Source organism: Brachybacterium timonense, assembly GCF_900258505.1.
Classification (GTDB): Bacteria; Actinomycetota; Actinomycetes; order Actinomycetales; family Dermabacteraceae; genus Brachybacterium; species Brachybacterium timonense.
On sequence record NZ_LT984895.1, the window covers coordinates 1,038,299 to 1,095,969 of the forward strand.

Genomic DNA, 57,671 nt, shown 5'->3' on the forward strand with positions numbered 1-57,671 from the left:
GGGGCCGCCGGCCTGGCTTCTCCTGCTCCTGATGGGCACGGCGACAGGGGGTGGCCTCGCCATGCTGATGCGAGTCATGCGCCGGCTCCTGGTGCAGGCCTCGGCGCTGCGCAGCGAGATGGACCAGGTGATCTGATGGCGATCATCGTGCGACTGGATGTGGAACTGGCCCGCCGCAAGATGGCCGTCGGGGACTTCGCCGAGGCCGTCGGCATCACGCCGGCGAACGTCGCGGTGCTGAAGAACGGTCGGGCGAAGGCGATCCGCTTCAGCACGCTGGAACGGATCTGCGAAGTGCTCGACTGTCAGCCCGGAGACATCCTGGAGTGGGAGCCGGAGCGCACAGGGGACGGGCAGGAGTGAGACAGCGAGTGAGCTGTCGCCGACGGGGCAAGCAGCCCCGCCAGCACCGCCCCACGACGAGCCGGCCACTACGATGGGCCTGTTCGTCGCCCACCCGAGACCACTCACCCCAGGCCGCCCAGTCGAGGCAGCCGCCAGAGTTGTCCGTCTGAGAAAGGCCCGCCCAGATGATGCGCCTGTCCTCCTCCTTCATCCGCACCCTGCGCGAGGATCCCGCGGACGCAGAGGTCGCCAGCCACAAGCTGCTGGTCCGCGCCGGCTACATCCGCCGCAGCGCCCCGGGCGTGTACTCGTGGCTGCCGCTGGGTCTGCGGGTGCTGCGCAAGGTCGAGCAGATCGTGCGTGAGGAGCAGGAGCGCATCGGTGCGCAGGAGGTGCTGTTCTCGGCCCTGCAGCCGCGTGAACCGTATGACGCAACCGGCCGCTGGGAGGACTACGGCGACGGCATCTTCCGCCTCAAGGACCGTAAACAGGCCGACTACCTCCTCGCCCCCACCCATGAGGAGATGTTCACCCTGCTGGTGAAGGACCTGTACAACTCGTACAAGGACCTCCCGGCGATGCTCTACCAGATCCAGAACAAGTTCCGCGATGAAGCGCGTCCCCGTGCCGGCCTGCTGCGCACCCGAGAGTTCGTCATGAAGGACGCGTACTCCTTCGACATCGACGACGCCGGGCTGGACGCGAGCTACGCCCGTCAGCGTGAGGCGTACCAGCGGACCTTTGAGCGCCTGGGCCTGCCCACTGTGATCTGTGCCGCGAACGCCGGGGCGATGGGCGGCGCTCGCTCCGAGGAGTTCCTGCACCCGACCCCGATCGGCGAGGACACATTTGTTGTCTCCGACGGTGGCTACGCCGCGAACGTCGAGGCCGTCACCACCGTCGCCCCCGAGCCGCTGAGTGCTGAGCAGATCGCCGCACTGCCGCCCATGCGAGACGTCATCACGCCCGGTACCGGCACCATCGATGCCCTCGTCGACTACCTCAACGAGAAGGAGCCGCGCGAGGATGGCCGTGACTGGACTGCCGCGGACACCCTCAAGGCGCTGATCTACATGCTCCATCACCCCGACGGCTCCTCGCAGCCGCTGCTGGTGATGATCCCCGGTGACCGCCAGGCCGATGAGAAACGGCTCGAGGCGGCGCTCGCCCCGGCCGTCGCGGTGCCTTTCACCGCCGAGGATTTCGAGAAGCATCCGGCCCTCGTGAAGGGCTTCACCGGCCCGGTGGGGCTCGGGGAGGAGTCCGAGTCCGGCGTGAAGGTGCTGGTGGATCCGCGGGCCGTCGACGGCACACGCTGGGTTGTGGGCGCACGCACGCCCGACACGCATACGGTCGACGTCGTGCCCGGTCGTGACTTCACGCCCGACGGGTACATCGAGGCCGCGGAGATTCGCGACGGTGACCCGGCGCCCGACGGCTCCGGCCCGCTGCGCCTGACCCGCGGTATGGAAATGGGGCACATCTTCCAGCTCGGCCGCAAGTACGCCGATGCGCTCGGCCTTACTGTGCTCGACGAAAACGGGAAACAGGCTGTGGTCACGATGGGCTCCTACGGGGTGGGCGTCACCCGTGCTGTGGCGGCCATTGCGGAGCTTCACCATGACGAGAAGGGCCTGGCCTGGCCGCGGGAGGTGGCACCTGCTGATGTGCATGTGCTCGCCACCGGCAAGGATCAGGCGGCTTTCGAGGAAGCGGAGCGGATCGCCGCGGAGCTCGAACAGCATGGGCTCGAGGTGATCTACGACGATCGACCGAAGGTGTCCCCGGGCGTGAAATTCAAGGACGCCGAGCTGCTGGGGGTGCCCACCTCGGTGGTGGTCGGTCGTGGTCTTGCCGAGGGTGTTGTCGAGGTGCGTGATCGCGCCTCAGGCGCCATCGCCGAGCACGCTCCCGCCGACGTCGTGGACGCTGTGCTCGCCGCCGTGCGCGCGTGAGAACAGCACAGCACGGGGGAACCGCGCGGCGGGTATGAAGGACTCACCGCCGCGCGTGACGCAGAGCGGTTCATGCCGGAAACCTGGCGTGCCGGGAAAGCGGGCACACCGGGAATCGCTGTGGGCCGGGGAACGACGTGGACCGGGGGACGACGCGGGTCACGCGTACGCGCGGCACGTCAGTCGTTGGACAGGTCGTTCGGATCCGGTTCCATTGACGGCATCGCGGAGAGCGCGTCGGTGAGCGGAGCCAGCTGCGCGGCGAGCGTGAGCGCGGCCGCGATCGGCAGGGGGCGGCGCTCGAACGGCGCGAAGCCTGCCAGAGCAATGTGGTCCACCAGTAGCGTGCTGAGCGTCGTGCCGATCACCCTGTCACGGCCCGTCGGATCAAGCGCGTTCTCAGGAAGCGCGTACACCGCTTCGCGCACCACCACCGGTCCGCCGTCGTCGGTGGCGATGGTCCGCAGCTGGGTCGCGAGCGTGCGGTGGGCTTCGCTGCGGGTCATCAAGCTCTTGCGCTCATCGCCCTCGGATTGTGCCGCAAGGACTTCGAGGAGGTACCCGGTGTACCACTCGTCGGTCTGCGTCCGCTCAAGGGCGCCGTCGTAGTCCACCCGGGCGGCGATCGACGGCGGGTCCTGGGACGGGACCTCGCGCGTGGGCACGATCTCCTCGGCGGCTGGCGGCGGTGGCACGGCTCCGGTCCCGACTGCCGTGACCAGGCGTGTCACCGCCCACGCCGCATAGGCGCTGATCGCGCAGACGGGGCGGGCCAGCAGCCCGGAGACCTGACGTGCCGCCTGCGCCCCCAGATCCCGCACACCTGCCAGCTGCGTCACCAGGTCGGTGACGTCTGCAGGTGCCCCAGGTGTTGGGTCGGGAGTCTGCCCGGGGGTGGTGTCGAGCGCCCGCTCCTGCTCCTGCTCTGCTTCCGCACCGGTGAGCAGCGCCTGTCTCTGCACGGGGAGAGCAGCGTGAAGGCGGGCGAGTTCGGCCCCGACCTCGGGGCTCGCTGCTGCGCCGACCAGTGTGCGCACCCCTGCCTCGAGCTGCGCGAGTGCCGTCACCAGGTCGGTGCGGTAGAGGTCGTCGATCCCGGGGGGTGGCGGCGTGTAGGTCGGTGGTTGGCCCACGCGTAATGGTCCGCACCCGCTCAGGCCAGTCGTTGTCAGCCCGAAGGCGATCGCGGCAGGGCCGATAGCGGTCAGGTGCAGGGCTGCGCGACGCGGCAGTTCACGGCGGCGAGGGGATGCATCTGGTCCCGGCAGGCCCACCTCGGGATGCAGCACCGAGCGGCGCCGCGGCGCGGCGGGCCAGGAAGCGGGCGTAGGTGCGGGCACGTCGGGATTGTCTCACTCTTCTGTGCAAAGGCTGTGTTCGTGACGGCGCAGGGGTCTCATCCCAGGTGTGGGCCCACTATCCTGGGTGGTGCCCCGCCGTCGGCGCGCGTCCCCCGCGACACCGATCGCGTCTTGCCCCGTCGGCCCGCGACAAGAAGGTGACCCGCAGATGACGACCGTTCCCCAGCCCGAGGCGCTGCGCACAGCGATCGAGCCTGTGCTCGCCGAGTTCTCCCTGATCCTCGAGGACTTGTCGGTGCGTGCACGATCGGGACAGACCGAGCTGCAGCTCGTTGTGGATCTGCCCGATGACGCGCTGGGAGCCCCGGATCTGGACACTGTGGCCGACGCCTCGGAGGCGATCTCGTCGGTCCTGGATGAGCGTGAGGATCTGCTGGGGGAGGGGCCGACAGTACTGGAGGTGACAACACCGGGCCTTGATCGACCGCTGAGTGACGAGCGTCGCCTGCGCCGCGCACGGGGTCGGTTGGTCGAACTGCCCGAGCAGTCTTCGCATGCCGGGCTGCGTGCCCGGATCCTGGACGTGGCAAGTGGCCAGGTGCTGTTGCGCAGCGAACCAGGACGAGATGATCGCGGGCGGCCGCTGAAGATGCCGGCCGGGACTCCGGCACACCCGATACTCAGCGTTGACGAGGTAGCTGGGGCGCGTATCGTCGTCGAGTTCGATCCCCCGACGGATCTTGAGGACTTCCTGGACCGGGCGCTCGTTGACGCCCCGGCCCTGCCCGCGACCGCACCGAAGGAGAGCTGAGATGGACATCGATATGGGGGCGCTACGGGCGCTCGAGCGCGAACGCGATATCCGCCTGCCGGTGCTGCTGGACGCGATTCGCCAGGCGCTGCACGCTGCGTACCTGCACACCGATCATCCGGTGCAGGACTCCGAGGTGCTGATTGACGAGAAGACCGGCGCCGTCTGCGTGATCGCCCGTGAGCGGTCGGAAGATGGCAGGGTCCTCGACGAGTGGGACGACACTCCGGAGAACTTCGGCCGCGTTGCGGCGTCCACGGCCCGCCAGGTGATCTTCCAGCGCATCCGCGACCTCGAGGATGAGGCGGTTCTGGGCGAGTACGCGGACCGCGCCGAGGACATCGTCTCCGGCGTGATCCAGCAGGGCCGCGACCCCCGGATGGTGATGGTGGACCTGGGCGAGGTCGAGGCCGTGCTGCCGCCGCACGAACGCGTGCCGGGCGAGGATTACTCGCATGGCCGACGGCTGCGCGCCTATGTGCTCGAAGCACGGCGCGGCACGAACGGCCCTCAGATCACGCTGTCGCGGTCACATCCGAACCTGGTGCGTCGCCTCTTCGATCTTGAAGTCCCCGAAGTGGCCGACGGCACGGTCGAGATCGCCGGCCTCGCCCGGGAGGCTGGTCATCGCACCAAGATGGCGGTGCGCGCCACCGTCTCCGGTGTGAACCCCAAGGGTGCATGCATCGGCCCGATGGGTGCGCGCGTGCGAGCCGTCATGAATGAGCTCGGCGGCGAGAAAATCGACATCGTCGACTTCGATGAGGACCCTGCGGCATATGTCGCGAACGCCCTGTCCCCGGCGAAGGTCTCCGCCGTGACCGTGGTGGATGAGGTCGGTCGGGCCGCGCGGGCCGTGGTGCCGGCTGGGCAGTTCTCGCTGGCGATCGGTAAGGACGGTCAAAATGCCCGACTCGCGGCGAAACTGACTGGCTGGAAGATCGATATCGTTGCGGAGCCCGCTGCGGACGACGTCGTGCCGGAGAGTGCCTCGGCGCGTCCCTGAGCGCGATGAATGCGGGCGACACCGATGCGTGGCGCCGCACTGCCAGATGTGTCCCATGCCTCCTGAATGGCGCGCCTGAGCCTGGTCGGGGCTAGGATGGTGAGGCTGTCGCCTCCTCGGCGGCTGCTGCAGAGTGGATCACATGACCACCGAGTCGGGTCGATCGCCGCGGGAGTTTTCGGGGAGACGGTGCTTGGAGTGAAGGAGGGCCACGGTGACAACCACCGAGGTCATTCATCGCCCCGAGCGGACGTGCGTCGGCTGTCGCCAGAGAGCCGACCGCGATCAGTTGCTGCGTCTGGTCAGGGAGCCCGCTCCCGACGGTTCCGCAGACCGCATCCGACCGGATCTCTCTGGATCCGCCCCCGGGCGCGGTGCGTGGCTCCATCCCGACGCCGCGTGCCTCGACCTCGCCCTGCGGCGGGGTGGTTTCGCCCGGGCCTTCCGCGGCTCGGTCGATACCGAGACGCTGCGTGAGCAGCTCGAGGCGTCCGTACCCACCATCACGTGGAACAGGTAGAAGAACCCATGGACATCCGATGAGTACTCGATCATGAGCACCCACAGGAGCTAATGGTCCGCGCCCTTCTGTCGGCCGGACCGAGACAGGAGAATTGTGGCTAAGGTCCGCGTCCACGAGCTCGCCAAGGAGCTCGGACAGCCGAGCAAGGTCGTTCTGCAGAAGCTGCAGGACATGGGCGAATTCGTTCGCTCCGCCTCGTCCACCATCGAGGCCCCCGTCGCCCGCCGCCTGCGGGCAGAATTCCCCACACAGAGCGGGGACTCCACGACGTCGCAGCGCAGCGGGAGCACCCCGAAGCCGGGTGCGCGCAAGCCTGCGTCCACGCCCAAACCCGCAGCGGGCTCCGCGGCGTCCACATCCCCGCAGACGAAGCCCGAGCGTGCGAAGCCCAAGGAGAGCACGCCCGCTACCGAGGCGAAGTCCACGGGATCGAAGGCGCCATCCCCCGCAGACGCCAAGCCTGCCCCGAAGCCGTCGGCTGCTGCGCCGAAGCGTCCCGCGCCGCCGAAACCCGACAAACCGAAGTCGGAGCGGCCCACGCCGGGCCCCAAGCCGCCGGCGGACTCTGCCGAGCGTTCGGGTGCACCGAAGCCTGGTGGCGAGCGTCCTGGTCCCCGCCCTGGTGGCGCGCGCCCCGGCAATAATCCGTTCGCGAGCGCGCAGGGCATGCCGCGTCCCGGGCAGCGCCCCGGGGGCCCGCGACCTGGCGGCCCGCGCCCCGGCAATAATCCGTTCGCGAGCGCGCAGGGCATGCCGCGTCCCGGGCAGCGTCCCGGGGGTCCGCGTCCCGGTGCCCGCGGTGGCGAGCAGGGCGGTCAGCGTCCCGCCCGTGACGGCGCTCCCCGTCCGCAGGGCGGTGGGCGCTCGGGCGGTCCGCGTCCGGGGATGCCCACACCCGGCATCATGAACAAGCACTCGCACGGCGGCCTGGCTGATACGAAGCCGGGCGGTGGCGGCCGCGGAGGCGGTCGCGGACGTGGCCCCCGTGGTGGTGGCCCGGGTGGTCCCGGGGGCGGCCCCGGCGGTCTGCCTCCGCGCGGCCGTGGCGGTCGCGGTGCGACCCAGGGCGCATTCGGACGCGGCGGCAAGCCGGCGCGTTCGCGCAAGTCGAAGCGCGCCAAGCGCCAGGAGTTCGAGCAGATGCAGGCTCCGGCGCCGGGTGGCGTCAAGATTCCGCGCGGCAATGGCAAGACCATTCGTCTTCGCCGCGGCGCTTCGCTCAGCGATTTTGCCGAGCGTATCGACGTCAATCCCGCGTCGCTGATTACCGTGCTGTTCGCCATGGGTGAGATGGCCACGGCCACACAGTCGCTGGATGAGGACACCTTCCAGCTGCTCGGCGAGGAGCTCGAGTACAAGATCGAGATCGTCTCCCCGGAGGACGAGGAGCGTGAGCTGCTTGAGCAGTTCGACATCGACCTTGAGGCTGAGCTGGAGGAGGAAGACGACGAGGATCGTCTCCCGCGTCCGCCGGTCGTGACCGTCATGGGTCACGTCGACCACGGCAAGACCCGCCTGCTGGACACCATCCGCTCGACGAAGGTCGCCGCGGGCGAGGCCGGCGGCATCACCCAGCACATCGGTGCCTACCAGGTGCAGGTGGAACACGAGGGCGATGATCGCGCCATCACCTTCATCGACACCCCTGGTCACGAGGCGTTCACCGCCATGCGTGCCCGCGGCGCCAAGGTCACCGACATCGCCATCCTGGTGGTGGCGGCCGACGACGGCGTGATGCCCCAGACCATTGAGGCGCTCAACCACGCCCAGGCGGCGGATGTGCCGATCGTGGTAGCGGTCAATAAGATCGACAAGCCCGAGGCGAACCCCCAGAAGATCCGCCAGCAGCTGACCGAGTACAACCTGATCGCAGAGGAGTACGGCGGCGACACGATGTTCGTGGACGTCTCCGCACGCGAGAACCTCAACATCGATCAGCTGCTCGAGGCTGTCCTGCTGACCGCGGACGCTGCCCTGGACCTGCGCGCCAACCCCGACAAGGACGCGCGCGGCGTGTCGATCGAGGCGAATCTCGACCGTGGTCGTGGCCCCGTGGCCACGGTCCTGGTCGAACAGGGCACCCTGCGCGTGGGCGATGCGATCGTGTGCGGCACCGGCTACGGCCGTGTGCGCGCCATGATCAACGAGCACGGCGAGAGCCTCGATGAGGCCGGACCGTCGCGTCCCGTCCAGGTGCTGGGTCTGACCTCGGTGCCGGGCGCCGGCGACTCCTTCCTGGTGGCGCCCGATGACCGCACGGCACGGCAGATCGCCGAGAAGCGCGAGGCGGCCCAGCGTGCTGCGGCCCTGTCCAAGGCCCGCAAGCGCATCAGCCTGGAGGACATCAACACGGCCCTGGCCGAAGGCAAGGTCGAGACCCTCAACCTCATCCTCAAGGGCGATGCGGCCGGCTCGGTCGAGGCCCTGGAGGAGTCCCTGCTGGGCATCGATGTGGGCGACGAAGTGCAGCTGCGCATCATCGACCGCGGCGTCGGCGCCATCACGATGAACAACATCAACCTGGCCGTCGCCTCCGATGCCGTGATCATCGGCTTCAACGTGCGCGCTGAGGGCCAGAACGCCGAGTACGCCGACCGCGAGGGCGTGGAGATCAAGTACTACAGCGTGATCTACCAGGCCATCGACGAGGTCGAGAGTGCACTGAAGGGCATGCTGAAGCCGGAGTACGAGGAGGTCGAGCTGGGCTCGGCCGAGATCCGCGAGATCTTCCGCTCCTCCAAGTTCGGCAACATCGCTGGCTCGATCGTCCGCTCTGGGCTCATCAAGCGCGGTGCGAAGGCCCGTATCACCCGCGATGGCGTGGTCATCACGGAGAACCTGGAGATCGCGGGTCTGCGGCGCTTCAAGGACGATGTCACCGAAGTCCGTGAGGGCTACGAGTGCGGCATCAACCTGGGGTCCTTCAACGATCTCCAGCTCGGTGACCTCATCACCACGTACGAAATGCAGGAGAAGCCGCGCACCACGTGAGCGCGGTGAGCGGGGCGGTCGCCGGTGGCGGGCGCCCCGCTCGTGCTCCCTCGGGGAGGTGAGGAGCCGTGACTGGCCAGACGCTGCGTCTGATCGCGCTGCGCGCACCGTCGGCGAACCGTGTCTACACCGCCGCCGCGGGAAGCCTGGGCGCTATGGAAGCACGCTGGGTGCTCGGCGCCCGACTCGGAGCCCTCCCCACCGTTCAGCAGCAGACCGTGGGCGGGATGGACGCTCTCAGGATCGAGGCGCCCGACGATTCCCGCCTGCCGGGGCTGGTCGGTTCCCTGTCGACCACTTTGGGTGTGCTCCAGGAGGTGCCCGGTGCAGGCAGTGAGATCATGCTGCGCCCGCTCGATGCACTGCCGGCCCGGCGCCACCCCAGCGATCTAGAGACCACACTCAAATACCCCGGCAAGACCAATGAGCAGTTCACCGCCCTGCTGGTGAATCTCGCTGCCGCACTCAGCACCCGCGCTGACGCGCTCGAGGACGGCACGCTCGCGCTGCTGGATCCGTTGTGCGGGCGCGGCACCACACTGAACCGTGCCTTGGCGCTCGGTCTCAGCCCCGTCGGCGCGGATATCGACGCGCGCGACTTGGAGCAGTACCGCGCGTTCCTCACGGCATGGCTGCGCACGCACCGCTACAAGCATCAGGTCCGTTCGGGACGGCTCGCTGTCGATCGCACCGTGCTCGGCACCCGGATCGATGCGGAGCTGGCTGTTGACAAGCAGGCGCAGCGGCGTGGCGAGCAGCAGACCCTCGCGGTGCTCGGCTGCGACACGACGCAGCTGGGGCGCCTCCTGCCCTCGGCGAAGACCGACGTGATCGTGACTGACCTGCCCTATGGCGTCCAGCATGGTGCACGCGCGGGTCACGATCTGCAGCGCTCTCCGCGTGAGCTGCTGCGTGTGGCCGCCCCCGTCTGGCATGGCCTGCTGCGCAGCGGCGGTGCGATCGCCCTGGCCCTCAACCGTCATACACTCCGCTACGACGATGCGACCGCCGTGCTCGACGATGCAGGATTCTGCGTCCTCTCCACCGACGGGGCATTTCGCCACCGGGTGGACCAGTCCATCGATCGTGACGTCCTGCTCGCCGTTCCGCATGAGCACCCGCAGGCGGAGCACTTGCGCTCTCTCGCCGCCGAGATCGACCGGGCGTCAACGCCCGAGCATGACCACAACGCCCACCCGTCCGCCGCCCATCCCCAGGAGGATCCCCATGCCTGAGAACCCGCGCGCCCTGCGCCTGGCCGACCGGATCAAGACCATCGTGGCCACCATGGTCGATACCCGTATCAAGGATCCGCGGCTCGGTTTCGTGACCATCACCGATGTGCGCGTCACCGGTGACCTCCAGCACGCCAGCGTGTTCTACACAGTCTTCGGCAGCGAGGAGGAGCGCGCCAGCACCGCAGCGGCGCTCGCCAGCGCCACCGGCATGCTGCGCCGCGAGGTAGGCCGCCAGACCGGCGTGCGCCTCACTCCCACACTGGAGTTCATCCATGACGCCGTGCCGGAGAACGCGCGCACTATTGAGGACCTGCTGGTCCAGGCCCGCCACCGCGACGCGGAGCTGGCGCGCACCAAGGAAGGCGCGGCGTATGCCGGTGACGCCGATCCCTACCGCGTGCCGCGCGAGGACGATGACAGCAGTGATGACCGCGATGACAGCCTGAGTTCCGCGGACCGTGCGGCACGGAGTGGGCAGTCGACACAAGGCGCGGCCGACGCGGATGAGGACACCGACAGCGAGGACCGCCCCGCGTGAGTGCACGCCGACCCCGCACCGACGTGCACGGCATTGTGCTGGTGGACAAGGCGCCCGATCGCACCAGCCACGACGTGGTCGCCCGGGTGCGCTGGCTGCTCGGGACGAAGAAGGTCGGTCACGCAGGCACGCTCGACCCGATGGCCACCGGCCTGCTCGTGCTCGGTATCGGGCAGGGAACCCGGTTGCTCACACACCTGGTGGGACTGGATAAGACCTATACGGCCACGATCCGCCTGGGGCAGGGCACAACGACCGATGACCGTGAAGGCGAGCCGATGGGGGAGCGGTGCGATGCGAGCGCGCTGACAGCCGCACAGATCGAGGCTGGCATTGATGCGCTGCGCGGCGACATCCAGCAGGTGCCCTCCACCGTGAGCGCCATCAAAGTCAACGGACAGCGCGCCTACGCCCGCGCCCGTGCCGGTGAAGACGTGCAACTGGCCGCGCGAGCGATCCGTATCAGTCGCTTCGACGTCGTGGCTCGACGCGATGTCGACGGCTGGGTCGATCTCGATGTCGAGGTCGACTGCTCGACCGGTACCTATATCCGTGCTCTTGCGCGCGACCTTGGCTCCGGGCTCGGCGTGGGCGGTCACCTCACCGCGTTGCGACGCACTGCCGTCGGCCCATTCCGCGTGAGCGATGGCATTCATGTGCCCGCACGCGGCGAGGGCGATGACATCGAGCTGCCGCTGCGTGGCCTCGGGCAGATTGCCGCCGCCGTGCTGCCCACTCTCGACGTCGACGACGCGCACGTGACGGCTCTCGGCCACGGCCAGCGTCTGAACGCGGCTGACCTACCCGACCCCACCGGTGCCACCGGGAGCGGTCGACACAGCCCCTGCGACGCTGCAGGCGCAGGAGGAGCTGCAGTCACAGAAGACTCCGGCGGGGAGCATGCGCCACGCAGGCACAGTGTTCCCGACACCGGAGCGGTTGCCGCCTGTGACGCTGCTGGACGGCTCGTCGCGGTGGTTCGCCGCGACGGGCGGTTCTGGGCACCCGATCTGGTCATCGCCCCCGAGGGACGCTGCTGACGAACGAGAGTCATGGCGGCGGCGACGTCGTCACCAGCTGGAGCAGAGAACCTCTGCGCATCGAACGTTGAACGGCCCGCACAGACATGTGTCCGTGCGGGCTGTTCGGGCGCTGTGCTGGATCAGGCGATCACCGGTGCACCTCGACACGGGTTCCCATCGACGCCCAGTTGTACAGCCACTTGGCGTCAGAGACCTTCATGTTGATGCAGCCGTGGGAGCCGGAGTAGCCGAAGGAGGATCGCCACGGAGCGCCATGGAATGCGTACCCCTTGTAGAAGTACTGCACCCATGGCACGTCCTTGGTGTAGTAGTGCTTCGGGTGCCCCTTGGGGTAGCGGCTCTGATTGGTCATGTCCTGCTTGTCGTAGCGCAGGTAGATGTTGTACGAGCCGGTCACGGTCTCGTACCCGGATTTGCCGTCCACCATGGAGCGGGGGCCCCACACGGGCGTGTCACCCACGTACGCGGTCACGGTCTTTGCCGTGAGGTCGACGTCGATCCACTTCTCACCTGTGGGTGCGGGAGCATCGCCCGCAGCGGGGTCATCGTCGCTGGGTGTCTCGTCGTTCTGCGCCGGGGCCTTGGCCTGCGTCACTTTCGCTTCGACGGTCTTGGATTCGAACGCCGCCTCGAGCGGTGAGGATCCCTTCAGCGCTGCGATGAGCTCGTCGGCCACCGCATCCGTATTCGTGATCTCAACACCGTCAGTCTTCTCGGCGACGACCTTGACGACCTTGCCAGACTCATCAACCTGCTCGATGCCGTCCTTCGGCTTCACCGCCGACTTATCGGCGCGCTGCGAGACCCAGTCGCGCACCGCCTCCTCATCGACGGACATGACGAGCTTCTCACCGGCCTCGTCAGGGCCGACGGACAGCCACGAGCTACGACGCTCGGGAGAGACCTCGTAGGTCTTGTCCTTCGGGCCGGAGATTTGCATCGGCTGCTCGAGGAGAGCACTGATATCTCCGACGACGGTTTCCGCCTCTTCGGTGGTGATCGACGGGGCGATCTGTGAGATCGACTGCTCCACGGAGAAGCTCTTCAGCGAAGGAGCATTCTTCTCGACGGCGGCGACCAGCTCACTGGGGTCCACGCCCTGACCGTCGGTGCCCGGAGTGACCGTCCACTCCTCGCTCTCCTCATCGAAGGAGACGGAGGCATCGACGGGGGCTGCCTTCTCATCCGCCACCAAGCCCTTGGCGTACTCAGCAGCCGCGGCGGAGTCCACGGACATGACGGGCTCGACCGCGTGCTCGCCCGACCACAGCGAGGCGATCAGAGCCGTGATGGAGTCATCGCGTGAGAGGGCTGCTTTCGCGGTGGCCTGCGCATCGACGTTCACACCGAGGTCCACGAGAGATGCCTCATGATCGGTGCCGTCCGCAGTGACCGTGACCTTCACGCCGTCGGCGCGCTTGGTGAGTTCCTCGGCGATCTGCTCGGGCGTGTGGCCAGCGATATCCTCACCCAGCAGGGTGGTGCCGGGCAGAGCTCGGCCATCGTATTTCTGCGCGAGGCCGTAGGCGCTGCCCGCGAGCACGACGCCGATGACGGCGAGGATCGCGACCAGAATCAGGGCCAAGCGCATTCGTCCCCTGCTGGACACGGGGCGCGAGGGGCCGCCGAGGGCGGCCGCGTCGGTACCGTGAGTCATGAGTTGTCCTCTTCTCGGCGGTGCACGCGAGCCCTCGAGGCCGTGGCTCACGGTATGGCGCGCCGGAGCGGTGGGCCTGAAGGCACAGGGGTCCCTCCCCGCGCCGCCGTTGGCGCCACGATACCCGAGCGAGGCATCCGCGTCCCGGTGCGCGGGCTGGTGATTCATCACAGACGTGCATCGACGACAGGGGCCGCGCGGGCCCCTCAGCCTACGCCGAGGCGTCGGTGCGTATGGGCAGCTGCTCAGCGCGGCTATACAGTGAACCCTGCTCGGATCGAGCCACACCGGAAGGACCCTGAAAGCCGTGACGCACCCCGCCATTTGGCACTCCCGTGAGGAGCTGCCCGCGGACCTGCCTGCGACGGCGGTCTCGATCGGCAACTACGACGGCGTCCACCGCGGCCATCGTGAAGTGCTCACCCGTCTCGTGCGCGAGGCCGAGGCGCGCGCTCTCGCGCCCGTCGCTATGACCTTCTGGCCGCATCCCCGCCATGTCATGGGTGTGCCGGGAGCCCCGACGCTCATCACCGGGCGCGATGAGCGTGACCAGTTGCTGCTTGGCACAGGTCTTGCTGGGGTGCTGGACCTGGAGTTCACCCGCGCTTTCGCCCAGCACAGCCCCGAAGAGTTTGTGCGCGTGTTCCTCGTGGAGGCGCTGCGCATGCGCTGCGTCGTGTTGGGCGAGGACGCGCTGTTCGGCCGCGGCAATTCAGGGACCATTCACACCATGCGCGAGCTCAGCGAACAGTACGGGTTCGACGTGGTGACCGTCGCTGACCTCGGGCCGGGGGCGGACGGGGGTGCGGGCCGAATCTCCTCCTCCGCCGTCCGAGCGGCGCTGCTGACCGGTGACGTCGACAGTGCGGCACGGATGCTCGGGCGGCCGCATGCCGTCACCGATGTGGTGCGCCACGGCTTCCAACGTGGCCGCGAGCTGGGCTTCCCCACAGCCAACCTTGGGCCGGAGCCCAGCGGGCTGGTGCCCGCCGATGGTGTGTACGCGGGCACTCTCACCGTGACCGCGCAGCACCCGGAGCATCACGACGCCGCACAGCTAGAGCGAGCCCCCGCCACGATCTCCATCGGCACCAACCCGACCTTCCCTGCCGCCGACGGAGCGCCGACTCGCACCGTCGAGGCCCATGTGCTCGGCGAGAGTGACCTCGACCTCTACGGCGACACCGTGCGCCTGGAACTGATCGCCTTCCAGAGGCCCACCGTCCGTTTCGACAGTGCGGCGGCGCTCATTGCCCAGATGCGCGAGGATGTCGAGGTGACCCGCCGCACTCTCGACGACTCTGGTCTGCTGGGTGAGGTCGCGGACTGATACTCTGTGCGGGCCGTGCAATCGGCCGCGGAGGGCAGCGTCCCGCTGAACCTGGGAATCCCCGGGGTGGCGGTGATCACCAGCGCAGGCCCGCACACAGAGCCCGGGAGAACAGGCCCCGGAGCGCCGCGCAACGACCCAGGAGAGACATGGCTTTCGACGCCGCCACCAAGCAGGAGATCATCAAGGAATACGCGACCGCCGAGCGCGACACCGGCTCTCCCGAGGTCCAGATCGCTCTGCTCACCCACCGCATCTCGTACCTCACCGAGCACCTCAAGACCCACAAGCACGACCATCACAGTCGTCGGGGCCTGATGCTGCTCGTCGGCCAGCGCAAGCGCATGCTGCAGTATCTGGCCAGCGTCGACATCGAGCGGTACCGTTCGCTGATCCAGCGCCTCGGTATCCGTCGGTGACCACCTCCGCCGCTCGTCCCCATCGGGGCGGGCGGCGGCTTCACATGCCCGGTGCGCCGGGCACATATCCCGCAGATACCCCGGGCGATCGCAGTGATCGCCCGCCGCAGAACTGCCCCGAGCCGGTTCGGTCCTCGGCAGTGGCCCGCGGACGGGAGCGCGCTCTCAGACCGCGGGCCACTGGCGATGGCCGCACCGACGGGGCCCCTTCACCACAAGGAGAATCCCTATGGCCATGGATGGCCCTGAGATCACCGCTACCACCGCAGTCATCGACAACGGCTCCTTCGGACGCCGTGAGATCCGCTTCGAGACCGGCCGCCTCGCCCAGCAGGCCGCCGGCGCCGTCGCCGTCTACCTCGACGACGACACCATGGTCTTCTCGGCCACCGCGGTGTCCAAGCAGCCCAAGGAGCACTTCGACTTCTTCCCGCTGACCGTCGACGTCGAGGAGCGGATGTACGCCGCGGGTCGCATCCCCGGCTCATTCTTCCGTCGCGAGGGCCGTCCCGGCACCGACGCGATCCTCGCCGCCCGCCTCACCGACCGCCCGCTGCGCCCCGCCTTCGTCAAGGGGCTGCGCAACGAGGTCCAGGTCGTGCTGACCGTCATGGCTGCCGGCCCGGATGACGCCTATGACGTGGTCGGCATCAACGGCGCCTCCGCCTCCACGCAGATCTCCGGCCTGCCGTTCTCCGGTCCGATCGGTGGTGTGCGTATCGCGCTCATGCCCACCGCGCAGGGTGGCCAGTGGGTGGCGTTCCCAACCTTCTCGCAGCTGGACGAGGCCGTGTTCTCCATGGTCGTCGCCGGCCGCATCGTGGGTGATGACGTCGCCATCATGATGGTCGAGGCAGAGGCCACCGACAACGCCTGGGACCTGGTGAAGAACCAGGGCGCCATCGCCCCCACCGAGGAAGTCGTGGCCGAGGGCCTCGACGCGGCGAAGGTGTTCATCCGCACGCTGTGCGAAGCGCAGCAGGAGCTCGCCCAGAAGGCCGCGAAGCCGGTGCGCGAGTACCCGCTGTTCCTGGCCTACCAGGACGACGTCTACGAGGCTGTCGAGAAGGCTGGCGCCGAGCGCGTCGCCGAGGTGATGAGCATCGCCGGCAAGCAGGAGCGCGAGGACCGTAGCGACGAGCTCGCCCAGCAGCTTGAGTCCGAGCTCGCTGAGCAGTTCGAAGGCCGCGAGTCCGAGATCCATGGCGCCTACTCCGCGCTCACCAAGAAGGTTGTGCGCCAGCGAGTGCTCACCGAGGGTGTGCGTATCGACGGCCGTGGCCTGAAGGACATCCGTCAGCTCTCCGCCGAGGTCGAGGTGCTGCCGCGCGTGCACGGCTCGGCGCTGTTCGAGCGCGGCGAGACCCAGATCCTGGGCGTGACCACGCTGAACATGCTCAAGATGGAGCAGCAGATCGATTCGCTCTCCCCGGTGGACCACAAGCGGTACATCCACCACTACAACTTCCCGCCGTTCTCCACCGGTGAGACCGGCCGCGTCGGCTCCCCGAAGCGTCGCGAGATCGGCCACGGCATGCTCGCCGAGCGTGCGCTCGTGCCGGTGCTGCCCAGCCGCGAGGAGTTCCCCTACGCGATCCGTCAGGTCTCCGAAGCCCTCGGCTCCAACGGCTCCACCTCGATGGGCTCCGTGTGCGCCTCGACCCTGTCACTGCTGAACGCGGGCGTGCCGCTGCGTGCACCCGTGGCCGGTATCGCGATGGGCCTGATCTCCGGTGAGGTCGACGGCGAGACCAAGTACGCCGCGCTCACCGACATCCTGGGCGCTGAGGACGCGCTGGGCGATATGGATTTCAAGGTCGCCGGCACGCGCGAGTTCGTCACCGCCATTCAGCTGGACACCAAGCTCGACGGCATCCCGGCCTCCGTGCTGGGTGGTGCGCTTTCCCAGGCGCGCGATGCTCGCCTGGCGATCCTCGATGTGCTGCACGAGGCCATCGACACGCCTGACGAGATGAGCCCGCACGCCCCGCGCGTGATCGCCCTGACCATCCCGGTTGACAAGATCGGTGCGGTCATCGGCCCCAAGGGGCAGATGATCAATCAGATCCAGGACGACACCGGCGCCGACATCACCATCGAGGACGACGGCACCGTGTACATCGGCGCCACCGATGGTCCGTCGGCGGAGGCCGCCCGCTCCGCAATCAACGCCATCGCCAACCCGATGGTGCCGGAGGTTGGCGAGCGTTACCTCGGCACAGTCGTGCGCGTGGTCGACTTCGGTGCCTTTGTCTCGCTCACCCCGGGCAAGGACGGCCTGCTGCACGTGACCCAGCTGCGCAAGCTGAACGGCGGAAAGCGCGTTGCGAACGTCGAGGACGTCGTCTCGGTCGGCCAGAAGATCGAGGTGGAGATCCGCGAGATCGACGCCCGTGGCAAGATCAGCCTGGCTGTGCCGGAGGAGGAGACACAGGCGGGCGAGGAGCGTCCGTCCGAGTCCGCCGAATCCGCTGCGGCCGAGGAGCCGACCGCGGAGTGATGCGCTGACCACGCAGAGCCAGATCCCGAACGGGCCGATGCCGAGAGCGTCGGCCCGTTCGGTGCATCGTGCCCGCACGGCAGCGATGCTGCTCATGATGCTCGCCGCCGTGCTGATGCTCAGCGCCTGCACCGGCCGAGTGGACACCGAACTGAGAATCAACGCCGATGGCAGCGGGGCGCGAACTCTGAGCGTCGCGCTCGAGCGCACCGGCGCCGCCGGTGGGCAGCTTGACGTCGACGACGTCGAAGCCGTGATCCTGTCCTCCCTGCCCGACGGTATGGAGTACGTGGGACGCAACGCGGCCTCTGACGGCTCGCCCCGCTTCACGTTCCGTATCCCCTTTGACTCCACGCGCCAGTACGAGCAGCGCGTGGAGGAGATCCTCGAGGCAGGTGAGGTCCCCGATGATCGCCGCGGCCTCGAGCTGGAGCAGGGCAGCGGGCCGCTGCGCAGCGGTCTGCGGATCGACGAACGCTTTACCTCAACGGACCTGCTCGCCTGGCTGATCACCGCCTTGATCGCCGACGGGACAGTTCCTGCAGACCGGGCGGATGACCTGCTGGAGAGCGGACCCACCAGGATCGTGGTCGATGGTGTCACCCATGACGTGGACGAACGGATCTCCTACGACGACCTGCGCGGCCGCGGCATCGACGACGTGCGAATCCGCACCAGCGGTCTCGACACCACTGACGGGATCCAGCGCACCTTGGAGCTGAGTATCGACCCGGAGGCCTACGCTCAGGACCCGGAGATCTACGACGACTTCCTCGCCGGAGTCACACCCCCGGGAGGAGAGCTCAGTCGTGGTGACGACACCGACCCGTGGACCCTGCGGTTCCCACCGGGCAGCGCCGCACAGGTCGCGGATTGGACGGACCAGGCGCTCGCCGCGAGCGGCGGCACGCTTCAGGTGATGCGACGCGCAGCTGACGAGGCGCCGCTGCGTCAGGTGACCACGATCGAATCGACCGTGGACTGCAGCGCCGTGTGCACGAACGGCGGCGACGTCCACCAGACCGTCGAGGTCCCCGCCGCCTGGGCTCCCGATGAGAAGCCGCAGGCCAGTGGCACTGTTGAACTGCGTCTGCACGACGGCCAGGTCACAGTCGACCACCCGGTTGCCGTGAGCCGCGTGGAGCTCGCGTTCACACTTCACCCGACCGGAGAGTCCGAGGCCGATCTCACCCTGGTCCTTCCTGCCGAGGCAGACCCGGCCGAGCTGGACCCGCTGCGGCAGTGGCTCGGGGAAGACCGCACCGAGGTGGAGGAGCGTGAGGAGTCCGTCCGCGTCACTGCCCGCTACCGGGCCGCTGACCCCGCGCAGCTTGCCGTCATGCTCGGTGAGCAGGGCATGACAGGGGCCGACGGACAGGGACAGCCGCGGCTCGACGCTGCCGTGGCCTCACGCAACCCCGGGGCCGTGCAGCACCGTCTGCACATGGATCTCGCTTTGCCGCGCGACCTCCGGGAGCTGCCGGGGACGACAGAGCTGACCTGGTCGATCCGTACGAGCACCGGCATGGACGCACCGCGGACGCAGAACGCGGATCCGCACCTTGTCCAGGGACCCGGAGGCGCGCTCGTCGCGGCCGCCACCCTGGAGAGCCCCTCGATCCACGCTGACCTCGAGATCCGCGAGGGCAGGCTGGCCAGCGCCGGCCTCGCGGCCGCGCTACTGGCCTTCGCCGTCTTCGCACTGATCGGCATCGTCGCCGGCGTGCGCTGGCGGCTGCGCACGGCGGCGGAGCGCTGAGGCGCTGCACAGGATCGCGCAGGAACCGTGGGAGGATCGTCGGGTGCCTGTTGACCTGACCCTCGATAATCCCGACGCCGATGACCTGCTTGACCCGTCGGAGTCGATCCGCCGCAGTATCCTTCCCGGCGGCGTGCGGCTGCTGACCCAGCAGGACACCTCCGTGCGCTCGGCTAGCATCGGTTTGTGGCTGCCCGTCGGCTCCCGCCACGAGCGATCGGAACACGCCGGCTCCACGCACGCCCTCGAGCATCTGTTCTTCAAGGGCACTGAGCGACGCAGCGCCCTGGAGATTGCCGCAGCCTTTGACGAGGTGGGCGGCGATTCGAACGCCGTCACCGCCAAGGAGCACACGCTCTACCACGGACGCGTCCGCTCGGCGGATCTGCCGCGTGCGATCGATGTGCTCAGCGACATGGTCACGTCGAGCCGGTTGGAAGGCAACGCGCTCGAGACGGAGCGGGAAGTGATCCTTGAGGAGCTCGCCGCCGCCTACGACGATCCGCATGACATCGGCTACGAAACGTTCCTGGCTGACGTGCTCGGCCCTGACACCCCGATGGGGCGGCCGGTGGGCGGCACCGTCGACTCCGTGACCGCGCTCGGGATCGAGGACGTGCGTGCCCACTGGCATGAGCACTATCAGCCGCAGAACCTGGTGGTCACCGCGGTGGGTGCCCTCGAGCATGAGGACGTGGCTGGCCTCCTGGTCGAGGCGTTGCGCCGCGGCGGGTGGTCGCTCGAGGATGGTGCTCTGCCGTCTGGGCCGCGCGCGACAGAGCCGTCGGCCCCCGATCATGCGGGAGCTCAGGCAGGCGGTGCGGATCCAGCGGGGACAGCTGAGCGATCCGGCAGGATCCCCGCGCCCCACCGCTTGCATCGCCCCTCCGAACAGACTCACGTGTATCTGGGCGGGCCGGGGCTGACAGCGACGAGCGAGGACCGCCACACTCTCTCGGTGCTCATGTCGATCCTGGGCGGCGGCATGTCCTCGCGCCTGTTCCAGAACATCCGTGAGCGGCTCGGCCTGGTCTACTCGGTGCAGTCCTTCAGCGCCGGGTACAGCGATGCAGGCCTGTTCTGCCTCTACGCGGCATGCAGGCCGGCGCGAGCCGAGCAGGTCGCAGACCTCATGGTGCAGGAGGTGGAGCAGCTCGCGGAGCACGGCGTCACGCGTGAGGAGCTTGACCGAGCGCGCGGCCAGCTCGCCGGCGCTTTCGCACTCGGCCTCGAGGACACCACCAGCCGCATGGGCAGGCTCGGCGCGATCGAGCTGATCCACGGGCGATATCAGAGCGTGGATGAGATCCTGGACCGGATTGAGCATGTCAGCGCTCGGGACGTGCGTGAGCTCGCCGCCCGGTTCGCCGCACAGCTCACCACCCGCGTGGACGTCGGCCCCGACGCTGCATGAATCGATGACGACCGGTCAGACCGCCGAGCCGCCGGATGCTCCCGGCGGACTCGACGTATCCGACCGGCCGACCGCCCTGACTGGAAGGACACGCCATGACTGCTTCCGAATCCCCGACCCCGATCCGCGTGGGTGTGATCGGCGCCGCGGGCCGTATGGGCTCGCAGACCTGCTGCGCTGTGGAGGAGGCCTCTGACCTCGACCTTGTGGCGCGTATCGGCGACGGTGACGACCTGCAGGCAGTGCTCGACGCCCGGGCGCAGGTGATCGTGGACTTCACCGTGCCCGATGCATCGCTCGGCACCGTACTGTGGGCGATCGAGCACGGCATCCATGCCGTAGTGGGCACCACCGGGTGGACGGACGAGAAGCTCGACCAGGTCCGGGCCGCACTCGAGCAGTCGCCGACTGTGGGCGTGCTGATCGCCCCGAACTTCGCGATTGGCGCGGTGCTCACCATGCGTTTCGCTGAAATCGCGGCCCGCTACTACGAGAGCGCGGAGATCATCGAGATGCACCATCCGCGCAAGCTCGACGCCCCTTCGGGAACGGCCGCCCACACGGCCGCAGCGATCGCCCGGGGGCGGGCAGAGGCCGGCCTGGGCGCGGTGCCTGACGCCACTGCGAGCGATCCGCATGGTGCTCGCGGGGCCGTGATCGACGGCATCCATGTTCATGCGGTGCGTCAGCAGGGCCTGGTGGCTCACGAGGTCGTGCAGTTCGGTGGGGCGGGTGAGCAGCTGCAGCTGCGCCACGACTCCTTCGACCGGGCGAGCTTCATGCCCGGTGTCCTCCTGGGCGTGCGCGAGGTGGCATCCCGTCCCGGTCTCACCGTGGGCCTGGATCAGTACATGGATCTCGGGTGAGCGGCGCCGGAGGAATCGGCCGACGGCTCATGGTGGTCGGCCTTGTGCTGATCACGCTGCTGTATTGCTGGGCGCTGCTGTGGCTGGCGTGGGGATTCGCCCGCGCCGGTGGGGTCGTGGGTTGGGGGCTTGCCGCTGCCGTCGCGATTCTGCTGGCGCTCACGGTCTGGGTCATCTGGCGTGAGGTGCTGTTCGGCCTGAACGCTGCACGGCTGGCACGCGAGTACAGCAGTGACGGTGCATCGGGGCCCACGGCAACGGATGCTGCAGACGTGAAGCCCGCTGAGCCCAGCTGCGCCGTGCCCCGCGCAGAATTCGACCTGGCCAAGGCAGCAATTGAACAGGGGACGGGGGAGAGCGACTGGCGGGCCTGGTTCCGTCTCTCGCTCGCCTACGACGCCCTGCACGACCGCAGACAGGCCCGCGCAGCGGCACGACGCGCGATCGAACTGCACCGCGCGGCCCGCTGAACGCCACAGGGTTCCGGCCACCGAATCGGGGCCTGAGCAGGTGTCGCCCCGCCGCGCGCCTGAGAGGGGAGCAGGCGGGGATCAGCCCCAGCCAAGCGCCCGGACGGCCGCCGTCACCACCGCGGCCCCCACGACAACCGCCAGGAACGGCGCCCGCAGCACGAGCATGACCATCGCTACCGCAAGCCCCGCGAGTCGGGCATCGAGCACCAGCTCTGGGCCGCTCGTCGCCGTCTGCACCGCCACGAGCGCCCCGAGCAGCGCCACCGGCAATAGCGTGGTGATGCGCCGGATCCGTGGACGCTCCAGTAGCTCTGGCGGCACCTGATATCCGAGCCACTTCTGCGCGAAGGACACCACAGAGGCGCCGAGCACGGCTAGCCACAGCCTGGTCATGTGCCTCGCTCCTCACGCATCGATCCGTCATGCGTCGGCATCAGGCCCGCCACAACGGCGACCAGGGCCGCGGCCAGAACCGGCAGCCCCGGCGGCAGGAGCGGCGTGGTCACCAGCGCCACGAAGGCCGCCGCCACAGCGACCGCGATCAGATCCCTCTGACGCAAGCGCGGCCACAGCAGCCCCAGGAACGCGGCAGCGGCTGCGGCGTCGAGTCCCCAGGCGCCGGGATCCGAGGCGTACTGGCCGATCAATGCACCCAGCAGCGAGAACAGGTTCCAGAACACGTACACCCAGACACCTGCAGACCAGAAACCAGCGCGTTGCGCCGCACGTGTCGTGCCGGAGGCAGAGGTGGCGGCGGACTCGTCGATCGTCAGCTGCGCCCGGGCGAACCCACGCAGCCCACCGCGCGGCAGGATCGGGCTGAGGGTCAATCCGTACAGCGTGTTGCGCACACCCAGCAGGATCGCCGCGAGCGCCGCGCCGAACGGTGCCCCGCCACCAGAGATGACACCGATGAAGGCGAACTGGCTGCCGCCGGTGAACATCACGGCGGAGAGCACCATCGCCTGCCACACGTCCAGCCCCGCGGCGGTCGCCAGCGCACCGTAGGAGATGCCGTACAAGCCTGTTGCGAGACCAACGGCCATGCCGGTGCGACGGATCTGCTGCACGTGCGGGTCATCGCAGACATCGGCGGGTGAGGAGGGGGAGTGGGGTGACACCCGCATCACTGTACGACGCCGGTGCGTCGGCGGCGCAGACGGTGCCTCATGTGAGACGTTGGAGCCATGACCACCACACCTGATGCGGCGCGCACCGTCGAGCCGTTCCCGCTGGACGTCGACGCGATCCTGCTGGACATGGACGGCACCCTGGTCGATTCCGGGGCCGCTGTTGAACGTTCCTGGAACCGATTGCTCGACGAGCTCGGACTCGAGACGCGATTCACGCACACCATGCACGGGGTGCCCGCCCGACTCTCGCTGCGTCAGCTGTTGCCGGATGCCTCTGAGGAGCAGCTCGATGCAGCGCATCGACGCATTGAGGAGATCGAGATCGGCGATGTCGACGGCATCGAGGTCCTCCCCGGCACTGCGCGTGTGCTGGCTGAGCTTGAAGCGGCCAGCGCGGCCCGAGGACGGCCCGCGTGGACGATCGTCACCTCCTGCACCCGAGAGCTGTTCGAGGCGCGCTGGGCCACCACCGGTCTGCCTGCGCCAGCCGCCACCGTGACCGCCGACCAGGTCACTCGCGGCAAACCCGATCCGGAACCGTTCGTCACCGGCGCCACACGCCTGGGCATTGCCCCTGCACGCTGCCTCGCCGTCGAGGACTCCCTGGGTGGGATCCGTTCCGCCGGCGGCGCCGGTTGCCGCACTGTCGCGGTCACCACCACCACACCGGCCGCTGACCTCACGGATCTCGCGGACGCTCTCATCACGTCCCTGGACGACATCGAGGTGACGGTGCATGAGGGCCGTCTTCGCGTGCAGCGCCGCGGTGCCTGACCAGAGAGCTCCAGAACGACCTTGGTATCCTCGGGCGGCTCGACGCCCAGGCGCCACTACCGCGCGACGCGCTGTCGCGCCCCGTCACGGCAGGACACCCCAGCGGTGAAAGGAACACCACCATGAGCGCGATCGCGGGAACCTTCGGCTTCGGACCCGACGGCGAGGCGCTGGCACGGCGCATGGGTGCGGCTCTCGCCCATCGCGGCCCGGATGGTGAGGACATCCGAGCGGTTGGCAATGCAGTGCTTGTCCATCGACAGCTCGCCATGGCCGACCCGGGCAGTGCGGACCAGTCCGTGACCACCTCCGATGGCCGCTGGACGATCGTGCTCGACGGCGCGATCCACAACCAGCAGCAGCTGCGCGCCGAGCTCGTAGCGCTCGGGCAGGACGTCCGCACCGGGATCGACGCCGAGCTCGTGCTCGCGGCGCACGTTGCATGGGGAGCTGAGGCCTATGACCGGCTCACCGGCAGGTTCGCCCTCGCGATCCACGATGCGCTCACGGACACGGTCACGCTCGCTCGTGACCACATCGGCATCGCGCCGCTGTACTACTGGAGTGATGACGCCGGCCGGGTGCTGTTCGCCTCCGACATGAAGGCGCTGCTGGCCACCGAGGTGTTCACGCCCGAGCCCGACGACCGCGCGATCTACCGCTACCTCGCCCTCGGTGTGCAGGACGACGACGAGCACACCCTGGTGCGGGATGTGACGGCCGTGCTGCCCGGACAGATGGTGACCCTGGGGGCCGAAGGCGTGCGCACACGGTGCTACACGCGCCTGCAGGATGAGCTGCGCGAGCTCGCCTCACGGCCGGGTCGCCCGTACACCCCCGAGGTTGCTCGTGAGTTCCGCGAACGGTTCGAGCACGCGGTGCATGCCTGTCTGCCCGCCGACGTCCCGGTCGGTACCGCGCTGCTCGGCGGGCTCGACACGGCCGCGGCCGCCGCCGTGATCGCACGGGACATGCAGCAGGCGCCGCCGGACGATGCGCACAGCGCCGTGGGCCCGCAGCAGAACACCTTCTCCGCCGCACCCGCGCGGCCGAGCGCCCATGCGAGGACCGACGCGGCAATGCTGCGCGAGCAGTACGGCGAGCTCATTGACGAGCACAGCATCCGCCCCACGCCGGATGCGCTGATCGAGGACCTCACCGACCTCGTCCGTAGCCAGGACCAGCCCATGGCCACCCCGGACGCGTACACGCACTACGCCGTGATGCGCGAGGCCGCCGAGCATGTGACGGTGCTGCTCGACGGCGCCGACGAGGCACCAGCAGACCACCTCACGCACCTGCAGGTGAGGCTGCGTGAGCTGCGCGCGGGCAAGCGCATCGCCCAGCTGGCGCGTGAGACAGCAGCGGCACGGGACATGCTCTTCCGCGCCGCCCGCCAGCGGCGCGGCGGACGGGCCGACGTGCCCGTGCACGCATTGCTCGACAACAGCTTCGTCGCGGCGCACAAGGGCGAGAAACTCGACGTCATCCGCGACAACCTGCGACTGCGTCTGCTGGATGATCTCTTCCGCACCCCAGGGCAGTCTCGGCTGCGGACCGGTGATCGCAATGCGATGCGTTTCGGTATCGAAAGGCGCGTGCCGATCCTCGATAAGGATCTGCTGCGTTTCCTCATGGGGGTGGACTCCGCTGCGATCGTCGACGGCCAGGGGAGCGGCCGGATCCTGCGCGACGCCATGGCGGATCTCCTGCCTGAGGCGATCCGCGGCCGTCGCGACGTGATCGGCCACACCGCTGCGGAGCCCGCGTGGTTCTCGCGATGTGCAGACGCACTGCAGGAGATCTTCGCTTCGCCCACCTTCGCGGCACGCCGCTACGTGGATGCCCCCACGGTGCAGGCCGTGCACGCCGACTGCATGCAGCATCCCGAGCGGCACGAGACCCTCACGCTGTGGCGTCTGGCGAGCCTCGAGCTGTGGATGCGTGAGTTCCTGGACCCCGCACCCGGCATCCCCGCCCCGTCGACAGCCCGGCAGCCCGCCGCTGAGGACGATGCGCAGGAGCAGGCGCCGATCGCCAAGAGCGACTACGAGCCGAACGACGGCAAACAGCTGGACCTGGTCTCCGCCGAGGACGGGCACACCTGGCGTCGCTTCCCGCTGCAGACCGATCTGGTGGGCCGTGACAGCGACCTCGAGAGCATCGTTCGCGGCCATGTCGAACGGTTCCTCGCGGGCCTGCCCGATGACGCGATTCCTGACGGCGCGCACTGGTACTTCGTCATCAGCGAGAAGATCGTCGCGATCACCCAGGGACGCTCCTGGTACACGTGGGAGGTCGCACCCCGACGGGCGGCGCGGCTGCTCAGCCGTTTCGTCACCCGCACCCCGGCGGGCATCGGCCTGGGCGACCCCACCACGATGGAGCTCGCTATGCGTGAGGTGGGCGTGCCACGCATCATGGTCGCTGCGGCCGCCGGCGCTGCCGGCAAGGTCGTGGGTCGACGCGGCGTGTTCTACGAGATCGTCGGCGCCAATGTGCGAGCGATCGATGGACCGACGGTCTACTCCGCGTTCCCCTCGAATGTCTCCGCGAAGCTGCCGCCGAAGGACCCTGACGCCGTCTCCGCACGCCTCAGCCGCGCCATCCGTGCCGCCGACGCTCCTGCTGGTGCTCTGGAAGGCTTTTCCGGCGTGGTGGTGATGGACGCCAATGACATCGGCCGCAACGTGCTGGGCACCGATACACAGGTCCCATGCGCCGTGCTCGAAGCCACCTTCGCAGACAACCCGCTGGGGCAGGGACGCCAGCGCACCCCGATGGCGATCCTGGTGGACCTGGGTCCTTCCGCGTCCTGAGCGGGGACCTCGACTAGCATCACTGTCATGAGCGAGGGCACCGAGCAGCAGACCGACGTCGTCTTCCGATCCGATATGACCGTGGAACTGGTGAGGGCTGCGGCGCAGGACGGAGACGTTGTCTTCGCCGCCCGCGTCTCCACGCAGGGCGAGAAAACACTGGACAGCGCAGGGGAGGACGCGTCGGCGCGTGATCGTGGGCTGATCCGCTACCTCATGCGCGACCGCCACGGCAGTCCTTTCGAGCACAACAGCTTCACCTTCTACGTGCAGGCGCCGATCTTCGTGTTCCGCGAGTTCATGCGCCACCGCATCGCCTCCTACAACGAGGAGTCCGGCCGCTACCGCGAGATGCGCCCCGTCTTCTACGTGCCCGCGCGCGAGCGCAATCTCGTGCAGGTGGGCAAGCCCGGCGCGTACGTGTTCGAACCGGGCAGCGACGAACAGTATGAGCTCGTGGAGCGTTCAGTGCGCGAGCAATGCACCAGCGCGTATCGCGCCTACCAGGAGATGCTGCAGGCGGGAGTGGCCCGCGAGGTCGCCCGCTCCGTCTTGCCGCTGACCCTGTACTCCTCGATGTACGTGACCATCAACGCCCGCTCGCTGATGAACGTGCTGTCGCTGCGCACCACCCGGGAGGGCTCTGCCTACCCGTCGTTCCCGCAGCGCGAGATCGAAATGGTGGCCGAGCAGATGGAGGAGCATTTCAAGGCCGCCATGCCCATCACCTACGAGGCGTTCCAAGACGGCGGCCGCGTCGCCCCGTGACCTGTTGCACGCCACGTCTGCCACATCCAGGGAGGACACTGTGACCACCTCCGATTCTCATGCTGCGCGTCCTGCGCGGCCCTTCGGTGCCGTCGGTACCGCGCTCGTCACCCCGTTCACCGCGGATGGCAAGGCCGTGGATCTCGAGGCCGCCCAGGCACTCGCCGAGCACGCCGTCTCCCGCGGCAACGACCTCGTGGTCGTGGCCGGAACAACGGGGGAGTCTCCGACCCTGTCGGATCATGAACGGCTGGACCTCGCCCGCGCGGTCCTCGATGCGGTGGGGGAGAAGGCCACAGTGGTCGCCGGCGCCGGCACCTACGACACACGCCACTCCATCGAGCTCGCCCGCGCTCATGCCGACCTCGGCGTCCACGGTCTGCTCGTGGTCACCCCGTACTACTCGAAGCCCTCACAGCAGGGTGCGCGCGCCCACCTGGAGGCGGTGGCGGACGCCACGGACCTGCCGGTGATGCTGTACGACATTCCGGGCCGTACCGGTCTCCCGCTAGCGAAGGACACACTGCTGCGCCTCGCGGAGCATCCCCGCATCGCTGCCGTCAAAGACGCCAAGAGCGACCTGCACGAGGCCACCGAGGTGATGGCCGCCACCGGCACCGCCTACTACTCCGGTGAAGACGCCCTGAACCTGCCCTGGCTCGCCATCGGCGCCGCCGGCATCGTTTCGGTGGTCAGCCAGGTGGCCCCTGAGCTCGACGCCGCGCTTGTGCGTGCCGTTGACCGCTCCGATCTCGACGCCGCTCGTGAGATCCACCGTGCGCTCGCCCCGCTCGTGAGCGCGATCATGACGTGCATGCCCGGAGCAGTGGCCGCCAAGGCCGCCCTCATGCTCCAGGGTGTGCTTCCCCACGCCGTCGTGCGCGCGCCGCACGCCCCGGCCGACGCCGACCATGTGCAGATGCTGGCCCGCGCGATCGATGACGCCGACGGCATCACCCCTGTGCACGCATCCCGGAGGACCCTGTGACCACGATCTTTACCGACCGCCCCCAGCAGCCCCCGAAGCTGAAGCGAGACACCCTGCGGATCACTCCGCTGGGCGGACTGGGCGACGTGGGCCGCAATATGGCGGTGCTGGAGATCAACGGCCGCCTGCTGGTGATCGACTGCGGCGTGCTGTTCCCCGAGGACGCCCAGCCCGGCGTGGATTTGATCTTGCCGGACTTCGACATGCTGCGCGAGCGTCTGGATGACATTGCTGCGATCATTCTGACCCACGGCCACGAGGACCACATCGGCGCTGTGCCGTACCTTCTGCGGCTGAAGCCCGACATCCCTCTGGTGGGCAGTCAGCTCACCCTCGCCTTCATCGAGGCGAAGCTGCGCGAGCACCGCATCACCCCGTACACACTCGCGGTCACGGAAGGACAGGTCGAGAGCTTCGGGCCGTTCACCTGCGAGTTCGTCGCGGTCAACCACTCGATCCCGGACGCCCTCGCCGTGCACGTCACCACTGCCGCCGGCACGGTGTTGCACACCGGTGACTTCAAGATGGACCAGCTGCCGCTCGACGGCCGCATCACCGATCTGCGTGCCTTCGCCCGGCTGGGGGAAAAGGGCGTGGACCTGTTCATGGTGGACTCCACCAATGCCGAAGTGCCGGGCTTCACGGTCGGTGAGCAGGAGATCGGACCGGTGCTTGAGGGCATCTTCGCCCGCGCCCGACAGAAGATCGTCGTCGCCTCCTTCTCGAGCCACGTCCATCGCGTGCAGCAGGTGCTCGATGCTGCCGCGATGCACGGCCGCAAGGTTGCGTTCGTCGGCCGCTCCATGGTGCGCAATATGGCCATCGCTGCCGACATGGGCTACCTGCGCGTGCCGGAGAACATCCTGGTGGACGTCAAGAAGATCGACTCGCTGCCTGATGACCAGGTGGTCCTGATGTGCACCGGCAGCCAGGGTGAGCCGATGGCGGCGCTGGGTCGCATCGCCAACCGTGACCACCGCGTCGCGGTGGGGCCGGGCGACGTGGTGATCCTGGCCTCCAGCCTCATCCCCGGCAATGAGAATGCCGTCTTCCGCGTGGTCAACGGCCTGATGGCGCTGGGCGCTGAGGTGGTGCACAAGGGCAATGCGAAGGTGCACACCTCCGGCCATGCCAGTGCCGGCGAACTGCTGTACTGCTACAACATCGTGCGCCCTAAGAACGTCATGCCTGTGCACGGAGAGGTCCGCCACCTCATCGCGAACGGCCGTGTTGCTGAGTCCACGGGTATTGCCCCGGAGCGGATCGTTCTGGCCCGCGACGGCTACGTGGTGGATCTGGCCGACGGGAAGGCGCAGGTCGTCGGTGCGATCCCGAACGGCTACGTGTATGTGGACGGCTCCAGCGTGGGCGAGATCTCCGAGGCGGACCTCAAGGATCGACGCATCCTGGGTGATGAGGGCTTCATCTCCGTGTTCGCTGTGGTGAACTCTGAGACCGGCGCTCTGATCGCCGGCCCCGAGATCCATGCCCGAGGCGTCGCGGAAGACGACGCCGTGTTCGAGAAGATCAAGCCGCAGATCGTCACGGCTCTTGAGCAGGCGGTCGCCGATCAGGCTGACCGTCGCGACCCGTACCAGCTGCAGCAGGTCATGCGCCGCGTGGTCGGACGCTACGCGAGTCAGCGACTGCGCCGCCGCCCCATGATCATCCCGATCGTGGTCGAAGCCTGAGTATCGAGCAGCGGCCCACGCCTTGAACGTTCTGCGCGTCGCGGGTGGGCCATCGCGGCCCGGTCCGCCCTGCCTGGGTCGAGAGCGTCACGTCGTCCGAGGTGTCGGCGCGGATCTGCGGCGCTGACGGGGCCCGTCCACGTACCATGGTTGGCATGGCGACACGTACGTCTTCCCCCGCACGTGCGTCGAAAGGCTCCTCGCGGTCCGCATCCGCCGGCACATCTCGTACAGCTGGCGCGGCCCACGATCCGTCGACGCTTCCGCTACCTGTGCGCGCTGTGCGCGCTGGCTACCTCGCGATCGCCCGCATGGTCGGCGGTTTCGTCCGCGCTGTCGGCGTGACCCGCTGGGAGGTGGCTCCCGAGCAGCGCCGCGACGGCTACGCCCTGTTCCTCATGCTGCTGGCCGCGCTCGTCGCCGTGCGTGAATGGTGGCAGGTGGGCGGCTGGTTCTTCGACTCTGTGCATACCGTGGTGGTCGGTACCTTCGGCATTGCCGCGATTGCGATGCCGCTGCTGCTGGCCGGCTGGTCGCTCCGCATGTTCCGCCGTCCCGACCTGGTGCGTGCCAACACCCGGATCGCCCTTGGCGTCGGCATTCTGATCACCTGCATCGCGGGCATCGCATCCGTGTCCGCGAAGATGCCCGCCCCGGCCGACGGCATCGCCGCACTCGGTCGAGGTGGCGGCGTTCTCGGCTATCTCCTTGCGGCTCCGCTCATGGCGTTGCTGCCCGGCATCGCTGTGATCGTGCTGTGCTCGGTGGGGATCGCGCTGGGCATTCTGGTGCTGACGGCCACCCCCGTCGAGTCCGTGCCCGCGCGTGTGCGCGGTGTGTACGACGTGCTCGTCGGCCGCAGCGAGGAAGAGGACGAAGAGCGCCTCGCCTTTGGACTGCGTCCCCGCCGCAGCACGGTGGAGGACACGGAAACGCTGCAGGCTGAGAAGACGGAGCCGATGAAACGGCCGCGTCGCCGCACTCGCGCCGAGAAGGAAGCCGACGCAGCCCGCGACCACGACGAGTTCGGATACGCTGGCGACGAAGCCTTCGAACAGGGCGTCACCGGGGAGGCCGACGCCAAGACACCCGCACGCCGCGGGAAGAAGAACAGCCGTCGCAGTCAGGACCAGGATGGGCCACGACGCGGTGTGCCGAACGATGCCACCGAGGTGTTCGACGTCGTTGCCGAGGAGAACGCGCGCGAGAAGTCGTTCCCGAGCGGGACGGACGCCACCACGCCACTGCCCGCGGCGAAGCCGTCGCGCGCGCAGAAGAAGCCGTCGGCCGCCACCACAGCCGTGTCCGAGACCACCGAGAAGGACCCGGATCTGGTGCTGCCCCCGATGGGGGACCTGCCGCGGGCCGGAGAGCAGCTCGAGCTCGCCGGTGACATCGTCTACACGCTGCCGGACTCGTCGTTCCTCGTGGAGGGGCCGCCCGCGAAGACCCGTTCCGAGGCGAACGACCGTGTCGTCGAGGCGCTTGGTGAGGTCTTCAGCCAGTTCAAGGTTGACGCCGAGGTCGTGGGCTTCTCCCGCGGACCGACAGTCACCCGCTACGAGGTCGAGCTTGCGCCCGGCACGAAGGTGGAGAAGGTCACCGCCCTCGACAAGAACATCGCCTACGCGGTGGCAAGCGCCGACGTGCGCATCCTCTCTCCGATCCCCGGCAAGAAAGCGATCGGCATTGAGATCCCCAACACCGACCGCGAGACCGTGGCGCTCGGTGATGTGCTGCGCAGCGCTGTCGCCGCGAAGAACGAACACCCCATGGTGATGGGCGTCGGCAAGGACGTCGAGGGCGGCTACGTGGTGGCGAACCTCGCGAAGATGCCGCACATGCTGGTGGCGGGCGCCACCGGTGCCGGTAAGTCCAGCTTCGTCAACTCCATGATCACCTCGATCCTGATGCGTGCCACCCCAGAAGAGGTGCGCATGGTGCTGGTGGACCCCAAACGCGTGGAGCTCACCATCTACGAAGGCATCCCGCACCTGATCACCCCGATCATCACCAACCCGAAGAAGGCCGCCGAGGCCCTCGAATGGGTGGTGCGCGAGATGGACGCCCGCTACGACGACCTGGCCGCTTTCGGGTTCAAGCACATCGACGACTTCAACAAGGCCGTGCGCAACGGCGAAGTCACCCCGCCACCCGGCAGCGAACGCACGCTCGCCCCGTACCCGTACCTGCTGGTCGTGGTCGACGAGCTCGCGGACCTCATGATGGTCGCGCCCCGCGACGTGGAAGGGTCGATCCAGCGCATCACCCAGCTGGCCCGCGCCGCCGGCATCCACCTGGTGCTCGCCACCCAGCGCCCGTCGGTCGACGTCGTCACCGGCATCATCAAGGCGAACGTGCCCAGCCGCCTCGCCTTCGCCACCTCCTCCCTGCAGGATTCGCGCGTTATCCTCGACTCGCCCGGTGCCGAGAAGCTGATCGGCCAGGGCGATGCCCTGTTCCATCCGATGGGCAAGGCCAAGCCCATGCGCGTGCAGGGCGCCTGGGTCAACGAATCGGAGATCCACAAGGTCGTCGACCACGTCAAGACGCAGATGAAGCCCTCCTACCGGGAGGACGTCACCGTGGCCGCGGCCAAGAAGCAGATCGATGATGACATCGGCGGCGACATGGACGTGCTGCTGCAGGCCGCCGAGCTCGTGGTCACCACCCAGTTCGGGTCGACCTCCATGCTGCAGCGCAAGCTGCGGGTCGGCTTCGCGAAAGCCGGCCGCCTCATGGATCTGCTCGAGTCCCGTGAGATCGTCGGCCCCTCAGAGGGATCGAAGGCGCGCGATGTGCTCGTGCACCCCGATGATCTGGCCGGGGCGATCGCGCGGATCAAGGGCGAGCCAGAGCCGGACGAGGCACCGCAGCAGGCCGAAGCTCCCGTGGCAGGTGACGAGGGCGGAGCCGACGGCGACCGCTACGCCTCCGATCCGCTCGACCACGATGATGATGCAGTCGCCCCCGAGTACTACGACGATGCCGAGGAGTCCGACTCCGAGGACGCGTGGCAGCTCACCGGGCGCTGACAGGTCAGCAGAGAGGACACGCCATGAGCGCACAGGAGCGCACGGACCAGGCGCCGCTGTGGAATATCGCGAACATCCTCACCATGGCTCGTTGCGTCATGGTGCCAATCTTCGTGGTGCTCGCCGCACTGCTGCATGACCAGGTGCCGGGCCGACTCCTCATCGCGGGTGTGTTCGTGCTCGCAATGCTGACGGATCTGGCCGACGGGCACCTGGCGCGCTCACGGAACCTCATAACCGACTTCGGCAAGATCATGGATCCGATCGCCGATAAAGCGATGACCGGTGCCGCCCTGATCATGCTGTCGGTGTGGGAGTACGTGCCCTGGTGGATGACGATCCTCATCCTGGTGCGCGAGATCGGTATCACCATCATGCGTTTCACGATCCTGCGCTACGGCGCGCTGCCGGCGAATTTCTCCGGGAAGGCCAAGACGATGGTGCAGTCCATCGGCATCACCTTCTGCCTGCTCCCCGTCGACCTGTGGTGGGAGCCGGCCCGCTGGATCGGACTCGCCATCATCCTGGTGGCCGTGGTGCTCACTGTCTGGTCCGGTCTGCTGAACGTGCGCGATGGGCTGCGGCTGCGCCGCGAGGCCCTCGCGGCCAGCCACGGCTGACAGGACACGTGATGGACGCGGACGTGGAACAGGCGGTGGCCAGCGCGGATCCGGCGCAGATCATCGCCGCTGCCGTCCAACGCGGGATGCAGCTCGCCACGGCGGAGTCGCTCACCGGCGGCTTGCTGGTCTCACGTCTTGTGGATGTGCCGGGTGCGAGTCGAGCCGTGGCTGGGGGAGCGGTCTGCTACTCCTATGCTGCCAAGACGCGGCTGCTGGGCGTGCCCGCTGGCCTGCTCGAGCGCGATGGTGCCGTGAACGGTCGCGTCGCAGAACTGATGGCACAGGGGGCCCTTCATCTGTATGGCGCGGATTTGGCAGTCTCGACCACCGGCGTCGCTGGGCCCGGGCCGGATGATCGGGGCGTGCCCGCTGGGCGGGTGCACCTGGGCATCGCCACGGCCGACGGGGCACGCAGCTGTGACGTGTATCTCGCGGGAAATCGAGCGGCTGTTCGTGTGCAGGCGGTCGCGGCTGCCCTGAATCTGCTCGCCGATCACCTGCTCTGACCAGCGCGGGGATACGGCTGGCGGTGAAGTGACCCGTCGACCTCCCTCCCCAGCCGACGCACAGTGGATGTCCAGGCGCGACTGGGGTATCAGTGGCTAGCATCGTGGGAACATTCGTCGCCCCCGCCGCGTTGCGGGGACCGTGAATGATCGACCGGTGAGCGCGCCGTCCGCGCTCCCCTCAGGAAAAGGAGGACGAGCCATGGTGCTGTTTCGTCAGGAGCTCGGGGATGTGCTGCGCGGCGCTCGCCGCGCCCAGGGGCGCACCCTGCGAGAGGTGTCCTCCGATGCCCGCGTGTCCCTTGGGTACCTCAGCGAGATCGAGCGGGGGCAGAAGGAGGCGTCCAGCGAGCTGCTGATCTCCGTCACCGAGGCCCTCGGTCTGCCGCTGTCCTGCGTGCTGCGTGAAGTCTCCGACCGCATCGCCGTTATCGAGGGTGTGACTGTGCCGGACACGGTGCCGGATGAGCTGACGAGCCCGGCAGAACTGGTGGGCATGCGCTGACGTGCGCCGCAGCGAGTTTACCGAGCTGTCCGACCACGTCTTCGGTGTCGTGCTCGCTCGCACCTACCGTCAGGAGCTTGTGCTCGAGGAGTTCGGCGGTCTGAGCGCGGATGAGGCGATCGACCAGGGCGAGCCCGTGCGCCGCGTGTGGACCGCACTGTGTGATGCCATGGACGTGCCGGAGGATCGGCGCTGGGAGATCCCGCCGGATGAGCGCCGCCGCTGACGGCCGCTGACGAGTCGAGCAGCGCCGAGCTGCACGCCCTGCCGTGGCGGCAGCGCGGTCTCGACACGCCGAGGCGCGCTCGATTCGATCGAACGTCTGTTCGGTAGTGTGTGTGCTGGCGGTCGGCACTCGCGGCGCGGGGCGCCGACGATCGACCCGCGGCGACGGCGGATCGAGCTCCCTCCCCATCGGCGCAGATCCACAGCGCCCGGGGTGGCCGCAGGTTTGTCGTACCCGCCGCCTAGTGTGGCCGCACGATCAGCTCGCCGGGACCGCCCGGTACACGGAAGGAACATCGCACATGACTGCTTCGAAGTCCGCCGGGAAGGCCACCACGGAACGCGGCTCCCAGCTTGACGCCGCGCTCGCGCAGATCGACCGCCAGTTCGGCAAGGGGTCGATTATGCGGCTCGGGGATGACACACGCCCGCCGGTCGAGGTGATCCCCACCGGCTCTGTGGCGCTGGATGCCGCGCTCGGTATCGGCGGACTCCCCCGCGGCCGCATCGTCGAGATTTACGGGCCGGAATCCTCCGGCAAGACCACCGTCGCCCTGCATGCCGTGGCCAACGCCCAGCGCAACGGTGGCATCGCCGCGTTCATTGACGCTGAGCACGCTCTGGATCCCGAGTACGCCAAAAAGCTCGGCGTGGATACCGACGCCCTGCTCGTCTCCCAGCCTGATACCGGTGAGCAGGCACTCGAGATCACCGACATGCTGGTGCGCTCCGGTGCGCTCGACGTGGTGGTCATCGACTCCGTGGCGGCTCTCGTGCCGAAGGCGGAAATCGAAGGCGAGATGGGTGACTCCCACGTCGGCCTGCAGGCCCGCCTCATGTCGCAGGCCCTGCGCAAGCTCGCAGGTGCCCTGCACGCATCCGGAACCAGCGCCATCTTCATCAACCAGCTGCGCGAGAAGATCGGCGTGTTCTTTGGCAGCCCCGAGACCACCACCGGTGGTAAGGCGCTGAAGTTCTACGCCTCTGTGCGCATGGACATCCGCCGCATCGAGACCCTCAAGCAGGGGCAGGACTCCGTGGGCAACCGCACCCGGGTGAAGATCGTCAAGAACAAGATGGCCCCGCCTTTCAAGCAGGCCGAATTCGACATTCTCTACGGTGAAGGCATCTCCCGCGAGGGCGGGCTCATCGATCTGGGTGTTGAGCATGGAATCGTGCGCAAGTCCGGTGCGTGGTTCACCTACGAAGGTGACCAGCTGGGGCAGGGCAAGGAGAACGCCCGCCAGTTCCTTAAAGACAACACGGACCTTGCTGCCGAGATTGAGGAGAAGATTCTCCGTACTCTCGGTGTCGGTAAGTTCGCTGAGGCTCCGGCCCCACAGGACGAGGTGGAGGAGGACTTCCTCGACGATGACGTCCCGGCCGCCATCTGAACGGGACCACGGCGGGGATGAGCCACACCATGCACGACGTCGCTTCCCGGGCTGAGCCCCGGGCGGCCGACGGTGTCCGCACTCAGCTTGCTCAGCGCATCGCTCGAATCGAGCAGGCCCCCACCGCGCCACCGGATCCCGCTGCTATCGAGCGCGAGAAACAGATTGTGGCGCAGTGCCGGTATCTGATGCGTCTGCTCGCCATGCGCAGGCGCAGCGAGCATGAGATGCGAGAACGTCTCGTTGCTCGGGAGGTCAGTGCCGATGTGGTGCATGAGGCGATGGCACGAATCCGACGCGCTGGCCTGGTGGACGATGCCGCGTTTGCCGCAGAGTGGGTTCAGCAGCGCCGCGCAGCCCGCGGACTGGCCGATGACCGCCTGCGCCGCGAACTGCTCCGCCGCGGTGTGGCCGCCCCCGTCATTGATGCGGCACTGCTGGATGCCGCTGATGACGAAGAGACGCGGTGCCGCCAACTGGTGCGCGACCGCCTACGTCGAGACCGAGCACGCCTCACCGACCCTGCCGTGCGGGAGGGGGACAGCACCTGGCGGGCGATCGCGCGCCGCCTGGACGCGTTCCTCGCCCGGCGCGGCTACGACGGGGCCCTCGCTGTTCACGTGATCTCCACCGAGATGCGCGCGGTCAGCACCAGCTGAGGCCGGGCTGCGCCGTACCCTGGATCCACTATGTCGACTGCCCCCACCGCTTCTCCCGCCCGTGAACACGCCGACGGCGCCGCGCGAAACCGCGGCACCTATCAGGTGCGCACCTTCGGCTGCCAGATGAACGTGCACGACTCTGAACGGCTCACGGGCCTGCTGGAGGACGCTGGCTACATTGCGGCTGCGCCGGATGCTGACATCGACGCTGGCGAGGTCGATGTGATCGTCTTCAACACCTGCGCCGTGCGTGAGAACGCCGCGAACAAGCTGTATGGCAACCTCGGCGCGCTGCGCCCCGCTAAGACAGCGCACCCAGGCCTGCAGATCGCCGTCGGCGGCTGCCTCGCACAGAAGGATCGCTCCACCATCGTCGAGCGTGCACCGTGGGTTGATGTGGTCTTCGGTACCCACAACATCGGCTCCCTGCCGGTGCTGCTCGAGCGCGCCCGCCACAACGCGGAGGCACAGGTCGAGATCAAGGAGGCGTTGGAGGTCTTCCCCTCCACACTGCCCACCCGCCGTGAGTCTGTGTACGCCGCCTGGGTGTCGATCTCCGTGGGCTGCAACAACACCTGCACCTTCTGCATCGTCCCGTCGCTGCGCGGCAAGGAGAAGGACCGCCGCCCCGGTGACGTGCTGGCTGAGGTCCGCCAGGTGGTCGACACTGGCGCCATCGAGGTCACTCTGCTGGGCCAGAACGTGAACTCCTACGGCGTCGAGTTCGGTGATCGCGGCGCTTTCGCGAAGCTGCTACGCGCCTGCGGCGAAGTCGACGGCCTTGAACGGGTCCGGTTCACCTCGCCCCACCCGGCCATGTTCACCGATGACGTCATCGACGCTATGGCCGAGACCCCCACCGTCATGCCGCAGCTACACATGCCGCTCCAGTCTGGATCGGACCGCATCCTCAAGGCGATGCGACGCTCCTACCGCTCCACGAAGTTCCTGGGCATCCTCGAGAAGGTGCGTGAGCGCATCCCGGAAGCCGCTATCACCACCGACATCATCGTCGGCTTCCCCGGAGAGACCGAGGAGGACTTCCAGCGGACCTTGGATGTCGTGGAGGAGTCCCGGTTCTCGAGCGCCTTTACCTTCCAGTACTCGGTTCGGCCCGGCACCCCGGCCGCCACGATGGAGGACCAGATCCCCAAAGCCGTTGTGCAGGAGCGATTTGAACGACTCATCGCCTTGCAGGAGCGGATCACGCTCGAGGAGAACCAGGCGCTCGAAGGGACCGTCGTCGAGCTGCTGATCGCCGAAGGCGAAGGTGACCGTGACGCCGAAACGAACCGCATCTCCGGCCGGGCCCGCGACAACCGGCTGGTGCATTGCGCACTGCCCGCGGACCTGCCCGAACACGCCCGCCCGCGCCCCGGTGACCTGGTCACGGCGACCGTGACCCGAGCCGCCCCGCACTACCTCATCGCGGACAGCGCCATGCAGGCCGGTGTCCCAGCTGCCCAGCTGCGGCCCGAGCACTTCTCGGTGCGGCGCACCCGCTCGGGCGACGCGTGGGAGGCCGGCCTGCAGGGCCTCGAGCAGGGATCGGCCTGCGGCACGGGACCAGGCGCGGCGCCGACAGGTCCGGTGGGGCTCGGTATGCCAACGCTGCGGCGCGCGTAAGGATGCACCCTCACCTGCGGGTGGTCAGCCACCTGCAGGCTGGATGCACCTGCAGGCTGGATGGCCTGTGATCAGTCGTCGAGGTCGTCGAGTTCGGGGCCGAGCCGCTCCTCGAGGCTGTGGAAGAACGCGATCACGGTGCTGAGCCCGCACTCGATCGACGCATCGACCTGCGCATCGGTTCCACCCTCGCGGAAATCACTGATCGTCTCGCCGTACACGCCCAGCAGCCCCTCGGACTCGCGGCGCACGTACACCTTCGGCGAGACGCGGTTCATGTTCCACTCGTTGCAGAGCTTGATCATCTCGACCTTGCGGGAGATGTCCACCGAGTGGTTCCAGCGACCACGGGTCTGCAGCACCGCACGCTCATCACCGGTGAGCAAGAAATGGAAACGGTAATCGTCGAAACGAGCCCGCAGCACATCCGGATGCTCGTCGTCCTCGATGTAGGCGTAGCCAGCGCGGGTGAGGCGCTCCTGCACCCGCTCCAACGTCACCGGAGCCACCTGTGCGTCCGTCACCGCCACGGAATCATGTCCAGCAGTCACATCCACTCTCAGCCACTCGTCACAATGGGATTCACGCCGCCTCACGGCGACGCCGACACACTGTACCGCTCTTCCATCTGCCGCCGACCACCGAGGTGACGGGATCGGCTCAACGAGCATCCCTGCAGCGTTCCCGCAGCACTCAGTACGATGCCTTCATGACCCGTCTGCGTGTGCTCGCCATCGTCGGCGCCACCGCGACGGGCAAGAGCGACATCGCCGTTCACCTTGCCGAGCGTCTGGGCGGCGAGATCATCAATGCCGACGCTCTCCAGCTCTACCGTGGCATGGACATCGGCACCGCGAAGATCCTCCCCGCCGAACGCCGCGGCATCCCGCACCACCTGCTCGACGTGCTCGACGTCACCGAGGAAGCCTCCGTGAGCGCCTACCAGCAGCAGGCGCGGCAGCTGATTGATGGGATTCGTGAGCGCGGTCGCCTCCCGATCCTGGTCGGCGGCTCAGGGCTGTATATCCGGGCCGTGCTCGACGACATCGAGTTCCCGCCCACCGACCCGGCCGTGCGTGCACGACTCGAACAGGAAGCCGCCGACCAGGGGCTGTCGGCGCTGCGAGAGCGGCTCATACGCACCGACCCAGCCTCGGCTGAACGCATCGGTGCCGCCGATGCGCGCCGAGTCATCCGTGCACTCGAAGTAAAGGAGATCACCGGCAGGCCCTTCACCGCGTTCATGCCGCAGCGCCGCTATATCCACCCCGGGACCGTGCAGCTCGGCATACAACGTCCCCGTCCGGAACTGCATGAACGCATCGAACGCCGCGTGCACAGCATGGTTGAGCGCGGCCTCCTCGATGAAGTGCGCACCCTGCGCGCAGCGGGGCTGGACCGTGGGCTCACAGCGCGCCGGGCCATCGGGTACGAGCAGGCTCTTGCCGTCCTCGACGGCACCATGACCTGTGAGCAGGCGATCGAAGCGACGATCGTCGGCACCCGTCGGCTCGTGCGCAAACAGGACACCTGGTTCCGCCGCGACCCGCGTGTGCACTGGATCTGCGCCGAACAGACCACCTCAGGTTCGATGGCAGACGTCCTGCTCGACCACGCGTTGACTGCCCTCAACGACGTCGAGGTCGTTGCCTCAGGTGAGGACTCCTAAGCTTCATCTATGACCACCGCCGACGCTGCACTGCATTTCCTCACCGGGCACGGTACGGAGAACGACTTCGTACTTCTCGATGACCCCGAGGGCGCGCTCGAACTCGACACGGCCCGTGTGGCGGCTCTGTGCGACCGACGCTCCGGCATCGGGGGCGATGGACTGATCCGAGCAGTGCGCACCAGTGCCGCCGGTATCGACGCTCCGCCCGATGCGCCGGAGTGGTTCATGGACTACCGCAACGCCGATGGGTCCCTCGCTGAGATGTGCGGCAACGGGGTGCGGGTGTTCGCCGCTCTGCTCCAGCACGCCGGGCATGTTGACGACGACGTCTTCGCGATCTGGACACGGGCAGGCCGACGAGACGTGGAGGTGCTCACCCGCCCAGACACGCCCGCCTCGCCGTGGATGGTGCGCGTGGGCATGGGTACGCCGACGACCGGCACACAGCGCCGTCGCATCACGGTGGGTGAGCTCGTGCTGGAGAGCACGGACGTCGACATGGGAAACCCGCATGCGGTCGCGTTCCTGCCCGCAGGAGAGCCGCTCGAGCAGCTCGACCTGACCCGTCGGCCTGCCGTCGACCCCGATCCGGCGGACGGCACGAATATCGAGCTGGTCTGCCTGCGGGGCGAGCGTCACGTGGCACTGCGGGTGTATGAACGCGGGGTGGGGGAGACCCGTTCCTGCGGCACCGGCGTGGCGGCGGTCGCCGTCGCAGCCGCGCAGCGCACGAGCGATACCAGCGGGAGACCATGGACGGTCGACGTGCCAGGAGGCCGGCTCGAAGTTGGCTTTCTGCCCGATGGCACGGTCACCCTCACCGGCCCCGCGATGCTCGTTGCCGCCGGCAGGCTGCTCGGCTGAGCCCCAGGGGTCGCTGCTCAGCGCTGCGGACCCACCTCGATGACCCGGTAGCCCTTCGCACTCGCCACGCGCCGCACGTCGCGCTCAGGAAGCTCATCGCTCAGCCAGCGCATCAGCGGATCGGCGCCAAGGTTCTTGCCGACGACGAGCGCGGCGGTGCCCGTCGGCCTCAGGCGCGCGATCCAGGTGAGCAGCAGCTCATGAAGCGCCGCCTTGCCGATCCTGATCGGGGGGTTGGACCAGATCGCATCGACCTCGAGATCCTCAGGCACATCCTCGGGCGCCAGGACCTGCACCTGGTCCAGGCCCAGGATCCGGGCGTTCTCTGCGGTGAGTTCACGAGCACGCGCGCTCACATCGACGGCCCACACCTGCGCATCCGGATGCTCGAGAGCTGCGGTCAGAGCGATTGGTCCCCATCCACAGCCCAGATCCAGGATCCGCGGTGCCTGCGGCAGCGGGGTGAGCAGTTCACGTCGGTCCAGCAGGACGCGCGTGGCCAGGTCCAGGCCGTGTCCGCTGAAGACCGAGGCGGCTGAGACCAGCTGACGCTCCTGCCCGGCCAGCTGCACCCGCAGTGGATGGCGGGCGGCGTCGGTCGCGGATTCGGCGGTGAAATAGTGCTCGTTCACCGGCCCAGGATACGAAGCGGCCGACCCGACAGCTGTTCGCTCGTCCGCAACCAGTCGACGCGGCACGCAGCCACATGAGAGCACGAATCAGCCGGACGGCGTGATGCACCCGGAAATCGCTCGACCGGTGCCGCGCCACATGGGATTCTTGGAACTCTCGCACCGCCCGGTGCCCACTGACCAAGGAGATCCCGCCTGTGCCCATCCGTTTCCGTCCCGACCCCGTTCCCCCTACTGCTGAGGCGACGAGTGGATCTGACGGCCGGCACACGCCTTCGAGCCCCGCTCTCTCCGACAGCCGTAGTGCTGCTCCTTCTCCTGACTCTGTGACTGAGCGGATTCTCGCGCGGGGCGATGCCAGTGTCTCCGCCGTCACCTACAGCTCGGACGCCGACGGCGACCAGATGGACCTCGCCGACAGGCAGGCTCTGCGCCGCGTCCATGGTCTATCCACCGAGCTCGAGGACATCACCGAGGTCGAATACCGCAAGGTGCGTCTTGAACGCGTGGTGCTCGCGGGGCTGTACCAGCGCGGTGACGCCGAGGACGCGGAGAACAGCCTGCTTGAGCTCGCTGCGCTCGCTGAGACGGCCGGATCACAGGTGCTCGACGGCGTGCTGCAGCGCCGCGCCCACCCGGATCCCGCCACCTTCCTGGGGCGCGGCAAGGCACAGGAACTCGCCGAGATCGTCGCCGAGGTGGAGGCTGACACGGTGATCGCCGACGGCGAGCTCGCCCCGAGCCAGCGTCGCGCACTCGAAGACATCGTGAAGGTCAAAGTGGTGGACCGCACCGCCCTGATCCTCGACATCTTCGCTCAGCACGCCAAGTCCCGCGAAGGCAAAGCACAGGTCGAGCTCGCCCAGCTCGAATACCTGCTGCCGCGACTGCGCGGTTGGGGCGAGTCGATGTCGCGTCAGGCCGGCGGACGCATCGCCGCCGGTGGCGCTGGCATGGGCTCACGTGGCCCCGGTGAGACGAAGATCGAGCTTGACCGTCGGCGCATCCGCGACCGCATGGCGAAGCTGCGGCGCGAGATCAAGCAGATGGCGCCTGGGCGTGAAGCCCAGCGGGCCGACCGTAAACGCAGCGACGTGCCCGCCGTTGCCATCGCCGGGTACACGAACGCCGGGAAGTCCTCTCTGCTCAATCGCCTCACCGGCGCGGGGGTGCTGGTCGAGAACGCGCTGTTCGCGACCCTGGATCCGACGGTGCGTCGCGCCCAGACGCCCGACGGCCGTGAGTTCACCTTCGCTGACACCGTCGGCTTCGTCCGACACTTGCCCACGCAGCTGGTCGAGGCGTTCCGCTCGACCCTCGAGGAAGTGGGTGATGCGGATCTGCTGCTCCACGTGGTCGACGCCTCCCACCCTGATCCCGAGGGGCAGATCCGTGCCGTGCGCAGCGTGCTCAGCGAGATCGACGGTTTCGATGTGCCCGAGATCATCGTGCTGAACAAGGCGGACGTTGCCGCGCCCGAGACCATCGCGCGCATTCGCAGCCAGGTTGAGCTCTCCGCCGTGGTCTCCGCACGCACAGGCGAGGGCATCGAGGACCTGCGACACCTGATTGCCGAGCATCTGCCGCGCCCGGCCGTCGAAGTTGACGTCATCGTCCCGTACACCCGCGGTGATCTGGTCTCCCGTGTTCATACGACCGGGGAGATCCTGGCGGAAGAGCATCTGCCGGACGGCACCCGTCTGCACGCCCGTGTGGACGCGGCGCTTGCGGCAGAGCTCGGCGTCGCGGCCTAACGGGCAGCCGCTCGCCCCGGCGCGTTCAGGGCGTGGCACCCCGGTATGGCGGTCCCGGATCGCTACCGTGGAGCGGTGCCACCCGCCCCGTGCCCTGAGGACTCCCTGCCACCCCTTGCCGACATGCTCAGCCGTGCTGTTGCCGCCATCGGCGGGGCACCGCGCGATGGGCAGACGGCGATGTGCGACGCAGTCGGGACCGCGATGGAGGCCGGGCGGCACTTGTTCGTCCAGGCAGGGACGGGAACCGGCAAATCACTCGCCTACCTTGTGCCGGCCGTCCGCCACGCGCTGCTGACAGGACGGCCCGTGGTCGTCTCGACAGCCACGATCGCGTTGCAAAGCCAGATCATCCGCAAGGATCTGCCCCGGATCATTGAGGCGCTCGCGCCCGCACTGCCTCGCACTCCATCATTCGCCCTGCTCAAGGGGCGCAGCAACTACGTGTGCCGCCACAAACTCGAGGGCGGGTATCCCATCGACGCTGACCCGGGCACCCTGTTCGCTGCAGGCGGTTCGGGCACGGCATCCGGCGGCGCGGAGCGACTGGGCGAGCAGATTCGCAGGCTGCGTGCGTGGGCGGAGGAGACCGATACCGGAGACCGTGACTCCCTCACCGACCCCGTCTCGGACCGGGCGTGGCGGCAGGTGTCCGTGAGTGGATCCCACTGCCTGGGAACCTCATGCCCCCTGGTCGATGACTGTTTCGCTGAGCGCAGCCGCGACGTGGCTCGCGAGGTCGACCTCGTCGTGACCAACCATGCGTTGCTCGCGATCGACGCCTTCGATCGCCACGGCATCATCCCTGACCACGACGTGGTGGTCTTTGATGAGGCGCACGATCTTGTCGACCGCGTGACCAGCGCGGTCACCGACCAGCTCAGTGCAGGCATGGTCCGCTCCGCCGTGCGGGGCCTGCGCGGCCTCGGCATCGCTGCCACGGCGCTTGATGACGCCGGCGACGAGCTGCGCGAGGCTCTCGGAGCGCTTCCGGACGGGCGTATCGTCGGCCCCCTGCCAGACCGGCTTGCGGACGCGCTCGGCACGCTCAGGGTCGAGGCGCGCACGGTGCACGCGGATGCGAAGGAGCCTGGTGATGCTGCGACGGCCGGTGCGCGACGCGCGGTGCGTTCGGACCTGCAGGAGATCATCGATGTGTGTGAGCGGGCCGCCGACCCAGCCACGGATGACGTCATATCGGTCTCGCACTCTGAGGCGACCGGGCGCTCCAGCCTGCAGATCGCTCCGCTGTCGGTGGCGGGTCCCATGCGCTCATCGGTGCTCGAGGACCGGACAGTGGTGATGACCTCAGCAACGCTGGCCCCAGGCGACAGATTCGAAGCCGCGGCTGGCTCGGTCGGGCTTGCAGCACGCGACCGCTTCGGCGCCGCCGACGACGACGTGCGGGAGGATTCGTCGGCCTGGGCCGGGATCGACGTGGGCAGTCCTTTCGACTATCCACGGCAGGGCATTCTGTATGTGGCTCGGCATCTGCCGCCGCCGGGACGCGACGGGCCGCGCACCGAAATGCTGGGGCATCTTGCCGAGCTGGTGGATGCCTCCGGTGGGGGAGCGCTGTGCCTGTTCTCCTCGCGGCGCGGCGCGGAGGAGGCAGCCGAGTACGTGCGCGCCCGCACGGATCTCACGATCGGGGTGCAGGGCGAGGACTCCATGGCAAACCTTGTGCGGCTGTTCGCGAGCGAACAGGATTCGTGCCTGTTCGGCACGCTCACGCTGTGGCAGGGCGTCGACGTGCCTGGCCGCTCGTGCCGTCTGGTGACGATCGACAGGATCCCGTTTCCACGCCCGGATGATCCTCTGATGTCCGCGCGCTCCGAGCGGGTCGCGGAACGGGGCGGCAACGGGTTCATGATGGTTTCGGTGCGCCATGCGGCGCTGCTGCTGGCACAGGGGGCCGGGCGACTGATTCGCTCGGCCGAGGACCGAGGCATGGTTGCGGTGCTGGATCCGCGTCTGGCAACGGCGCGTTACGGCCGGGTGCTCGCGGGTGCTATGCCGCCGCTGTGGCGCACCGACGACCCCGATGTGGCGGTGGCGGCGCTGCGGCGCCTTGCCGTGATCTGACCATCGGCACATCAGGCCCTGCCCGGCAGACAGGGTAGCCCGGTGGCCTACTGAACCGTGGATCGACCCTGCTGACGTGTTGGACGAGGGTCAGACAGAGCGGAGAACGGCGACGACCTTGCCCAGGATCTCGGCGCTGTCACCGAGGATCGGGGCGAAAGCGGGGTTGTGAGGCATGAGCCAGACGTGTCCGTCACGCTGCGTGAACGTCTTGACGGTTGCCTCCCCATCGATCATCGCCGCGACGATCTCGCCTTTCTCAGCCGTCTTCTGACTGCGCACGACCACCCAGTCCCCATCGCAGATGGCAGCATCAATCATGGAGTCACCCACGACTTTCAGCAGGAACAGCTCTCCGCCGCCCACGATCTGCTCTGGCAGGGTGAAGACGTCTTCCACCTGCTCCTGGGCGGTGATCGGGACGCCAGCGGCGATGCGCCCGACCAGTGGCACACGCACCGAGGGCGATGAGGAGATGTCGGGCTGATCCTCTTCCGCGTGCGGAGCATCGTCCTCGCCAGGCATGACGACCTCCATCGCCCGCGGCCGCTTGGGATCCCGGCGCAGATAGCCCTTGCGTTCGAGCGCCTGCAACTGATGGGACACCGATGAGGAGGACGTCAGCCCGACGGCGTCCCCGATCTCTCGCATCGACGGTGGGTATCCGCGCGACGTGATCGCCTCCGTGATGGTGGCGAGCACACGCCGTTGACGAGCTGTCAGCGCCGGCTGTGCCTCTGCGTCATACGCGGGGACTGCGGAGATGTCGGGACCCGCAGTGGGGCGTCCTCCGGGGGCGTTGCTCGGCGTCATCGTGCGGGCCTCCTGCCGTTCGTTTGTCGGACCCTCCCGGTTGCATGAGTCCTGTCACCGAGCGTAGGCCGTCAGATGTCGAACGCCAAACACATGTTCGATCGGAGCTTGCGTGTCGCGCTCGGTGGCGGATACAGTCGCACACGAATTCGATCGAACAGGAGTTCGGACAATGGATACGGTTCTCCCCTTCCGTCGCCCTCAGCAGCCCGCGCGCACGGCGCGGGGTCGAGCGAGCGTTCGACTCGCACTCACGCGCCGTGGACGCCGTCTCGTCGTCCTCATCGCGTTTCTGCTGGGGCTGGCGGTCGCTGCGGTGTCGATGCTTGCGCTGGATATCTCCTCGGCCGTGGCGGGAGGATCCGATCGTGCCGTCACCGTCACCGTGGAATCGGGAGACACGCTCTGGGGCTACGCCGAGGAGTACGCCCCCACGCAGGATCCGCAGGACTTCGTGCAGCGTGCACAGCAGCTGAATAATCTGACCACCGCGCGGCTCACAGCAGGCTCGACCATCACCCTGCCCGTTGGAGAGATCGAGCGCTGAGTGTTCGCCCGGTCGGCGGAGGTGCTGTGTGTGGCCGACGGCATGACTGTGCCGTGGTCGAGGCATCGTCGATGCGCGGTGCGGTCGCACTCGGGCGCGCTGGTGGGCGAGTGCGGGTAGTCTGATGCGGTGCACTGCCCGTTCTGCCGCCACCCCGACTCGCGTGTCGTCGACTCCCGCACCACCGACGATGGTGCGGCTATTCGACGCCGTCGGCAGTGCCCGAACTGCGGTCGGCGCTTCTCTACCTCTGAGTCCGCCTCGCTCTCCGTGCGCAAACGCTCCGGCGCCAGTGAGCCGTTCAGCCGCGCGAAGGTGGTCTCAGGCGTGCGCAAGGCGTGCCAGGGGCGCCCCGTGACGGATGATCAGCTTGCAATTCTCGCGCAGCGCGTTGAGGAAGACATCCGCGCTTCGGGGCAGGCGGAGATTGACGCCCATGACGTGGGCCTGGCGATCCTGCAGCCCCTACAGGAGCTTGACCTCGTCGCCTACCTGCGATTCGCCAGCGTCTATCAGAGCTTTGACTCGCTGGACGACTTCGATGCAGCGATCGAGCGCCTTCGTGCCTGCGAGGACGAGGCTGCGACCGCAGAGTGAGAGGCGGCAGCCCGCACGCGCCGGGACACTGCACCACAGCTCTGCCTCGGCGGGCATCGCAGCCCGGTTTCTCCACAAAGTGACGGGAATGGTCATGAGCACCGGTGAACAGTGCATAAGATTGAGCTCGTGCGCTCGCGCGGCGCACACCGGACGGCGGTCGTGGAGGGGAAGCCACGGCCGCCGTTCCTGTATCCAATGCCTCTCTGCAAAGCCTGCGTCCCTTGCCCTGCGCATCGGCTGTGCTTCGCCTCGCCTCGCAGAATCCCTGCTGCTATGGGTCCGACGACGAAGCCGGTGCGGCGTTCACAGCACCGCCGGTGCGCCGATGGCTTCGCTCAGCGTGCTGGGCTGATCCCGGCAGGCAACGGTGCACTGTGTACGATGCCCAGATGCTGCGTGGACCGCGTCATCGCCACGAAGAGGTCGCCAGCCCCACGGTCATGCCCGACGAGCAGCTCCGAGGGTTCGACCACGACGACCGCATCGAACTCGAGCCCCTTCGCGTCCTGCGCACTCATCACGGCGATCTCATCATCCACCCCGTCGGATCCGCTGCCGACGTGCGGCAGGCTCGGCACCGTGCGCAGCGTATCGATCAGCGCAGCGATGCGATCTGGTGCAGAGATCACCGCGATCCTGCCGATCGCGCGCGTGTACAGGGCTGCAGTCGCCTGTGCTGCGCGGGCGTTCAGATCCGCGGCGCCGACCCGTTCGATCAGCGGATCCTCGGAACCTTCCCGCACCGAACTGACGTCGGTGACCGGTAGATCGTGGGACCGGGCCGTGGACAGAGCGGCGTCCATGATTCGGCGGGGTGTGCGGTAGTTGACGGTGAGCTGGAAAACCTCGAGCCGATCCTCGACGTACGGGGAGAGTGCTTGTTCCCAGCTGTGCGTCCCTGCCGCACTCGACGTCTGGGCGACATCGCCGACGACGGTGAAGGATTTCGTCGGGCAGCGCCGCATGAGCGACCGCCACATCATCGCCGAGTGTTCCTGGGCCTCGTCGACCACAACATGGCCGTACGTCCACGTGCGCTCTGCGGCAGCACGTTCCGCGAGGGAGCGGCCATCGCGCACACGAGCCACCTGCGCGGCCAGATCCTCCGCGCGAACCATGCCCGATGTGTCCACGTTCTCCAGCACGGCCCGGGCATAGTCCACGTCGCGTTCGCGTGCTGCGCGGGCGTCGCGGGCGAGCGCCTCATCGGGGGCGTCGTCGTGGCCGAGGAGCTCGGCGACCTCGTCCAAGAGCGGAACATCCTCCACCGTCCACGGCGCGTCCTTCTGACGCACCAGGAGGTGAACATGGGGGGCGAGAGAGCGTGGGGCGGCGGCGCGTAGTCGTTCCGGATGCGCGAAGAGGATGCGCAGGAACTGCTGCGGGGTGTAGGGCAACCAGGCCAGGTTCACCGCGCGACGCACCGACGGTTCATGTCGCAGATCCGAGAGGAGGTCCGGACGGTCTTCCGGCAGTACGGTGCGACCGGCTCGGCGTAGCGCCTCCTCGTAGCGGTCGGCGAGCCGTTCGAGCACGGAGCGGGCGAAGACGGTGCGCGCAGCGTTATGGGGACGGTGACTGGCGCGTGCTTCCCGCCGGGCGGCGCGCACATCGTCGCGGGTGAGCGTGAGCTCCGTACCGTCGATACGTAGCCGCACATCGCGCTCGGGCACGATCTGGCGTTGTTTGACCGCACGCGAGAGCAGCTCCGCCATGGCGACATCGCCCTTCACGCGGGCGATCGCGTCGTCGTCCCGCAGCGTTGTCTCGATCCCGGGCATGAGATCACCGGGGGTGAGCATGACCACGCCGGATTCGCCCAGACTGGGCAGCACTCGCTCGATGTAGCGCAGAAAGCCGCGGGTAGGTGCCATGATCAGCACGCCCGTGTGCTCGAGTCTACGGCGGTGCGTGTACAGCAGATAGGCAGCGCGATGCAGTGCGACCGCGGTCTTGCCGGTACCGGGACCGCCTTGAACCACGAGCACGCCACGATGCTCGGAGCGGATGATGCGGTCCTGTTCCGCCTGGATGGTCGCGACGATGTCGCCCATGCGTCCGGTGCGCTGCGTGGAGACGGCAGCGAGCAGCGCGCCCTCGCCGTGCAGCACAACGTCTTCCTGCAACCCGTCGGCGTCGAGGAGGGATTGGTCGAGAACGTCATCTTCGAGGCCGACGATCGTGCGGCCGCGCCCGATGAGGTGGCGCCGTAGCCGCACGCCGAGCCTGTCCGCGCTTGTCGCCTGGTAAAACGCTGCGGCCGCGGGGGCGCGCCAGTCCACCAGTAGCTGCTCGCGATCCGGGGTGAACAAGCCGATGCGTCCGATGTAGTGCCGCTCGCCGTCGTCGGTGTCCAACCGCCCGAACACCACCGAACGGCTCACGGACCGCAGCAGCGACAGGCGGTCTTCGTACAGGGCCACGAAGGAGTCGCGTTCGGAGCGGTTCTGATGAGTGGAAGCGTGCTGCGAGGCCTGCATCTGATCGAGATTCCGCTCGACCTGCCCCGTCAGCTCATCAAGGCGTGTGTAGAGCAGATCGGCGTAGGCCTGCTCGCGCGCGAGCTCCCGTGCGAGTCGCTCGTCATTCTCATCCACGCTGTGGGTCCCCCTGAGCGGCGCTGTCGTGAGGCTGCTCCGGGAAGGCTGAGGCCCTCAGGGCCGGAGCGCGGTGATCCATTATGGTGGACGCGCCTGGGTGCCGTGACATGCGGCGGTGACACCGGTGGCCGAGCGGCCGTGCCGCATCAGCGAGGAGGGCAGATCCGATATGCGTGATCCACGAGATCTGTACAGCTTCGCGTCCATGGACGTGCTGGAGGCTGCGCCCCGCAACGGCCTCACCCTCGTGCATGCTTTGCCGGGACTGGTGGATGCCGGCAACTCCTGCCGAATCGCCGCCACGTATCTTCGCGACCAGCTTCGGCACGTGCCGCTGGTGTCCTTCGATACCGATGAGCTTCTTGACTACCGCGGCTCGCGCCCTCAGGCGGCGTTCGACGGTCTCTCCTATACGCGTGTGGAGATCCCGGACCTGTCGATCAGTCTGATGTACGACGAATCCGACCGCCCATTCCTGCTGCTGGACGGCCCTGAACCGGATCTGCAGTGGCGACGGTTCGCCCAGGCGCTGATCGACCTGGTGGAGTTCTTCGACGTCGACCGCGTGGTGGGCATGCAGGCAGTTCCAGCAGCTGTGCCGCACACTCGCCCGATCGGGCTGATCGCCCACGCCAACGATCCCAGCTTGCTCGCGGGACGAGACCGCCCCGAGCCGACCCCGCCTGGGCACACTGGTACGAGAAACGGTGATGGCGATGGCGTCACGATCGAGTCGGAGATCGTGGTGCCGGCCGCTTTCGGCACCTACCTTGAGCACGAACTCGGCCGAGCCTCCTTGCCGGCGATGGGGTATGCGGCCCAGGTGCCGCATTACCTCACGCGCACGGACTTTCCCGCAGGAGCGCTCGCCTTGCTGCGACGCGTGAGCGATGCTGCTGGTCTCGAACTGCCGCTGGTCGATCTCGGGGACCTCACCGACGCAGCGACTGCTGCCCTCGAAGCGACCCTGGAACAGAACGGCGAGGTGCAGCAGATCGTGCGTGCCCTCGAGGAGCAGCATGACCAGATGCAGGGGGAGCAGCACCCCCTGCACACCACCATGGACCTGCCGACCGCAGATGAGATCGGCGATCACTTCGAGCGGTTCCTCGCTGACCGCGACGCAGGGGAGGGTGAAGGGCCCGGGCGGCTGTGAACGGCTGCCTGAAGGTTGTTACCCCTTCGTGACCGCCGAATCCGTCGGCCCGGGTGAACTGCGCCACGGCCGTGACAGAATGATCCCGTTGCGGTGATGCATGTCCACCTGCTCTCCTGTCCGGAATGCCCGAACAGGTGAGCAGAGGGATGGTCCGTCCTCGAGCCACGCGGCACGAGCGGCACGCATCTGCGAGAGGGGTCCTCCTCGCGCACGCGGCACCACGGTCGCCATCGGCGGCCGATGACGGACGACACAGGAAGTGACAGGACATGGCACAGGGCTCGGTCAAGTGGTTCAACGCCGAGAAGGGCTACGGGTTCATCGAGATCGACGGCGGTGGCGCCGACGTTTTCGTGCACCACAGCCGCATCGACATGGATGGCTACCGCACTCTTGACGAGGGGCAGCGCGTCGAATTCGAGGTCGCGCAGGGTGAAAAGGGTCCGCAGGCGGAGAAGGTCCGCCCGCTCTGACCCGTTCAGACATACCGGCTGCGTGGGCCGGGCAGGGACACCCCTGCCCGGCCCACGCCGTCTTCGGATGGTGCCGGCCCAGCGGATACACAGGGCGATCCCCCACAGCGCGCGGCGACGCCCACGCAGTCACTCGATGATGCTGCCTCGACGGCGCAGTCGCTCCACCTGATCGTCGGTCGCCAGCCGCACTGACACAGGGTCCGACCTCAGCGCGCGTTCGAGCCCCGGGGGTAGCGGCGCATCAGAGGCGAGCAGCACGCAGTTCCCGCGGCGCTTCCCGGACAGATGTGCTGGCTCAGCGATCACGCCCACCGTCGTGAACACAGCGCCGAGCGTTGCAAGCTCGTCGGCGAGCACGCTGGTTCCGGGAGGAGCCGCAGAATTCGCAAGGTACAGCCCGCCCGGTCGCAGCACGCGATGCGCATGAGCTGCCGCATCGCGGCTCACGAGCGCGGGAGGTGTCACTGACCCGGAGAACACATCGCGGGTGAGCACGTCGAAGCGATCGTCGCGCCAGGATGAGAGCACCTGCGCCGCATCACCCACACGAATACGCAGGGCGGGGGAGCGCGGCAGATCGAACCAGCTGCGCACCTGCTCGGCGAGAAGCGCATCGATCTCCACAGCGATCTGCCGGGCACGGGGATACGCGGCGGCCAGTGCGCGCGGCAGAGCGCACCCGGCGCCGCCCAAGTGAGCGATCTGTGGTGTGGAGGCGCCTGGCTCCTCCAGATGCAGCCCGATCGCCAGGTCCATCCAGCGCATGTACTCGAAGACGAGGTGACGCGGATCTGGATGCAGGTGCGAAGACGGCACGCCGTTCACCTCGAGCAGAACCGAGGCGTCGGTCTCCTGGCGCGCGGTGACCGTGCCGGTGCTGATCGGGACCGACTCATCCCAGGGGACAACGGCTCCTTCACGCACGGCAGTGGATGCATGGCGGGTCGGTCGCGGCATCGCTCCACTGTAGTTCCCTCCTCCACCGCGGCCGTGTGTCCACGGTGGCCCTCGAATGTCGCAGTGGCTCCGTAACGTTCCGAGACGAGATCACAGCCGCGGCGGTCAGGCCGTGGCGCGGACTAGAGGAGGGGCCATGTCCATCACGCAACTGAGGCCGAATCAGACAGCATCGCGCACCACCGGAGCTGCTCTGCGACGGCTTGATGCAGACCTCGCGGCGCTGGAGCGTGCTGAGCAGATTCTCTGTCACGCCGAGTCACAGGATGGTCGCGATGCGTTCGAGCTCGCGCACCGAGCGGCGCTGAGAATCGCCGGTGTCGTCATCAGCCGTGCCAACCGCTCCCGCAGGCGCCCGTTGCCGTTGAACGTCTGGGCGGCACTGAGCAGACTCGGGGGTGAGCACGCTCGACGTGCCGAGGAGTGCGAGCCTTTCGTGCGTGAGCGCGCCCTGCTGGATCGCGAGGAACGCAGGGAACCGGATGCCGATCTGATCGCACGGCACTGTGCCGGGACACGTGAGCATTTGCGGCGCGTGCGTGAGCTCTGCCTGGCGGATATCGCCCAGCCTGTCGTGGCGCTTGCCAGCTGACGACGGCGCAGACGGATACGGGCGGAGTACGGGGATGGTCGTTGCCGTTCAGGCGCGCAGAGCGGATACAGTCCGAGCACGGGATCGATGAGAGCAGGGTGAGGAATGGTGCGCAGCGACAAGAGGCCGCCCGCACATACCTCCACGCCTGCAGCAGAGGGCCAGGCGGAGGATTCGCCCGGCATCCTGCACCTGGACATGGACGCCTTCTTCGCGTCCATTGAGATCCGGGATGATCCGGCACTGCAGGGGCGCCCCGTGGTGGTTGGCGGAACGAGCGATCGAGCCGTGGTGGCCGCTGCGAGCTACCCGGCACGGGCCTTCGGGATCCGCTCGGCGATGCCGATGGCGGCGGCACGGCGCCTGACACGGGACCTCGTGATCGTGCCTCCCCGGATCGACCACTACCGCCGTGTCTCCCGGCAGGTGATGGCGATCCTGCGCGATGTCGTCGCCACCGTGGAACAGATCAGCGTGGACGAAGCCTTCCTCGATGTGCGTCCGGCCCGCCGTCTCTTCGGGCCACCCGAGACAATCGCAGACCTGCTGCGGTCACGAATCCGCTCGGAGCTCGGCCTGCCCAGCTCCGTTGGCGGATCCGTCTCCCGGCCGGTCGCGAAGATCGCCTCCGGGGCCGCGAAGCCCGACGGTGTGCTCATCATCCCCGCAGAGAAGACGGCGCAGTTCCTCGCACCGTTGCCCGTGTCCGTGATCGCTGGGGTGGGCCCGCGTGCCGTCGAGCGACTACAGCGGCTCGGTGTGAGGACCGTCAGTGACCTGCGCGCGGTTCCATCCAGCACACTGGCGCGCATCCTTGGTCCTCGGGCAGTGGATGTCGCGCGTCTTGCCGCGGGGGAGGACCGTACCGGGCTCGGTGCCCATAGCCGTGACCGCTCTCTGGGGACGGAACGCACCTGGGATCAGGACCTCGCCGATCCATCTGAGGTGCGCCGACGGATCACGGCGATGAGTGATGACGTCGCCCGTCAACTACGTCAGCACGGCTTTGTCACCCGGACTGTCGTGCTGAAGCTCCGCGCGCCCGATGGCACCACGATCACCCGCTCCTCCACCCTCGGGCAGCCGAGCGCGAGTGGGGAGCGGCTGCGCGAGCACGTGGTCGCGCTGTGGGAGAGGGAGGCAGCCACGATGCCCAGGGTCCGACTGGCCGGGGTGCGGGCCTCGCACCTCGAGCGTGCGGAGCAGCACGGCGCCCAGGAGCTCGCAGGCCGGACCACCGGGTGGCAGGGGCTGGAGAGCGCATGGGATCGCGCCGCGGAACGATTCGGTCGCGCCAGCATCACCCGCGGATCCGCACTCGAGGCACGTTCCACGGCTCGCGAGGTCGACCCGACCACGCGGGAGGCAGATCGCGACTGAAGCACCGAGGGAGGCTTGGGTCCTCTCGCCGAGGAGGAGTCCCCGCATCACGATCCGGCGGGTCGTTCCTTGGGTGGGGCATGGCCGGTGCGTGATCCTGGCTGAAACGCTGCGCGCGCAGTTCCTTTTCCCAGACACCAGCACTATCCTGGCTCCACCGCTGATGGGGGCTGTGACTCCCGCTCGCGGTGGGAATCGCTGCCGGTGGGCGCCACGCACGGGGACGAAGGAGCTCAGACATGCCGCTGTCGGAGCAAGAGCAGAAGATGCTCGATGAGATGGAGCGCCAGCTCTTCGCCGACGATCCGCGTCTGGCGCGCGCCTTCCGTCATGAAAGCAGCGATCGTGGCCGGCGCGACCGCCGGCGCATCGCGGTGGGACTCGGTGGCGTTGTCGCGGGTCTGCTGGTGCTCGTCTTCGCCGTGTCCATCCCCGCTGTCTGGCTTGGCGTCCTGGCGTTCGTCGGTATGCTCGCCGGCGCGATCTACGCCGTCACTGCTCCTGCAACCGGTAGGGATGCCTCCTCCGATGGCGCGAGCAGCAGCGCACAGCGCGCACCGAAGACATCCGCTGGCGGCCGCTTCATGCAACAGATGGAGAAGCGCTGGGACAAGCGCTCCGGAGACGACTCACGCTTCTGACCCCATGCGCCCGCACGGCGACGTGCTGAGCGCCCGCTGATAACGCCCCGCCCGATCCGTTCGGTGCGGGGCGTTGCTGTGCGTGAGGCGGATGCGAGCCGCCCTCCCCGGCGCTCCACCGCCCTCCTCCCTTTTGCTCCACCGCGAGTCTCGGCGCGAGATCGGCCTGAGGAGAAGCCGTCTGGTGGTGCTGTGACCTGCATGAATGATGCGAGGGCTGCGGTGAGAAGCCCCGGACCTCGTGCGACGCGCCGCATGCGAGGGCATCGGTGTGCTACATCCCTCCACCCTGTGCCACTTGCGATGACCAGCAGTTTTGCCGTGTCAGGGTGAGGAAATGAGGTGTGGGGTAGCGCGCTGTGGGGAGAAGTGGGGTAAAGTGGAGCGCGTAGGAAGGAGATGGTCTGCTCAACGAGTGACAGGGGGTGCGAGATGTTCCTCGGAACCTTCACGCCCAAGCTCGATGAGAAGGGCCGGCTGATCTTCCCGGCGAAGTTCCGCGAGGACCTCGCCTCGGGTCTGGTCATGACTCGTGGACAGGAGCACTGCATCGCGGTGTATCCGCTCCAGGAGTTCCGCCAGAAACTCGAGGAGGCCCGACGGGCTCCGACCACGGACCGCCGCACGCGTGATTACCTGCGTGTGCTGCTCTCCGGGGCGGAGGACGTCATCCCGGACAAGCAGGGGCGCATCACCATCCCAGGCCATCTGCGCACCTACGCGGACCTTGACCGTGAGTGCGCCGTGATCGGCGCCCTCGATCGGCTCGAGATCTGGTCGCTCCCCGCATGGGAGGCCTACCTCGAGCAGAAGGAGGAGGGCTTCGCCCAGACCGCCGAGGAGGTGGTCCCGGGCCTGTTCTGACGGCAATCCGTGCAGCGAGACCTCTCGTCGTTCCCGCCCCGACGCAACTTCCCCGGTGGCGGGTCGGGAACGACGGGGAATCCCGCCGGACGGCACCGAGAACAGCATGGCCGGGGCCATCACCCACCAGGCGAACCCAGCAGCACGACAGACGAGGGGAGGGCCGCATGGAGCACGCGAGCGCACAGACTGCCGAGCAGCGGCACATCCCTGTGCTGCGCGAGGTCTCCGTCGATCTCCTCCTCCCTGCGCTGCAACGGCCAGGAGCGATCTACGTGGATGGAACCCTCGGCATGGGCGGCCATGCCGAGGCTGTGCTCACCCGCGCCCCCCACGCGCATCTCATCGGCATTGACCGAGATGACCAGGCCCTCGACCTCGCCCGTGAGCGTCTTGAGCGTGCAGGCCACGGCGCCCGGATCACCCTGGTCCACACCACGTACGACGAGATCCCCGCCGTCCTCGATTCCCTCGACATCGATGCGGCCGACGCGATCATGCTTGACCTGGGACTGTCGAGCTTCCAGATCGACACTGCCGAGCGCGGATTCTCCTACGCGCACGACGCCCCGCTCGACATGCGGATGGATCCCGACGGGGACGACCCCACCGCCGCAGACCTACTGCGTGAGCTGCCCGAGGCAGAGATCGCCCGCATCCTGCACGCCTACGGGGACGAACGCTTTGCTCGCCGCATTGCGCGCCACATCGTCACGCAACGCGAACAACAGCCGATCACCCGCAGCGGCCAGCTGGTGGAACTCCTTGATGCCGCCATCCCCGCGGCGTCCCGCGCCGCCGGCGGGCACCCCGCCAAACGCACATTCCAGGCACTGCGCATCGCCGTGAACCGCGAGCTGGACATCCTCGCCGACGCTCTCGGCGGGGCTCTCGAGGCCGTCGCCGTCGGCGGCCGCGTTGTTGTCGAGTCCTACCACTCCGGCGAGGACCGACTGGTCAAGACGGCCTTTGCGCGCCGCACCCGGTCCTCGGCACCTGCCGGACTGCCCGTTGAACTCGATGAACATCGGCCGACTTTCACCGCCGTGGTTCGCGGTGCCCTGCAGGCCGACGAGGCCGAACGCGCCCTGAACCCCCGCGCAGCGTCCGTGCGCCT

At 68.2% G+C, this 57,671-nt stretch carries 52 protein-coding genes (2 of these 52 running past the window's edge); 43 read left to right on the forward strand and 9 right to left on the reverse strand.

Annotation, left to right across the window (positions count from 1 at the left end; translation table 11 throughout):
• From C8271_RS04485 to C8271_RS04495, 3 genes are all read left to right on the forward strand, one after another.
• Nucleotides 1-136 carry the 3' portion of a DUF2975 domain-containing protein gene (locus C8271_RS04485; protein WP_106506287.1) on the forward strand. 344 nt of this gene lie to the left of the window's left edge, so 136 of the gene's 480 nt are visible here — the last part of the coding sequence; its start codon lies off the left edge, out of view; its stop codon occupies nucleotides 134-136.
• Nucleotides 136-363 (forward strand): helix-turn-helix domain-containing protein, encoded by a 228-nt coding sequence (locus C8271_RS04490; protein ID WP_106506288.1) that lies wholly within the window; start codon nucleotides 136-138, stop codon nucleotides 361-363. The genes C8271_RS04485 and C8271_RS04490 overlap by 1 nt, the downstream gene beginning before the upstream one ends.
• 167 nt (nucleotides 364-530) lie before the next feature.
• Nucleotides 531-2,300, forward strand: a complete 1,770-nt coding sequence (locus C8271_RS04495) for a proline--tRNA ligase (protein ID WP_106506289.1) — start codon at nucleotides 531-533, stop codon at nucleotides 2,298-2,300.
• A 179-nt stretch (nucleotides 2,301-2,479) separates the two neighbouring features.
• On the opposite strand, the gene C8271_RS04500 is transcribed toward C8271_RS04495, so the two are convergent.
• On the reverse strand, nucleotides 2,480-3,640 hold the full coding sequence (locus C8271_RS04500) for a DUF4439 domain-containing protein (RefSeq protein ID WP_245920884.1): 1,161 nt from the start codon (nucleotides 3,638-3,640) through the stop codon (nucleotides 2,480-2,482).
• 169 nt (nucleotides 3,641-3,809) lie between these two features.
• Here C8271_RS04500 and C8271_RS04505 point away from each other — a divergent pair, with 169 nt between their 5' ends.
• From C8271_RS04505 to truB, 7 genes are all read left to right on the forward strand, one after another.
• Nucleotides 3,810-4,412 (forward strand): ribosome maturation factor RimP, encoded by a 603-nt coding sequence (locus C8271_RS04505; protein WP_106506290.1) that lies wholly within the window; start codon nucleotides 3,810-3,812, stop codon nucleotides 4,410-4,412.
• Nucleotide 4,413: 1 nt separating this feature from the next.
• On the forward strand, nucleotides 4,414-5,418 hold the full coding sequence (gene nusA / locus C8271_RS04510; RefSeq protein WP_106506291.1) for a transcription termination factor NusA: 1,005 nt from the start codon (nucleotides 4,414-4,416) through the stop codon (nucleotides 5,416-5,418).
• Nucleotides 5,419-5,632: 214 nt separating this feature from the next.
• Nucleotides 5,633-5,938: a YlxR family protein gene (locus C8271_RS04515; RefSeq protein WP_106506292.1), complete on the forward strand. Its 306-nt coding sequence runs from the start codon at nucleotides 5,633-5,635 to the stop codon at nucleotides 5,936-5,938.
• 96 nt (nucleotides 5,939-6,034) lie between these two features.
• Entirely contained in the window at nucleotides 6,035-8,932 is a 2,898-nt protein-coding gene (gene infB, locus C8271_RS04520) for a translation initiation factor IF-2 (RefSeq protein ID WP_106506293.1), read from the forward strand.
• A gap of 68 nt (nucleotides 8,933-9,000) precedes the next feature.
• Nucleotides 9,001-10,167, forward strand: coding sequence for a TRM11 family SAM-dependent methyltransferase (locus C8271_RS04525; RefSeq protein ID WP_245920885.1), 1,167 nt, complete (start codon nucleotides 9,001-9,003; stop codon nucleotides 10,165-10,167).
• On the forward strand, nucleotides 10,160-10,708 hold the full coding sequence (gene rbfA / locus C8271_RS04530; protein WP_106506294.1) for a 30S ribosome-binding factor RbfA: 549 nt from the start codon (nucleotides 10,160-10,162) through the stop codon (nucleotides 10,706-10,708). Before C8271_RS04525 ends, rbfA begins: the two co-directional genes overlap by 8 nt.
• Nucleotides 10,705-11,748: a tRNA pseudouridine(55) synthase TruB gene (truB, locus tag C8271_RS04535; RefSeq protein WP_106506295.1), complete on the forward strand. Its 1,044-nt coding sequence runs from the start codon at nucleotides 10,705-10,707 to the stop codon at nucleotides 11,746-11,748. The genes rbfA and truB overlap by 4 nt, the downstream gene beginning before the upstream one ends.
• Before the next feature lie 130 nt (nucleotides 11,749-11,878).
• Here the strand turns inward: truB and C8271_RS04540 are convergent, their stop codons facing one another.
• Nucleotides 11,879-13,408 (reverse strand): L,D-transpeptidase family protein, encoded by a 1,530-nt coding sequence (locus tag C8271_RS04540; protein WP_106506296.1) that lies wholly within the window; start codon nucleotides 13,406-13,408, stop codon nucleotides 11,879-11,881.
• A 307-nt stretch (nucleotides 13,409-13,715) separates the two neighbouring features.
• On the opposite strand from C8271_RS04540, the gene C8271_RS04545 reads away from it, so the two are divergent.
• The 7 genes from C8271_RS04545 (at nucleotide 13,716) to C8271_RS04575 (ending at nucleotide 22,166) form a co-directional block, all read left to right on the forward strand.
• Nucleotides 13,716-14,738, forward strand: a complete 1,023-nt coding sequence (locus tag C8271_RS04545; protein ID WP_106506297.1) for a bifunctional riboflavin kinase/FAD synthetase — start codon at nucleotides 13,716-13,718, stop codon at nucleotides 14,736-14,738.
• A 149-nt stretch (nucleotides 14,739-14,887) separates the two neighbouring features.
• On the forward strand, nucleotides 14,888-15,157 hold the full coding sequence (gene rpsO, locus C8271_RS04550; RefSeq protein WP_106506298.1) for a 30S ribosomal protein S15: 270 nt from the start codon (nucleotides 14,888-14,890) through the stop codon (nucleotides 15,155-15,157).
• 235 nt (nucleotides 15,158-15,392) lie between these two features.
• Nucleotides 15,393-17,657 carry a polyribonucleotide nucleotidyltransferase gene (locus tag C8271_RS04555; protein ID WP_170957802.1) on the forward strand — a complete coding sequence of 755 codons (2,265 nt, stop codon included), beginning with the start codon at nucleotides 15,393-15,395 and terminating at the stop codon, nucleotides 17,655-17,657.
• A gap of 37 nt (nucleotides 17,658-17,694) precedes the next feature.
• Nucleotides 17,695-19,416 carry a hypothetical protein gene (locus C8271_RS04560; RefSeq protein ID WP_138774523.1) on the forward strand — a complete coding sequence of 574 codons (1,722 nt, stop codon included), beginning with the start codon at nucleotides 17,695-17,697 and terminating at the stop codon, nucleotides 19,414-19,416.
• A 43-nt stretch (nucleotides 19,417-19,459) separates the two neighbouring features.
• On the forward strand, nucleotides 19,460-20,830 hold the full coding sequence (locus C8271_RS04565; protein ID WP_106506301.1) for a M16 family metallopeptidase: 1,371 nt from the start codon (nucleotides 19,460-19,462) through the stop codon (nucleotides 20,828-20,830).
• Nucleotides 20,831-20,925: 95 nt separating this feature from the next.
• Nucleotides 20,926-21,696 (forward strand): 4-hydroxy-tetrahydrodipicolinate reductase, encoded by a 771-nt coding sequence (gene dapB, locus C8271_RS04570; protein ID WP_106506302.1) that lies wholly within the window; start codon nucleotides 20,926-20,928, stop codon nucleotides 21,694-21,696.
• Complete coding sequence (locus tag C8271_RS04575; protein ID WP_245920888.1) at nucleotides 21,693-22,166, forward strand: hypothetical protein; 474 nt, start codon at nucleotides 21,693-21,695, stop codon at nucleotides 22,164-22,166. The genes dapB and C8271_RS04575 overlap by 4 nt, the downstream gene beginning before the upstream one ends.
• Before the next feature lie 81 nt (nucleotides 22,167-22,247).
• On the opposite strand, the gene C8271_RS04580 is transcribed toward C8271_RS04575, so the two are convergent.
• Both C8271_RS04580 and C8271_RS04585 read right to left on the reverse strand, forming a co-directional pair.
• Nucleotides 22,248-22,562: an AzlD domain-containing protein gene (locus tag C8271_RS04580; protein ID WP_106506303.1), complete on the reverse strand. Its 315-nt coding sequence runs from the start codon at nucleotides 22,560-22,562 to the stop codon at nucleotides 22,248-22,250.
• Nucleotides 22,559-23,296: an AzlC family ABC transporter permease gene (locus C8271_RS04585; protein WP_106506304.1), complete on the reverse strand. Its 738-nt coding sequence runs from the start codon at nucleotides 23,294-23,296 to the stop codon at nucleotides 22,559-22,561. The genes C8271_RS04580 and C8271_RS04585 overlap by 4 nt, the downstream gene beginning before the upstream one ends.
• A 60-nt stretch (nucleotides 23,297-23,356) precedes the next feature.
• Between C8271_RS04585 and C8271_RS04590 the strand changes: the two genes are divergently transcribed.
• From C8271_RS04590 to miaB, 13 genes are all read left to right on the forward strand, one after another.
• Nucleotides 23,357-24,076, forward strand: coding sequence for an HAD-IA family hydrolase (locus tag C8271_RS04590; RefSeq protein ID WP_106506305.1), 720 nt, complete (start codon nucleotides 23,357-23,359; stop codon nucleotides 24,074-24,076).
• Nucleotides 24,077-24,198: 122 nt separating this feature from the next.
• Nucleotides 24,199-26,895, forward strand: a complete 2,697-nt coding sequence (gene asnB / locus C8271_RS04595) for an asparagine synthase (glutamine-hydrolyzing) (protein ID WP_106506306.1) — start codon at nucleotides 24,199-24,201, stop codon at nucleotides 26,893-26,895.
• A 27-nt stretch (nucleotides 26,896-26,922) separates the two neighbouring features.
• Entirely contained in the window at nucleotides 26,923-27,663 is a 741-nt protein-coding gene (gene thyX, locus C8271_RS04600; protein WP_106506307.1) for an FAD-dependent thymidylate synthase, read from the forward strand.
• Nucleotides 27,664-27,703: 40 nt separating this feature from the next.
• On the forward strand, nucleotides 27,704-28,651 hold the full coding sequence (gene dapA / locus C8271_RS04605) for a 4-hydroxy-tetrahydrodipicolinate synthase (protein WP_106506308.1): 948 nt from the start codon (nucleotides 27,704-27,706) through the stop codon (nucleotides 28,649-28,651).
• On the forward strand, nucleotides 28,648-30,342 hold the full coding sequence (locus tag C8271_RS04610) for a ribonuclease J (protein ID WP_106506309.1): 1,695 nt from the start codon (nucleotides 28,648-28,650) through the stop codon (nucleotides 30,340-30,342). The genes dapA and C8271_RS04610 overlap by 4 nt, the downstream gene beginning before the upstream one ends.
• Before the next feature lie 155 nt (nucleotides 30,343-30,497).
• A complete protein-coding gene (locus C8271_RS04615) occupies nucleotides 30,498-33,377 on the forward strand; it encodes an FtsK/SpoIIIE family DNA translocase (RefSeq protein WP_170957803.1) in 2,880 nt (959 codons plus the stop codon).
• A gap of 23 nt (nucleotides 33,378-33,400) precedes the next feature.
• Nucleotides 33,401-33,997 carry a CDP-diacylglycerol--glycerol-3-phosphate 3-phosphatidyltransferase gene (pgsA, locus tag C8271_RS04620; RefSeq protein WP_106506310.1) on the forward strand — a complete coding sequence of 199 codons (597 nt, stop codon included), beginning with the start codon at nucleotides 33,401-33,403 and terminating at the stop codon, nucleotides 33,995-33,997.
• Between the two features lie 11 nt (nucleotides 33,998-34,008).
• Nucleotides 34,009-34,506, forward strand: coding sequence for a CinA family protein (locus tag C8271_RS04625; protein WP_106506311.1), 498 nt, complete (start codon nucleotides 34,009-34,011; stop codon nucleotides 34,504-34,506).
• A gap of 157 nt (nucleotides 34,507-34,663) precedes the next feature.
• Entirely contained in the window at nucleotides 34,664-35,011 is a 348-nt protein-coding gene (locus tag C8271_RS04630) for a helix-turn-helix domain-containing protein (protein ID WP_425428185.1), read from the forward strand.
• Between the two features lies 1 nt (nucleotide 35,012).
• Entirely contained in the window at nucleotides 35,013-35,237 is a 225-nt protein-coding gene (locus C8271_RS04635; protein WP_106506313.1) for a DUF3046 domain-containing protein, read from the forward strand.
• 301 nt (nucleotides 35,238-35,538) lie between these two features.
• Nucleotides 35,539-36,630, forward strand: coding sequence for a recombinase RecA (gene recA / locus C8271_RS04640; RefSeq protein ID WP_106506314.1), 1,092 nt, complete (start codon nucleotides 35,539-35,541; stop codon nucleotides 36,628-36,630).
• 29 nt (nucleotides 36,631-36,659) lie between these two features.
• Complete coding sequence (locus C8271_RS04645; RefSeq protein WP_106506315.1) at nucleotides 36,660-37,289, forward strand: regulatory protein RecX; 630 nt, start codon at nucleotides 36,660-36,662, stop codon at nucleotides 37,287-37,289.
• Between the two features lie 30 nt (nucleotides 37,290-37,319).
• Nucleotides 37,320-38,918, forward strand: coding sequence for a tRNA (N6-isopentenyl adenosine(37)-C2)-methylthiotransferase MiaB (gene miaB, locus C8271_RS04650; RefSeq protein WP_106506316.1), 1,599 nt, complete (start codon nucleotides 37,320-37,322; stop codon nucleotides 38,916-38,918).
• Between the two features lie 71 nt (nucleotides 38,919-38,989).
• On the opposite strand, the gene C8271_RS04655 is transcribed toward miaB, so the two are convergent.
• Nucleotides 38,990-39,469 (reverse strand): YbjN domain-containing protein, encoded by a 480-nt coding sequence (locus C8271_RS04655; protein WP_245920890.1) that lies wholly within the window; start codon nucleotides 39,467-39,469, stop codon nucleotides 38,990-38,992.
• Nucleotides 39,470-39,627: 158 nt separating this feature from the next.
• Between C8271_RS04655 and miaA the strand changes: the two genes are divergently transcribed.
• Nucleotides 39,628-40,587, forward strand: a complete 960-nt coding sequence (gene miaA / locus C8271_RS04660) for a tRNA (adenosine(37)-N6)-dimethylallyltransferase MiaA (RefSeq protein WP_106506318.1) — start codon at nucleotides 39,628-39,630, stop codon at nucleotides 40,585-40,587.
• 9 nt (nucleotides 40,588-40,596) lie between these two features.
• The gene (gene dapF, locus C8271_RS04665) at nucleotides 40,597-41,454 is read left to right on the forward strand and encodes a diaminopimelate epimerase (RefSeq protein WP_106506319.1); all 858 of its coding nucleotides are present in this window, start codon (nucleotides 40,597-40,599) and stop codon (nucleotides 41,452-41,454) included.
• Nucleotides 41,455-41,471: 17 nt separating this feature from the next.
• Here the strand turns inward: dapF and C8271_RS04670 are convergent, their stop codons facing one another.
• The gene (locus tag C8271_RS04670) at nucleotides 41,472-42,086 is read right to left on the reverse strand and encodes a class I SAM-dependent methyltransferase (protein WP_106506320.1); all 615 of its coding nucleotides are present in this window, start codon (nucleotides 42,084-42,086) and stop codon (nucleotides 41,472-41,474) included.
• Nucleotides 42,087-42,283: 197 nt separating this feature from the next.
• On the opposite strand from C8271_RS04670, the gene hflX reads away from it, so the two are divergent.
• Nucleotides 42,284-43,840, forward strand: coding sequence for a GTPase HflX (gene hflX, locus C8271_RS04675; protein WP_170957804.1), 1,557 nt, complete (start codon nucleotides 42,284-42,286; stop codon nucleotides 43,838-43,840).
• 123 nt (nucleotides 43,841-43,963) lie between these two features.
• Nucleotides 43,964-45,925 (forward strand): ATP-dependent DNA helicase, encoded by a 1,962-nt coding sequence (locus tag C8271_RS04680; protein ID WP_245921174.1) that lies wholly within the window; start codon nucleotides 43,964-43,966, stop codon nucleotides 45,923-45,925.
• A gap of 90 nt (nucleotides 45,926-46,015) precedes the next feature.
• Here C8271_RS04680 and lexA read toward each other — a convergent pair whose 3' ends face one another.
• Nucleotides 46,016-46,738: a transcriptional repressor LexA gene (lexA, locus tag C8271_RS04685; protein ID WP_106506323.1), complete on the reverse strand. Its 723-nt coding sequence runs from the start codon at nucleotides 46,736-46,738 to the stop codon at nucleotides 46,016-46,018.
• Between the two features lie 172 nt (nucleotides 46,739-46,910).
• Between lexA and C8271_RS04690 the strand changes: the two genes are divergently transcribed.
• Together C8271_RS04690 and nrdR are read left to right on the forward strand one after the other, a co-directional pair.
• On the forward strand, nucleotides 46,911-47,285 hold the full coding sequence (locus C8271_RS04690; RefSeq protein ID WP_106506324.1) for a LysM peptidoglycan-binding domain-containing protein: 375 nt from the start codon (nucleotides 46,911-46,913) through the stop codon (nucleotides 47,283-47,285).
• Between the two features lie 129 nt (nucleotides 47,286-47,414).
• Entirely contained in the window at nucleotides 47,415-47,882 is a 468-nt protein-coding gene (nrdR, locus tag C8271_RS04695) for a transcriptional regulator NrdR (protein ID WP_106506325.1), read from the forward strand.
• Between the two features lie 338 nt (nucleotides 47,883-48,220).
• On the opposite strand, the gene C8271_RS04700 is transcribed toward nrdR, so the two are convergent.
• Nucleotides 48,221-50,482, reverse strand: coding sequence for a HelD family protein (locus C8271_RS04700; protein ID WP_106506326.1), 2,262 nt, complete (start codon nucleotides 50,480-50,482; stop codon nucleotides 48,221-48,223).
• A 172-nt stretch (nucleotides 50,483-50,654) separates the two neighbouring features.
• Here C8271_RS04700 and C8271_RS04705 point away from each other — a divergent pair, with 172 nt between their 5' ends.
• Both C8271_RS04705 and C8271_RS04710 read left to right on the forward strand, forming a co-directional pair.
• Nucleotides 50,655-51,641 carry a PAC2 family protein gene (locus C8271_RS04705; RefSeq protein ID WP_106506327.1) on the forward strand — a complete coding sequence of 329 codons (987 nt, stop codon included), beginning with the start codon at nucleotides 50,655-50,657 and terminating at the stop codon, nucleotides 51,639-51,641.
• 272 nt (nucleotides 51,642-51,913) lie between these two features.
• Nucleotides 51,914-52,117, forward strand: coding sequence for a cold-shock protein (locus C8271_RS04710; RefSeq protein ID WP_106506328.1), 204 nt, complete (start codon nucleotides 51,914-51,916; stop codon nucleotides 52,115-52,117).
• 129 nt (nucleotides 52,118-52,246) lie between these two features.
• Here C8271_RS04710 and C8271_RS04715 read toward each other — a convergent pair whose 3' ends face one another.
• Nucleotides 52,247-53,077 carry a spermidine synthase gene (locus tag C8271_RS04715; RefSeq protein ID WP_106506329.1) on the reverse strand — a complete coding sequence of 277 codons (831 nt, stop codon included), beginning with the start codon at nucleotides 53,075-53,077 and terminating at the stop codon, nucleotides 52,247-52,249.
• Nucleotides 53,078-53,213: 136 nt separating this feature from the next.
• On the opposite strand from C8271_RS04715, the gene C8271_RS04720 reads away from it, so the two are divergent.
• The 5 genes from C8271_RS04720 to rsmH form a co-directional block, all read left to right on the forward strand.
• Nucleotides 53,214-53,669, forward strand: a complete 456-nt coding sequence (locus tag C8271_RS04720; RefSeq protein ID WP_106506330.1) for a hypothetical protein — start codon at nucleotides 53,214-53,216, stop codon at nucleotides 53,667-53,669.
• Between the two features lie 105 nt (nucleotides 53,670-53,774).
• Nucleotides 53,775-55,049 (forward strand): DNA polymerase IV, encoded by a 1,275-nt coding sequence (gene dinB / locus C8271_RS04725; RefSeq protein ID WP_106506331.1) that lies wholly within the window; start codon nucleotides 53,775-53,777, stop codon nucleotides 55,047-55,049.
• Between the two features lie 239 nt (nucleotides 55,050-55,288).
• Nucleotides 55,289-55,690, forward strand: a complete 402-nt coding sequence (locus tag C8271_RS04730; RefSeq protein WP_106506332.1) for a DUF3040 domain-containing protein — start codon at nucleotides 55,289-55,291, stop codon at nucleotides 55,688-55,690.
• Nucleotides 55,691-56,122: 432 nt separating this feature from the next.
• Nucleotides 56,123-56,554: a division/cell wall cluster transcriptional repressor MraZ gene (gene mraZ, locus C8271_RS04735; RefSeq protein ID WP_106506333.1), complete on the forward strand. Its 432-nt coding sequence runs from the start codon at nucleotides 56,123-56,125 to the stop codon at nucleotides 56,552-56,554.
• 167 nt (nucleotides 56,555-56,721) lie between these two features.
• Nucleotides 56,722-57,671: the 5' portion of a 16S rRNA (cytosine(1402)-N(4))-methyltransferase RsmH gene (rsmH, locus tag C8271_RS04740; protein WP_106506334.1), read on the forward strand. It continues 43 nt past the right edge of the window; only the first 950 of its 993 coding nucleotides appear in the window; its start codon is at nucleotides 56,722-56,724; its stop codon lies off the right edge, out of view.

Excerpts from the sequence above, each read along its gene's own strand:
- C8271_RS04490 (WP_106506288.1), top strand. The coding sequence starts at position 136 with ATGGCGATCATCGTGCGACTGGATGTGGAACTGGCCCGCCGCAAGATG.
- C8271_RS04495 (WP_106506289.1), top strand. The coding sequence starts at position 531 with ATGATGCGCCTGTCCTCCTCCTTCATCCGCACCCTGCGCGAGGATCCC.
- C8271_RS04505 (WP_106506290.1), top strand. The coding sequence starts at position 3,810 with ATGACGACCGTTCCCCAGCCCGAGGCGCTGCGCACAGCGATCGAGCCT.
- nusA (WP_106506291.1), top strand. The coding sequence starts at position 4,414 with ATGGACATCGATATGGGGGCGCTACGGGCGCTCGAGCGCGAACGCGAT.
- rbfA (WP_106506294.1), top strand. The coding sequence starts at position 10,160 with ATGCCTGAGAACCCGCGCGCCCTGCGCCTGGCCGACCGGATCAAGACC.
- C8271_RS04540 (WP_106506296.1), bottom strand. The coding sequence starts at position 13,408 with ATGACTCACGGTACCGACGCGGCCGCCCTCGGCGGCCCCTCGCGCCCC.
- rpsO (WP_106506298.1), top strand. The coding sequence starts at position 14,888 with ATGGCTTTCGACGCCGCCACCAAGCAGGAGATCATCAAGGAATACGCG.
- C8271_RS04555 (WP_170957802.1), top strand. The coding sequence starts at position 15,393 with ATGGATGGCCCTGAGATCACCGCTACCACCGCAGTCATCGACAACGGC.
- C8271_RS04560 (WP_138774523.1), top strand. The coding sequence starts at position 17,695 with ATGCCGAGAGCGTCGGCCCGTTCGGTGCATCGTGCCCGCACGGCAGCG.
- dapB (WP_106506302.1), top strand. The coding sequence starts at position 20,926 with ATGACTGCTTCCGAATCCCCGACCCCGATCCGCGTGGGTGTGATCGGC.
- C8271_RS04580 (WP_106506303.1), bottom strand. The coding sequence starts at position 22,562 with ATGACCAGGCTGTGGCTAGCCGTGCTCGGCGCCTCTGTGGTGTCCTTC.
- C8271_RS04585 (WP_106506304.1), bottom strand. The coding sequence starts at position 23,296 with ATGCGGGTGTCACCCCACTCCCCCTCCTCACCCGCCGATGTCTGCGAT.
- C8271_RS04590 (WP_106506305.1), top strand. The coding sequence starts at position 23,357 with ATGACCACCACACCTGATGCGGCGCGCACCGTCGAGCCGTTCCCGCTG.
- asnB (WP_106506306.1), top strand. The coding sequence starts at position 24,199 with ATGAGCGCGATCGCGGGAACCTTCGGCTTCGGACCCGACGGCGAGGCG.
- thyX (WP_106506307.1), top strand. The coding sequence starts at position 26,923 with ATGAGCGAGGGCACCGAGCAGCAGACCGACGTCGTCTTCCGATCCGAT.
- C8271_RS04615 (WP_170957803.1), top strand. The coding sequence starts at position 30,498 with ATGGCGACACGTACGTCTTCCCCCGCACGTGCGTCGAAAGGCTCCTCG.
- pgsA (WP_106506310.1), top strand. The coding sequence starts at position 33,401 with ATGAGCGCACAGGAGCGCACGGACCAGGCGCCGCTGTGGAATATCGCG.
- C8271_RS04625 (WP_106506311.1), top strand. The coding sequence starts at position 34,009 with ATGGACGCGGACGTGGAACAGGCGGTGGCCAGCGCGGATCCGGCGCAG.
- recA (WP_106506314.1), top strand. The coding sequence starts at position 35,539 with ATGACTGCTTCGAAGTCCGCCGGGAAGGCCACCACGGAACGCGGCTCC.
- C8271_RS04645 (WP_106506315.1), top strand. The coding sequence starts at position 36,660 with ATGCACGACGTCGCTTCCCGGGCTGAGCCCCGGGCGGCCGACGGTGTC.
- miaB (WP_106506316.1), top strand. The coding sequence starts at position 37,320 with ATGTCGACTGCCCCCACCGCTTCTCCCGCCCGTGAACACGCCGACGGC.
- miaA (WP_106506318.1), top strand. The coding sequence starts at position 39,628 with ATGACCCGTCTGCGTGTGCTCGCCATCGTCGGCGCCACCGCGACGGGC.
- dapF (WP_106506319.1), top strand. The coding sequence starts at position 40,597 with ATGACCACCGCCGACGCTGCACTGCATTTCCTCACCGGGCACGGTACG.
- C8271_RS04680 (WP_245921174.1), top strand. The coding sequence starts at position 43,964 with ATGCTCAGCCGTGCTGTTGCCGCCATCGGCGGGGCACCGCGCGATGGG.
- lexA (WP_106506323.1), bottom strand. The coding sequence starts at position 46,738 with ATGACGCCGAGCAACGCCCCCGGAGGACGCCCCACTGCGGGTCCCGAC.
- C8271_RS04690 (WP_106506324.1), top strand. The coding sequence starts at position 46,911 with ATGGATACGGTTCTCCCCTTCCGTCGCCCTCAGCAGCCCGCGCGCACG.
- C8271_RS04705 (WP_106506327.1), top strand. The coding sequence starts at position 50,655 with ATGCGTGATCCACGAGATCTGTACAGCTTCGCGTCCATGGACGTGCTG.
- C8271_RS04710 (WP_106506328.1), top strand. The coding sequence starts at position 51,914 with ATGGCACAGGGCTCGGTCAAGTGGTTCAACGCCGAGAAGGGCTACGGG.
- C8271_RS04715 (WP_106506329.1), bottom strand. The coding sequence starts at position 53,077 with ATGCCGCGACCGACCCGCCATGCATCCACTGCCGTGCGTGAAGGAGCC.
- C8271_RS04720 (WP_106506330.1), top strand. The coding sequence starts at position 53,214 with ATGTCCATCACGCAACTGAGGCCGAATCAGACAGCATCGCGCACCACC.
- dinB (WP_106506331.1), top strand. The coding sequence starts at position 53,775 with ATGGTGCGCAGCGACAAGAGGCCGCCCGCACATACCTCCACGCCTGCA.
- C8271_RS04730 (WP_106506332.1), top strand. The coding sequence starts at position 55,289 with ATGCCGCTGTCGGAGCAAGAGCAGAAGATGCTCGATGAGATGGAGCGC.
- mraZ (WP_106506333.1), top strand. The coding sequence starts at position 56,123 with ATGTTCCTCGGAACCTTCACGCCCAAGCTCGATGAGAAGGGCCGGCTG.